We start from the raw sequence: 57671 nt of genomic DNA, 5'->3' as shown, positions 1-57671 counted from the left end.
CCGACACTCGGTTACTGCCCCGGCGTCAACGCGCCTGGGCCAGCTGGAACTATCGGCTGGATGGACGCGGTGCCGATGAGCGCGTCTCGGTCACCTACAACATGAATATCCTGCAGCGGCTACAGGCAGACACCACGTTTTGCGTTACGCTGAACGATAGCGACAGCATCGACCCAGCCAAAGTGCTGGGGCGCTATACCTATGCCCACCCGCAGTTCACTCTGGCCGGACAGGCAGCCCAGATGCGCCACGACGAGATCTCCTCCGTCGCCCGCCGCACCCATTTTTGCGGCGCCTACTGGCGCAACGGTTTCCACGAGGATGGGGTATGGAGCGCACTGCGTGTCGCTCAAGCGCTGGGCTGTGACGAAGCCCTGCCGCCGCCCACCGCGCCTGCCGCCCTGCCTGCCCACGAACTGACCCCTGGCAGCACCGGAGATGGGCTGGGATGATCGCCGCACCTCGCTCACGCATTTATCGTGGCACGTTGCGGCATCGCCGTTTCACGCCCAAGCACCACGCCTTCAGCTATCAGGTATGGATGGCATGGCTGGATCTGGACGAGCTGCCCACCCTGTTTGACGGCGTGCCTGGCTTCAGTGCCCGAGGCCCCGCCCTGGCACGCTTTCGCCGGGAGGACTATCTGGGGCCTGTTCACCTGCCATTGGAAACCGCCGTGCGCGAGGAGCTGACTCGCCAGCTGGGCAGTGCACCACAGGGGCGTATCTGCATGCTGACGCAGCTACGCACGCTGGGCACCTCCTTCAACCCCATTTCCGTGTATTACGTCTACGACCAGCAGGAGCGCTTGAGCGCCGTGCTGGGAGAGGTCACCAACATGCCCTGGCGAGAGCGCACCTGCTATGCCTGCCAGGTCGTGCCAGAGCGACACAGTCATCACGCCCAATTCGACAAGGCCATGCACGTCTCTCCCTTCAACCCAATGGAGATGACCTACCGCTGGAAATTCAACACGCCAGCGCAGCAGCTGTATCTGCACATGGAGAACTGGCAGCAGGAGCAGCGCCACTTTGACGCCACGCTCACCCTCGAGGCAGCGCCCGCTACCCGCGGCGTTCTGCTGTCCACGCTGGCAAGGCAGCCCTGGATGAGTCTGAAAACGGTCGCGGGAATCCATTTTGAAGCGCTACGCCTGTGGCTGAAGCGCGTCCCCGTTTATAACCACCCTAAGCGCAAGGAGACTTCAAAATGACGACCCTGCGTACGACACCGCCCAATAGCCAACCCACCCGACAGGACCGCTTCACGCGCTGGCTGAAGCCGCGCCTGATGGCACAGCTGGATGCCTTCCAGGGAGGACGCATTACCCTCATCGAGGGCAGCCAGTGCCACCACCTGGGCCAGGAAGGCCCCTTACAGGTCACCGTAGTGATCCGCCACTCTCGCGCCTGGAAGCGCCTCGCCTTTGGGGGCACCGTCGGCGCCGCCGAATCCTATATGGATGGCGACTGGGATGCCGACGACCTGGTGGCGCTGGTGCGCCTGTTTGCTGCCAACCTGGAGCAGGTCAACGGCAAGATGGAAAATGGCAGTGCACGCTTTACCCGCTGGGTGCTGGGCCTCGCCTACCGCTTCCAGCGCAATAGCGTGACCGGTTCAAAGCGCAACATTGCCGCACATTACGATATTGGTAATGACCTGTTTGCCACTTTTCTGGACCAACGCCACTGGATGTACTCCAGTGCCGTTTTCCCCTACCCGGAAGCCAGCCTGGAAGAGGCCTCTACCTACAAGCTCGACCTGATGCTCGAAAAGCTGGACGTGCAGCCAGAGCACCATCTGCTGGAAATCGGCACCGGCTGGGGCGGGCTGGCGATCCATGCCGCCAGAACACGCGGCTGCCGAGTCACCACCACCACCATCTCCGAAGAGCAGCATGCCCATACGGCCCGCCGCATCCAGGAAGAGGGGCTGGAAGACCGTATCACCCTGCTGAAGCAGGACTACCGCGAACTGACGGGGCACTTTGATCGGCTGATTTCAGTGGAAATGATCGAAGCCGTTGGCCATCAGTATCTGGATACTTACCTCGCCAAAATCGACAGCCTGCTGACCGACACCGGCCAGGCCATGCTGCAGGCCATCACCATTCGCGATCAGCGCTTCGAGGAGGCCAAGCGCGACATGGACTTCATCAAACGCTACATCTTTCCGGGCGGCTTTCTGCCCTCTCACCATGCCATGCTCTCCAGCCTGACGCGCAAGACCTCGCTGAACGTCATCGCACTGGACGAGATTGGCCCCCATTACGCGCGCACCTTGCGCGAATGGCGGCACCGCTTTGAAGCCCACCTGGATCAGGTGCAGCTGCAAGGTTATGACGAACGCTTCATCCGCATGTGGCGCTACTATCTTTGCTACTGCGAAGGCGGCTTCATCGAGCGCTCCATCGGCACGTGCCATTTGCTGCTGGCCAAGCCTGCCGCCAAACCTCTGCCGCTGACCGGAGCGCTCTAAGTGTCCATCCAGCTGCCTTTCAAGCCTTCGGGCTCGCTGCGTGGCATGCTGTTCAACGCCCTGCGTTTCGAAGCAGGCTGGCTGCTCTGCGTGCTGGGTGGCTCCTGGGTGGCCGCCGCGACGGGTGCCGCCTTGCTGAGCTGGCACGCATGGCGCTGTGCGCGCCCTGGAGAGTGGCGCTTCATTGCGGTGTTCGCGCTGCTGGGGCTAATACTGGATGGTGGCTTTCACTTGGCGGGCGGCTTCGACTTCCATGACGATGCGCTGATCGCCGGACTCTTGCCCGTATGGCTATGGATGCTGTGGCCACTGTTCGCCACGCTGGTCTTTCATTCGCTGGCCTGGCTATGGCGCTACCCGCTGATAGCAGCGGCCTGCGGCGCCGTCAGCGGACCACTTTCTTACCTGGGCGGGGCGGCCTTGGCAGGCGTCACCCTGGCTCCCTGGCTACTGCCTGCTCAGGCGGTTACCTGGGGGGCGCTCTGCTGGGGCATCAGCACTTACATGCGCCGCTATCGTGCCGATATCGTGAGCTGATCAGTTGGCCCCTTCCGCCAAGGGTAGCGGCACCCAGCGCTGCTCCAGCTCAGCGGCAGAGAGCGGCTTGGCAAAATAGAACCCTTGCACCAGGGTACAGCCCGCCTTGATCAGAAACTGGCACTGCGCCTGGGTTTCGACACCTTCCGCGACGACGTCGAGCCCCATCCCCGCCGCCATGGCAAGAACGGCTGTGACGATGGCGGCATCGGCCTGATCATGGGGCAGCTCGCGAATGAAGGCGCGGTCCAGTTTGATCTTGTCGACCGGCAGCCGTTTCAGGTAACCCAGCGACGAATAGCCCGTGCCGAAATCATCAATGGCAATGGCATACCCCTGATCGCGTAACGCCTGCAATCGCGGCCCCATGTCACCGGCACGCTCGTCGAGCAGCACCGACTCGGTCAGCTCCAGGCCGATCTGGGCAGGCTTTAGCTGATAGCGCTCCAGGCAGGTCGCCAACTGCGTTTCCAGATCGCCCTGAAACAGCTGCAGTGCCGAAATATTGATCCACACCGTGACCTTGGGCATGCCGCTGTTCTGCCAATGGGCCTGCTGGGCACAGGCTTTCTCGATGACCCAGCTGCCCAGCTCGGCCATCAGGCCATGCCGCTCGGCCAACGGAATGAAGTCCCCTGGTGAAATCATGCCGTCTTGCGGGTGGCGCCAACGCAGCAGTGCCTCCATGCCCATCAGCTCGCCGGTACCGGGATGATGCTGGGTCTGGTAGTGCAGCTCCAGCTGGTCTCCCGAAATCAGCGCCGCGCGCAGGTCACTCACCAACGCCAGTTGAGGGTTGTCCTGCTTGTCGAGCGCCGGTCGGAAACGCTGGCTATGGTTACGCCCCAGCCGCTTGGCGCTATACAGCGCGGACTCCAGACGCTGGAACAGTACGCCGGAATCACGCCCATCTTCGGGTGCCCGGCAACTGCCGATGGTGAGCCCCAGGCGCAGCGACTGGTCGTTGATTTCAAACGGGCGCCCCATATGGTCGCGCAAGGTCATGACCCACTTGTCATGGTCATCGAAGGTGGTGGTACGAATGACCATGAACTCATCGCCACCCAGCCGCCCCACGACACTGCCCGCCATGTAACTGGTCAATCGCTGCGCGAAGCGCGCCAGCAGGCGGTCCCCCTGCTCTACGCCCAGGCTGTCGTTGACCGATTTCAAGCCGTCTATATCGATCAGCGCAATATCCAGGCTCTCTCCCGCACGCAGGTGACGCAAGCGAGAGGCCATCAGGTCATGCAGGCGGCGGCGATTGGGCAGTCCGGTCAGGGGGTCTTCATAGCCGATGCGGCGCAGGTCGCGCTCGCGGGCCTTCTGCGCCGAAATATCGGCAAACAGACTGATGAAATGGGTGATATTGCCGCGACGGTCGGTGACGGCACGCACCTTCAGCCATTCAGGGTACTCGTCGCCATGCTTGCGGCGGTTCCACATCTCGCCTTCCCAACGTCCGGTAGCCTTCAGCGTGTTCCAGAAATTCTGATAGAAGGCTTTGTCGTGGCGCGGCGCGGCAAGGGTCTCCAACTTGCGGCCGACCATCTCCTGGCTGTCATATCCAGTAATATCGGTAAACGCAGGGTTGACCATCAGGACTCGGTTATCGACATCACTAATCACGATCGCGTCCCCTGCCAGCCCAATGGCATCGAGGGAAAGTCGCAAGCGCAAGCGCTGCTGGCGCACCTGGTGCCAGGCATCCCACAACCCCAGCGAGACCAGGCCGGCCACCACCATGCGCAGCGCGGCATCCGGGATCCAGACACAGGCAGGCAGCGCAGTCAGCGCCACCCAGACCAAAGGACGATTCATCGAGACAGGCAGCCACATGGCGTTTCTTGTTGTCCTATTCAGCAGTCACTACGTCGGCAACGGTATGGATGACATCATGCCGCCTTACCCCACCTCTGAATAGATCATATTACGTGAATCATCCGTTGATTAGACAATTTCGCGCACTAGGGTGTCTCCGCCGTACTCGACCATGGTCGCCAATGGCGGTCACGATGCGCCTTAAAAACACAGGATAAGACGCCTGCGGCGTGCATTCAGCGGTTGCGGGCAGTAGACTAGGTGCAACCACCATTTTTGACTTTCGGAACGATTCAGTGACCAAGCAACATTCCTTTGATCGCGAAGAACTGCTGGCCTGCTCACGCGGCGAGCTGTTTGGCCCTGGCAACGCACAGCTGCCTGCCCCCAACATGCTGATGCTTGACCGCATCATTCATATCCATGAAGAGGGGGGTGAGCACGGCAAGGGCGAATTGATCGCCGAGCTGGATATCACGCCTGACCTGTGGTTCTTTGACTGCCACTTCCCGGGCGATCCGGTCATGCCCGGCTGTCTGGGTCTGGATGCCATGTGGCAGCTGGTCGGCTTCTACCTTGGCTGGCTGGGCCACCCTGGCCGGGGCCGTGCCTTGGGCTGTGGCGACGTCAAGTTCAGCGGCCAGATTCTGCCCGATGCCAAAAAGGTAACCTACCGGATCAACGTGAAGCGCATCATTACGCGCCGACTGATTCTGGGCATTGCCGATGGCACCGTGTCCGTCGACGGGCGCGACATCTACCAGGCCAATGACCTGCGCGTTGGCCTATTCACCTCCACTGCGAATTTTTAACAGGAGGCTCCCATGCGACGAGTGGTAGTCACCGGCCTTGGCATCGTGTCCTGCCTGGGCAACGACCAGCAACAGGTCCTGGATGCGCTCAAGAGTGGGCGTAGCGGTATTCGGTTCAAGGAAGAGTACGCCGAGCGCGGCTTCAGAAGCCACGTGGCAGGCAGCGTCGATATCGACCTGGACGCACTGATCGATCGTAAGCTGCGCCGCTTCATGGGTGATGCAGCCGCCTATGCCTATGTCTCCATGGCCCAAGCCATCGAAGATTCAGGCCTGACCGAAGCGCAGGTTTCCAACGAGCGAACCGGCCTTATTGCCGGCTCTGGCGGCGCCTCCAGCGCCAACCAGGTAGAAGCCGCCGACGTCATGCGCGAAAAAGGCCTGCGTCGCGTCGGTCCTTACCGGGTCACCCGTACCATGGGCAGCACGGTCTCGGCGTGTCTGGCCACGCCGTTCAAGATCAAGGGCATCAACTACTCCATCTCCTCTGCCTGCGCCACCTCGGCTCACTGTATCGGCAGCGCCATGGAGCAGATTCAGCTAGGCAAGCAGGATGTCGTGTTTGCAGGCGGCGGTGAAGAAGAGCACTGGACGCTATCGTGCCTTTTCGATGCCATGGGGGCCTTGTCTACGCACTATAACGACACTCCTGAGCACGCTTCTCGCCCCTATGATCAAGCACGTGATGGCTTCGTCATCGCGGGCGGCGGCGGCATGCTGGTGCTGGAAGAGCTGGAACATGCCAAGGCACGCGGCGCCAAAATTTATGGCGAGCTGGTCGGCTACGGCGCAACCTCCGATGGCCATGACATGGTCGCGCCGTCTGGCGAAGGCGCCATGCGCTGCATGCGTCAGGCCATGGCGACCGTCGATGGCAGCATCGACTACATCAATACCCACGGCACCTCGACCCCCGTGGGCGATGTGGCCGAATTGAAGGCGATCCGTAGCGTCTTTGGCGACACAACGCCTGCCATGAGCTCTACCAAATCGTTGACGGGCCACTCGCTGGGCGCCACCGGCGTGCAAGAAGCGATCTACTCGCTGCTCATGATGCAGCACCGCTTCGTGGCGGCCTCGGCCAATGTCGAGCACCTGGACGAGCAAGCCGATGGTTTCGATATCGTGACCCAACGCCGCGATGACGCCACCATTGACCGCGTGCTGTCCAACAGCTTTGGCTTCGGCGGCACCAATGCCTGCCTGGTATTCCAGCGCTATAACGGCTGATCCGGTCTCAACGACCCACACAAACGGCGCCCAAGGGCGCCGTTTGTGTTGGTGCAGCGTGTGCGCTGTTTGTCAGGGCACTGGCTTTGGAGCAACGGCTTTTAAGGCCTGGGCACCTCGGAGATCTCGCGAAGCTGCCCTTCGATCCACGCCTCCACATCAGCCAATACTTCGTCTGGGGTACGCCCAGCGGTGTCGATGGGCGGGCCAATGCGCACACGCAGGACACCCGGGCGTTTGACCCACTGGCGACCCGGCCAACGCTCACCGGCATTGTGCGCCACCGGCAGCACCGGCACACCGGCACGGCAGGCGACCACGCTACCGCTCTTGTTGTAGCGCTTGCGCACACCAGGATCGACACGCGTGCCTTCCGGAAAGATCAGTACCGAAAGTCCGCCGTGTAAACGCTCCACCCCCTGCGTCAGCACCTGTTTCATGGCCCGAGCAGGCCTGGAGCGATCCAGGCTAATGGGACGTAGCAGGCGCAGCCCCCAGCCAAACACAGGGATACGCAGCAGCTCTCGCTTGAGCACCGTACAGACCGGCGGCTTCATGACCTGCAGGAACAGCGTTTCCCACTCACACTGGTGGTTGGCCTGAATGACGCAGGGTCCCGCAGGAATATGTTCGCGCCCTTGAATCTCGTAACGTACCCCACAGGCCAGCCGAAACCAGACCATCAGGAAGTAGTTGTAGAGGTTCAACAGACGATAGCGCGCCGCGAGGGGAAGAAACGGTGCCACGGGCAGGAACAGCACACCAATCAGCAGCATGGCTGAAAAATAGCCCAGATAAAATACCAGGCTGCGTACCACATTCATCAAGCGGACTCTCCTGTTCCAGTACCGGTGACGGTCGGCTGAGTGCGGGTCAGGCACCAGGCATCCAGCATCCGCCCCACCTCGAGCCGCCAGGGCTTTTGGTGCACGCCAAAGACGTCCAGCACACGGCGACAGTTCAGCACCCGCCGCAGCTTGGCATCGTGATGGTGGTTCAACGCCTGCACCTCACCCAGCTCGACCTCTTCGCCACGCCCCTCGAGATGGGTGGCCAGCTGGGTGCGCACCATGGAGACGAACGTAAACGCACTGACCGGCTCGGTACCTGCCAGGTGATACGCCCCCCAGGCATCGGCCCCGCAGGCTTGCTGCTGAAGCATGCCCACCAGCGCCATGGCCACGGCATCCGCCGAGGTAGGGCAGAAAATCACGTCTTCGGCCGCACGCACGGGCTGGCCTGCTACAAAGCTGTCGATGACTTCATTGAGCCAGGCATGGCTACCTTCCAGGGCGAACAGCGGCCCCAGCCGCACGATCAAGTGGCGGTGATACTCCGCGCGAATACGGTCACCGGTCTGCACCAGGCGGCGCAAACACTCATCACGGGGGGCCGGCACGACATGCTCGTCGATCGGGATCTCGAACCCCTCTTCGTAGAGCTGGTCGGACACGCACCACACCAGGGCAATGCCAGCCGCCTGACAGGCGTCGACACACTGGTCCACCGCATCAGCATGGGCATAGACATCGGCGGGCGTCATGCTGAGGGGATGCGACAGAGGCGGAATGATCACCGCCTCCGGGGCGATGGCCGCCAGCTGGTCTGGAGAAACGCTCACGCCCTGCTCAATCACCAACTCGGTATCCGAGCGCCGACTTGCCTCACGGGCCAATGCCAGGCTCAAGCAGTGTCCTGCATTCAGTATTAGCAGCTTCAAGACAGACCCCTTTTCTCAACCCGGTAGGGTGGCGGCAACGCCCAGCACGGCATGGCGATCAGAACGGAATTTCGTCGTCAAAATCGTCGAAGTTACCGGGATCCGGAGCGCCGTAGCTGCTGTTTTGCTGATGCGCAGGCGGCTGCTGCTGAGGCGCCGCGCCGCCACGCTGAGGCGCGGCATGCTGTTGCGGAGCGTAGCCACCCTGCTGAGGTGCCTGCTGAGGTGCCTGCTGAGGCGGCTGCTGGTAATGCTGTTGCGGCGGCGCAGACTGGGCTGGCGCTTGCTGGGCATAGCCACCCTGCGGCGCCCCCCCTCCCTGGTAGTCACCACTGCGACCATCCAGCATCTGCATGTCGTTGGCGACGATTTCAGTGCTGTAACGGTCCTGGCCATTCTGGTCCTGCCATTTACGCGTCTGCAGACGACCTTCGATATAGACTTTGGAGCCTTTTTTCAGGTACTGCTGGGCAATTTCAGCCGTCTTGTTGAAGAGCACCACGCGGTGCCATTCGGTACGCTCCTGCCGCTGGCCGCTCTGGCGATCCATCCAGGTGTCCGAGGTGGCCAGGTTCAGGTTGGCGACCGCTGTACCGGAAGGGGTGAAACGCACTTCCGGATCCTGGCCCAGATTACCGATCAGAATAACTTTGTTGATACCGCGCGCCATAAGGTCGCTCCTTGTCGTAAACGGTGATGGTCTCTCATTGATCAGGGCCGCGGTGGCGGAATCAACCGGGCCAGTGCCGCCTGATCAAGCTCTTTACGATTGACTTTCAAATATACCAGGCGCTCTTCCGGCACGACCATGACATCTTCGACACCCGCCACATCGGCCAGGTGCTCCATGAGTAGGTCCATGGCATCGGCCTGGGTATCCTGCAATGCCACCACTTCACTGGAGAGCGGCGGCGGTGACGGCATGCCGCACATGGCCAGCCACCAGCACAGCGCCAGCGCCGCGCAGCCGATGAACACCGCGTCCAGCCCCCATGTGTGCGCCAGCCAGCCCCCCAGGGTACCGCCCAAAAACGCGCCCAGGAACTGGCTGGTGGAGTAGACGCCCATGGCGGTGCCTTTTGCTCCGGCAGGCGCCAGTTTACTTAGCATGGATGGCAGCGTTGCCTCCAGCAAATTGAAGCCGGTAAAAAACACCAGCAGCCAGACAAACAGCCACTGCCCCTGGGAGAGCGGTAGCCCCAGCGCCGCCAAACTGAGCACGATGGCCCCAATGGCCAGCAGGCACATCAGTTTCATGCGCTGGCGCTTTTCGGCCACGATCACCAGCGGCACCATGGCGACAAACGACAGTCCCATGATGGCCAGATAGGCCAGTCCATGGTACTCCACCGCTACCCCGGCGTTCAGCAAGCGGAACGGCACGGCCACGAAAATGGCCATGAGCACCAGGTGCAGGGCAAAAATCGACACATCCAGACGCCACAAGTCCGAGCGGGTAATGACACGCTTGAATTGCTGACGGTCCAGCCCGACATCCCGGTGGCGCAGGCGCCTGGGCGCTGGCGGCACCCAGCGCCACAATACCAGCAAGCCCACCAACGTGAGCAGTGCCGTGAACCAGAACAGGCTCGACAGCCCTCCCCATGACGCCAGCCAGGGCCCCAGCACCATGGCAACGGCAAAGGACACACCGATGGAGAGGCCAATGGTCGCCATGGCAACGGTGCGTACCTGCTCGCGGGTCTGGTCGGCCAGCAGCGCCATGATCGCCGCCGCAATGGCACCACTCCCCTGCAGCGCGCGGCCGACGATCACGCCACCAATGGTATCCGCCGTGGCGGCCACGACGCTGCCTGCTGCAAAAATCAGCAGGCCCATGGCAATCACTCGCTTTCTACCGATCCGGTCGGACAGCCAGCCAAACGGAATCTGCAGAACGGCCTGGGTCAGGCCATACACGCCCAACGCCAGACCAACCAGTAACGGCGTCGCCCCTTCCAGCGTATCGGCATACAAGGCCAGCACCGGCAGCACCATGAAGAGTCCCAGCATGCGAGATGCGTAGAGACCGGCCAAGCCGCTGATGGCTCGGCGCTCGGCAGCCAGCAGCAGTGCAGAAACCTTGCGCATAGAACCCTTGTGTACGATGAGTGGGCCGAACGGCCTGAAATAACCGCCCATTCTAGCGCTTTGTCGGCACGCTGGAAACGCCAAGCATGAAATGCCCGCCACGCTGCAGCGAAGCGAAGCGAGACAGTTTTGCCGGAAGGGGTGCCGCAACCGTATAATTACGCTTTTGCCACGCGATTCGAGGTGTTGATGGACAGCATTCTGGTCAGGGGTGCCCGCACCCACAACCTCAAGCAGATCGATGTGGAGCTGCCCCGCGACAAGCTGATCGTGATTACCGGCCTGTCAGGCTCCGGCAAGTCGTCCCTGGCGTTCGATACGCTCTACGCCGAGGGCCAGCGGCGCTATGTGGAATCGCTCTCCACCTATGCGCGCCAGTTTCTATCAATGATGGAAAAGCCCGATGTGGATCACATCGAAGGGCTCTCTCCGGCCATCTCCATCGAGCAAAAATCCACCTCTCACAACCCTCGGTCGACGGTTGGCACGATTACCGAGATTTACGACTACCTGCGCCTACTGTTTGCCCGTGCCGGCACCCCTCGCTGCCCAGAGCATGGCGAGGACCTGGAAGCCCAGACGATCTCCCAGATGGTCGATCAGGTCATGAACCTGGCGGAAGGCACCCGCTTGATGCTGCTGGCGCCGGTCGTCAAAGGCCGCAAGGGGGAGCATTTACAGCTGCTGTCCGAGCTGCGCGCGCAGGGGTTCGTGCGCGTCCAGATTGATGGCCAGGTGCTGGAGTTGGACGACATAGCGCCGCTGGACAAGCGCAAGAAGCACGATATCAGCGTGGTCGTGGACCGTTTCAAGGTACGTGACGATATCGCCCAGCGCCTGGCGGAATCCTTCGAGACGGCCCTGAACCTGGCCGACGGCACCGCCATGGTGCATTTCATGGACGGCGAGCAGGACGATCTGGTCTTCTCGTCCCGCTTTGCCTGCCCCGTTTGCGGCTATTCGCTCTCCGAGTTGGAGCCGCGGATGTTTTCGTTCAACAACCCGGCAGGGGCGTGCCCGACCTGCGACGGCCTGGGCATACAGCAGTACTTCGACCCGGAGAAACTGATCAGCCACCCCGAGCTTTCCCTGGCGGAAGGCGTGATCAAGGGCTGGGATCGGCGCAACATTTATTACTTTACCCAGCTACAGGCGCTGGCCAAGCATTACCGCTTCGAGCTGGAAACGCCCTGGCAGGAGCTGGCCCGCCACGAGCGGGACATCATCCTCAACGGCAGTGGTGGCGAGCTGGTCCCCTTCGTTTACGTGGGAGACCGTGGCCGGAAAGTCACCCGTGAGCATGCCTTTGAAGGGGTGCTGCCCAACATGCAGCGCCGCTACCGGGAAACCGAGTCCAGCATGGTGCGCGACGACCTGGCCAAGTACATTGCGGTTCAGCCCTGCACCGCCTGCCACGGCTCGCGGCTCCGCAAGGAGTCTCGCCATGTGTATGTCGATGACCGAAACATCGCGGATATCGTCCACCTGCCGATTGGCGAGGCGTGGCGCTACTTTGGCGCGCTGGCGCTTCCCGGGCGCAAGGGAGAAATTGCCGACAAGATCGTCAACGAGATCCATGCTCGCCTGGAATTTCTGGTCAACGTGGGGCTTGATTACCTGAACCTCGAACGCAGCGCCGACACGCTCTCCGGGGGTGAGGCACAGCGTATCCGCCTGGCTAGCCAGATCGGTGCTGGCCTGGTGGGCGTCATGTACATTCTGGACGAACCCTCCATCGGGCTGCACCAGCGGGACAACGACCGTCTGCTCAAGACGCTGGAGCGATTGCGCGACCTGGGCAACACCGTGATCGTCGTCGAGCACGACGAAGATGCCATCCGCGCGGCGGACCACGTGCTGGACATCGGCCCCGGTGCAGGTGTCCATGGGGGCGAGATCGTCGCCCAGGGCACGCCGCAGCAGGTGATGGACAACCCGAATTCGCTGACCGGCCAGTATCTCTCTGGCAGCCGCGAAATTGCCGTCCCGGCTTACCGGATCCCGGGCAATCCCGAGAAGCAACTGGTGGTGCGCGGTGCCACGGGCAATAACCTGCAAAATGTCACCCTCAGCCTGCCACTGGGGCTGTTCATTGCCGTGACGGGCGTCTCCGGCTCCGGCAAGTCGACGCTGATCAACGGCACGCTGATGCCGATTGCCGCCCGTGAACTCAACCGGGCCACCACCCTGACACCGGCTCCCTACGAGAAGGTGGAAGGCCTGGACCAGCTCGACAAGGTCATCGACATCGACCAGAGCCCGATCGGCCGCACCCCGCGCTCCAACCCGGCCACCTATACCGGCATTTTCACGCCTATTCGTGAGCTGTTCGCCGGTACCCAGGAGGCTCGTTCCCGGGGGTACAAACCCGGGCGCTTCAGCTTCAACGTCAAGGGCGGCCGCTGCGAAGCCTGCCAGGGCGAAGGCATGATCAAGGTGGAGATGCACTTTCTGCCGGATATCTACGTCCCTTGTGACGTGTGCAAGGGCAAGCGCTACAATCGCGAAACCCTGGATATCCACTACAAAGGCAAGACCATCCACGAGGTATTGGAGATGACGGTGGAAGATGCGCTGGCCTTCTTCAGCCCCGTGCCCGCCATCGCCCGACGCCTGCAAACGCTCATGGATGTGGGGCTTTCCTACATCCGTTTGGGGCAAAGCGCCACGACGCTTTCCGGGGGCGAAGCTCAGCGGGTCAAGCTGGCGCGCGAGCTGGCCAAGCGTGACACCGGCAAAACCCTCTACATTCTGGATGAACCCACCACTGGCCTGCACTTCGAGGATATCCGCCAGCTGCTGACGGTGCTGCACCGCCTCCGCGACCACGGCAATACCATCGTGGTGATCGAGCATAACCTGGATGTCATCAAGACGGCCGACTGGTTGATCGATCTGGGGCCGGAAGGCGGTTCGGGCGGAGGTCAAATCATCGCCGAGGGCCCCCCTGAACAGCTGGCCAAACAGACGGTATCGCACACCGGGCGCTTTCTGGCACCGTTACTCGAACGTGGCAGCCGTGCCACACGCTAGGCGCATCATGGCCGCTGCCCAAGCGTTTAGGCAGCGGCCAAAAAATTCAGGAAAAGGCGGCGCTGACTGCTTATAGTAAGCAGCGAGACTGCTTAACAATGGTTGCTTCCTGTGAGGAGACACACGCTGTGGAACAGGACAAAAGCTGTATTATCCGCCACTTTAGCCACTACTGCTCGCTCAACGATGACGAGAAAGCGCTGCTGGCCTCGCTGGAAGAGAGCCCCACCAACATCAAGGCGGGCACGGTGCTCTGGGAGATGGGCGCACCGGCTAATGAGTTCTGCACGCTGCGCAGCGGCTGGGCCTACTCCTACCGGCACCTCGAAAACGGCGACCGTCAGATTCTGGAGGTTTTCCTGCCCGGCGACATCATCGGCCTGCGAGAGTTTGCGTTTTCCCAGCGCCTTGAAAATGTCCGCATGATCAGCGACGGCGTCATTTGCCACTTTCCCCACAAGCGTATGCTGGAGGTCTTCCGCGAGTCGCTGTCGCTCACGTCGGTGATGTTTGCCATTGCCAGCCGACAGCAAGCGCTGCTGACCGAACGGCTGGTCAACCTGGCACGGCGCAGCGCGCGCAAGAAGATGGCCCATTTCCTACATGAAATGTATCTGCGCTTGCGCCAGACCAACGACGATATCAGCGGGCAGTTCCGCCTCCCCCTGTCACAGGAGCAGTTGGCCGACATCCTGGGCTTGAGCCCGGTTCATGTCAGCCGAACCTTCACCGCACTCAGCGAAGACGGTCTGGTGTTTCGTGACCGGCACCATGTCACCATTCCGGACCTCGATGCGCTGGCTACCGAAGGAGAGTTCGACGACTGCTACCTGACCGACAACGTCAGGCCGTTGCTGGAAGCTTGAACGCCCTATCTTTTAGACCTTCAACGATGATACCGCTTATGCCCGTCAAGAGCCGTACACTGCTGGCGATACTGGGGGGGAGCCTGCTGGGCAACGCCCAGCTCGTCCAGGCGGCCACGTTCAACGTGGAGCACGCCGAACCCCATGAACACTGGTCGTCGATGGCGCTGTCACTGGGCGAAGAGCGCCACTTTCGTGCCGTCGAGACCCACAGCTACTCCGATGCCACCTTGAGCCTCAATACCAGCCAGGGGGTATGCGACCTCCCCTGGCTGGAAATGCGCGTGACGCTGGCACAGCAGCAGGGCGAGAGCCGCGCCGTCAATCTGGTGCCCACACGGCTGCGCATAGATGACCAGCCCATCGTGGATACCATGGCCGAGTTCATCACCGAGCGCGGCGATGACGGCTTCTACGCACACTTTTACCTGAGCGATCTCGACACACTGATGGCCCAGATGCGCACCGGTGAGCAGTTTTTTCTGGGCTTCGACCAAAACGAGCAGGAGCCCTGGTACATGACCTTCAGCCTCAACGGCGCAGACCGCGCCATCGCGCGCATGCAGCAGCTGTGCGAGGACAGCACAACAGAAGATTAACCGGTTCGCTGCTCGGCGATTTCCACACGATAGCGGTTCCAGGCCTGGATCAATGGATCGAAGTGGGCCAACTGTTCCAGCCGATGGTTGGCCAGAGCCAGCGCCTTGCGCTCTTGCTCGAGGTGCATATTGAGCGTGCTGATTTCGTAAGCCGAAATGGCCAGCGTCAGGTTTTCACCCAGAGCGACCTGCATTTGCCGACAGTCGGGATCGAGCACCAGCACGGCGCCAAAGGATTGCAGTCGAGAGTGATGCGTCGACACAAAGATAGCCTCGAGATAGAGCTTTACCCCTCGACCTGCTGCTTGAGCAGCAGTTCAACGCGTCGGTTGGCAGCTCGCCCGTCCGCGGTCGCGTTGCTTTCCATGGGTTGGGTGTCGGCATAGCCAACTGCCCGCATACGAGAAATGGCGATACCCTGGCGCTCCAACTGGCGTACCACGGCAATGGCTCGCCCCGTGGAAAGCTCCCAGTTGGAGGGAAAACGCGGGGTGGCAATGGGCACGTTATCGGTATGCCCTTCCACCGATATTTGGCCTTCGAACGTTTGGAGTACTGACGTGAGACCTTCTAACACGATCAGGCCCTGAGGCGTTAGCACATCGCTACCACTGGAAAACAACAGGCTGTCGTCGATGCGCAGGGTGATGCCCTCACGACCCTGCGAGACACTGACCCCAGGAATATCCAGCCCCGCCATCTGCGACTGCACGCCGTCGTGACGTGGATGAATACCAGTGGCCAATGAGGCCAACGGCATGGCCATGATGGCACTGGCCGGCCCCATGGCATCGCTCTCCCTCCCTTCGCCACCGCCAGGAGGCGTCAGCGCCAGCAAGAGCACGAACAGGGTAATCAGCAGCGTCAAGACGTCCAGGTAACTGGTCAGCCACCCTTCATCGTCCTCGCTTGCTGCCGCAGGCAGCTCCAGCGCATGCCGTGCATCCTGGTTGAGCATGGGGCTACCCTTTCTTCAGCGCTGGGTCGGCATCCGGGCGCGGCTTGACGCTCGCATCACGAATTTCATCGTGGTAGTTGGCCACGAACGAGTTCAGCGTTTCTTCGATGAACGACGGCAAGCGACGCTTGGTAATCAGTGAAATGCCTTCCAACACCATGTTCATGGTGATCAACCGCTCTTCGGTGCGCCGCTCCAGCTTGACGGCAATGGGTTTGAAGACCAGATTGGCCAGCAAAATACCGTAGAACGTGGTGAGCAGCGCCACGGCCATGCGCGGACCAATCACTTGCAGATCGCCCGCATCCATGACTTCCAGCATGTTGATCAACCCCACCAGCGTACCGATCATGCCGAAGGCCGGCGCATAGGTGGCCATGGTGCGAAAAATCTGTGCTTCGGCATGCTCCCGCGCCTTCAGACGTGCGATTCGCCAGCGCAGCATGTCAAAAATTTCATCTTCCTTGGTATTGGCAATGACCAGTTGAATCCCGGTGCGCAGAAACGGGTTGCGCGTGTGCTCCAGCTCCCGCTCCACGGCTCGCACATCGCCCTTGAACCATAACCGCGACATGGCCACCAACTCGCTGATATCGTCGCGCACGTAGGTATTCTCGCGGCGGAATACCAGCCCTACCAGGCGCACCACCCGCAGCACCTCCTTCAGGGGGTAGCTGATGAATGTCGCTGCCAGGGTGCCGGTAATGACGATGGCAAGGCCAGGCAAATTGATAAAGCTTTCGGGTGATTCTGCGGTGAAGAACAGCACGCTTACCAATAACAGCATGCTGGCAAATATGCCGATCAGCGTAGAGGGGTTCATCAACAGTTCCTTGCCGGTTAACGTGAGAAGGGTAAGAGGGTTAATGCTGGTCGCTCAAGCGAGCACGAAGGCGACTAACGGCCTGACTATGCAGTTGCGATACTCGCGACTCGGTCACACCCAGTACCGCTCCCACTTCCTTGAGGTTCATCTCTTCCTGGTAATACAGAGCCATCAGCAGTTTTTCACGCTCGGGCAGCGCCTCAATGGCTTCGATGAGTGTGCGCCGCTGCTGCTCATCGAGCAGCTGCTCGAACGGGCGATTGGCGCTGCCTTCGTCACCCGCTGGCTCACCGCCATCGGCCACCAGCTCCTCGAAAGGCAGTAACCGACCGCTGTTGGTGTCATTCAGCAGCTGCTGATAGTCACTCAATGGCATATCCAATGCCTGCGCGATTTCCGTCTCTTCGGGGGGCCTGCCCAGTACCTGCTCCAAACGGCGCACGGTTTCATCGACCGCCCGGGCAGAGCGGCGCACGCTGCGCGGCAACCAATCCCGAGTGCGCAGCTCATCCATCATGGCCCCCCGGATGCGCTGGCTGGCGAACGTGGCAAACGTCGCGCCCTGTGCGGCATCAAAGCGACCCAGCGCCTCCAGCAAGCCCACCATACCCGCTTGAATCAGATCATCCAGCTCGATACTGGCGGGCAATCTGACCTGCAGCGTCAAGGCCTGACGTCTCACCAGTGGCATGTATTGCGTCAACAGCTCACTCTGCTTGATCCTGCCTTGTGCTGTATACATCCTATCGCCTCACGGCTAAACGATCTTTACTGATAGTTCACGATGACCTGTAACCCCTGCACCCGCACGGGTCGCTGCCCCGGCGACAGCGCAAAACGCATATAGAGCGGTTCGCTGGCGCTCAGGCCGGACAGTGCCATGGTACTGCCACGCGCGCTCCCCAAGGGCACACACTGTTCAGGATGGCACAGCCAGGCGTTGACAGGCACGTGGGCAGGCGTCTCGAAACGCCATTGCACTCTCGCCAACGTCGCACTTCCCAGCGGTACGCCCGCAGGGGGGCTGATGGCCTGGCTACTGCTTGCCCGATCGCTCATGGCCACCATCACCGAGGGCATTTGGCTGCTCCAGCTCCCCGTGGCCGCTAGCACCGAGCTGGCGAACCCAAACGCCAGCATCAGGAGCGCTGCGCTTGAGCAGCGCGCTCTGCGTGTCACTGTCGACCACTTTACAACGTGGATCAATGTTTGCCGACGCATCGTGTTGAGCGACCTCTTGTGTAGAACCATGGGCGGCACCTTGTCATGGGGCCATCAGCGCGCCAGTAGCAACAGCTCTATCTGCAAGTAATGCTCGGCGGCATCACGCAAGTTGTCGAGCAGCCCCTGCCGCGGCAGGTGGGGCTCGTGCAGCGCCAGCAAACGCGCTGGCCCGCCCCGCTCGCGCATCTGGCGCAGCGCGCGGTACATGCTCGCAAAGGCTTCGGCATCGCTGTTGACCCATAGCGCCCAATGGGGGTAGCGCTCGGCCAGGGCCGTCAGCGACCCTGTCTCTGGCTGGGCTACCTTGATGTCCCACTCCTGCGGATCACCCGCCCATTGGCGCCCCAGCGACGCCCACTGGGCCAGGCGCCCCTTGACCTTGTCTACCTGCACGGCGCCCGCTGAGCTCAGGCCCACCACCACCAGTGTCCGCGTTGGACGCGGCGGCGACACATTGGCCGCCGCCGTGGTGACCTCTGGCGAAGTGGCAGTGGCGGCTGACGCAGTATCCGCGGACGGCACGTCAACGTCCATTGCCTCTTGCGGTTCTTGTTGCGCTTCTTCCTGTTGCTCGCCGCGCTGCTGACGCTGTAAATCTGCCCATTTTCTCAGCCCTGCCGCCTGGTCCTGGCCCTTCATAGCACATCCTCAAGGCTGACACTGCCCAGTTGACGAATGGCATCGCGGGCCATCAGCACATGCAGCAGCGCATCCAGCAGCGCCGTATCGCGACGCTTGCGCTGGCTACCCAGTAACCGAATCAGGTCCGTTCGCAGCGCCTGGCCGTGCTCATCATCGGCCAGGTCGAGATGGCCTGCCACGGCTGCCGCGCCGCTGGCCATCAGCAGGCGCAGCTCACGACTGACCTCACCGCCGTCATTGTCCTTGAGCTGCTGCCAGGCACGCCTGGTAAGTGCGGCCAGCCCATCGCTTTCGAGCTGTGTGACCAGCAGGGACAGGACATCGCTGCCCAGCCGTGCAGGTGTCAACCAGTAGCGACGCGCGACGTGTTTGTCTGTTTCCGGGTCCTGGATATCGCCTACCCACGCCAGCAGCGGGTGGCCCGAGGCTGTTTGCACCTCTACATAGGCGTTACACAACTGCATTCGCTGGCCGCGAAAACGGATTGAGACGCTATGGGTCAGCGTGCTCTCTTGAAACAGGCCTTTCAGGGTGTAGCGCTCGCCCTGACAGTTTACGCGCTGACTGGCGTGTACCGCGCTGACCCAGGTCAAACGTTGGCCATGCAACCAGGCAAGTACGTCAGGCTCCGGCAGGGCGGGGAGGAGATGCACTGCCATATTCTCTCCGCACTCCGCCAGGCGCGGCAGCCAGCCGGCTGGCTGACGATGCTGAAGGCGGGTCAGGGCCAACCAGCGGCCTTGCTCATCCAGCCGAATGTCCGGCATCGTCCAATCACAGCCACGTCCCTGGCGGCGCGGCGACCAGGCCAGCCCCATGGCAGCGCTATTGGCCTCCGCTCCTGCCAGCAGCTCATCCAGCCGCTGATCCTGAACGACGCCGGGCAGTGCCCCGATATCCCAGGCGGCTTCCAACAGATGAAAATCCACCACCCGCTTACGCAGCCGAGACAATACCGACGAGAGCCGACGCCCCTGCCCCAGCACATCCCGCGACCAGCGTGGCAAGCTGATGGGCGCCGGTGATTCGGCGTGGCGCGCAGCGCGGGGCTGTGCAGCCAACGCCTGATCGATCAGCGCCCGAGCGTCGGCCACGGCCATGTCTTCGGGTACCTGCTGACCATAAGAGCCAAACAGGACGCGCATGCCGTGGCGCATGACGATATCCAGCGCCGGAGCCAGCCGCCCGGCTTCGTCCTGCTTGGTGATGATGCAGTCATCCAACGTAGCCCCCGCCGCTCTGGCTGCCTGACGGTAGCGCAGCACGACCTCCTCCAGCGTTTCGGGCTGGCTGGCAGCGTTCAACATCAGCACCAGACGCACGGTGGATTGGCCACCTTGCAGGTGAGCGATCTGTTCGATCACCCGCTGGTCGCGCTGACTCATGCCTACGGTATCGACAATCACCCACTGCTTGCCCTGCAGGCGCCCTACCAGCTCGTCGATGGGCTGCTCGACATCCAGCGCATACATGGGAGTATCCAGCAGTCGCGCGTAGATGCGCAGCTGCTCGTGAGCACCAATCCGGAAGCTGTCGGTGGTCACCAGCGCCACCGGGCGTGTGCCGTGGCGCATCACAAAACGAGCCGCCAGCTTGGCCGTCGTGGTCGTCTTGCCAACCCCGGTAGGGCCTACCAGGGCCACAATGCCGGTCTGGTCGAAAAATGCGTCTTCCTGACGGAGCACGCTCAGCCGCGCCATGAGCTGACCACGCAACCAGGTCATCAAGGTCTCACTGGAGGCCGGTAACGCTGCCAGCTCGTCGGGCAGTGCCTCGACCACTTCCTGACTCAGCTCGTTGCTGAAGCCGACGCGCAGCATCACCTGCTGCAAATGCTCTGACGCGCTATCCGCCCCTGGCGCAGGGTCGGGTTGTCGTCGCGCCAGCAGCTCGCGCATCTCTTGCATTTCACGCAGCAGGCGCTCGCTCATGGCTTCCAACGGGTCTGGCTGTTGGGGCAACGAAAACACCGGCGCAGCGGGTTCCTGCTGCGTGGCCGGACTGGGGGCAGGATCGAACTGATCGACGGCATCGTCTGCCATGGCGAGGATTTCGACTCCCCCTTCGGTGCGCCGATTGGCCACGATCAGGGCGTCATCGCCGAGTACTTCTCGCACCTGGCGCATGACATCGCGGCTGTTGGCTCCGACAAAACGTCTAACGCTCATGCTTCACCTGTTACCTGTGTACGAAAGACGGCTAACCATCAGGAGCGGCATCAGCGACCACCCACCAGCGTGGTCACACGCAGCGTGCGGTCGTCAGGAATTTCTGCCTGAGACATGACCACCAGGTGGCGCATGCGACGGCGCAGAAAACGCGAGAGCACGGCACGCAGCGAGTGCTGCACCACCAGCACCGGTGCCTCTCCGCTGCCTTCATGACGCTCCAACGCTTGCTGGGCTTGATTCATGAGGGTATCCGCAAGGCCTGGCTCCATGGCACCGTTGCCATTCATGGCCTGCAGCAACACTTGCTCCAGTTGAGCATCCAGCCCCATGACGTTCAGTGTCTCCTGCCCGGCAAACCACTGCTGGGTAATCGCGCGGCCCAGCGCGATACGCACCAGTGCCGTGAGTTCATTGGGATCCTTTTGCTGGCCAGCATGCTCGGCCAGGGTATCCAGCACGCTACGCATATCGCGAATCGAGACATCCTCATCCAGCAGGTTCTGCAAGATACGCTGCAATACCGTCAACGAGATAGCCTTGGGCACCACTTCTTCGACCAGTGACTTTTGATCGTCCCCCAGCTTGTCCAATAGCTTTTGAACTTCCTGACGACCCAGCATCTCTGGAGAGTGGCGATGCAGCAGATGGTTGAGGTGCGTGGCAATCACCGTACTGGCATCTACCACCGTGTAACCATACACCTGCGCGTGCTCACGCTGGTTGCTGTCGATCCAGACCGCTGGTAAACCAAACGCCGGATCCTGTGTCGGCGTACCCTGCAGTTCCCCCGACACCTGGCCGGGATCAATGGCCAGCCACTTGCCCGGCTGAGCCTCGGCACGCCCGATTTCGGCGCCTTTCATGGATAATACGTAGGTGTTAGGCGGTAGCTCCAGGTTGTCGCGAATATGCACCACCGGCGGCAGAAAGCCCACCTCTTGAGCAAATTTCTTGCGCACGCTCTTGATGCGCCCCAGCAGCTCGCCCTTCTGGCGCGAATCCACCAGCGGAATCAAACGGTGCCCCACTTCCAGCCCAAGCGTATCCACGAGCTGGACATCCTCCCAACTCGCCTCAGGGGTTTCCTGCAGCATGGGGGGTGGTGCAGCAGTCAGCTCCTGCTCGACCAGCGCCTGATTCTTGTGACGAATCAGGTACCAGGCCAGCCCGGACAACAGTGCAGTGAACAGCAGAAAAACAAAGTTGGGCATACCCGGCACGAGGCCCAGCAAGCCCATCACCATGGCCGCCAGAATCATCACCTGCGGATTCACGAACAGCTGGCTGATCATCTGCTGACCAACGTCCTGCTCGGTATTCACCCGAGAGACGGTCACGCCCGCCGCCGTGGAGATCACCAGCGCCGGAATCTGGGCCACCAGACCGTCACCGATGGTCAACAGCGTATAGGTGCGCGCGGCATCGCCGAACCCCATATTGTGCTGCATCATGCCAATCAGCAGACCACCAATGATGTTGACCACCATGATGACTAGCCCGGCTACCGCATCGCCACGCACGAACTTGCTGGCACCGTCCATGGAACCGTAAAAGTCGGCTTCCTGGGCTACTTCTGCGCGACGCTTCTTGGCATCCTCTTCGCCAATCAAACCGGCGTTCAAATCGGCATCGATGGCCATCTGTTTACCAGGCATGGCATCCAGCACAAAGCGGGCACCGACTTCGGCAATACGCCCGGCCCCTTTGGTGATGACCATGAAGTTGATGATCACCAGAATCAAGAACACTACCAAGCCAACGGCAAAGTTCCCCCCGACAAGGAAGGTGCCAAACGCCTCGATAACCTTGCCCGCAGCATCCCCCCCCTGGTGCCCTTCCATCAGCACCACGCGTGTGGAGGCAACGTTGAGCGAGAGCCGCAGCAGCGTGGTAAACAGCAGGACGGCAGGAAACGCGGCAAAATCCAGTGGCCGTTCGGCAAACATGCTGACCAGCAGCACCATGATCGCCAGAGCAATATTGAAGGTGAAGAGCATGTCGAGTGCGAACGGCGGCAGGGGCAGAATCATCATGCCCAGGATCATCAGGATCAGCAGCGGTCCTGCCAGCAGTTTCATACTGACATCGTTGGACCAGTTACGCTGATTGATTAGCTGGCTCAAACTTTTCATGGCTGCGCCTCATTGCCATCGGCACGACGGCCGGGCGTATCCATTTCCGGTGGGACCGGCAGGTTATCGGGGGTGGGGGGCACCTCGCCTCCTTGTTGTGAAACGTGCTTGAGACGGTAGGCCCAGGCCATGACTTCGGCCACGGCGGTATACAGCTCGGTCGGCACTTCCGCCTCCAGATCTACATGATGATACAGGGCGCGCGCCAGCGGTGCTGCTTCCAGTCGCGGCACACCGGCCTCTGCACCGATCTCACGGATTTTCGCGGCCACGGCATCGGCACCCTTGGCCACCAGTTTGGGCGCACCCATTTTCCCTTCCTGATACATCAAGGCCACCGCGTAATGGGTCGGGTTGGTGATGATCACGTCCGCCTCGGGGACTTTACTCATCATGCGCCCACGCGCCATGGCCTGCTGCTGTTGGCGAATGCGTCCCTTGACGTGGGGATCCCCTTCCGAGTCCTTGTGCTCTCGTTTGACTTCTTCCTTGGTCATCCTGAGCTGCTTGGCGTTGTTCCATAGTTGAAAAGGTACATCAATCAGGATCACCACGATCAAGGAGAACACGATTAGGCCAGCGGCCAAGGCAGCCATATTGAGCGCCGTGGTCAAGGCTTGCTGAACAGGTTGATCCATCAACCCCAAATACCTGCCAATATTAAAATACAAAAAGCTGAACGCAACGCTACCCACCAGAATGGATTTGGCTATCGCCTTGGCAAGCTCGGTCAACGACTGCATCGAAAACAGGCGCTTGATCCCTTTTACAGGGTTCAGCTTGGAGAATTTTGGCTTCATCGACTTGGCGGATATGAGCCACCCGCCCAGTAACGCGGGGGCCATCAATGCAATCACCGCGAGCAGTAAAAAAAGCGGCAACATCGTGAAGAGCGTTCGCTGGCCCAGGTCGAGCGCATTGACCAGCATGGGGGTGGTTTCCATGGCTTGGCGCCGCTCGAACAGAAATGCTTGCTCCATGACAGCCCCCAGCTGGTCATAGAGCATTTGTCCCATGCTCCAGAGGCCAACCACGCCTCCCAGAAGAATCATGAAAGTCGTCAGCTCTCGGGACCGAGGAACCTGCCCCTCTTCACGGGCCTTGTCCCGCCGTCGGGGCGTCGCCTCTTCGGTCTTTTCCTGATCGCTGTCGTTATCTGCCATGCGGTCATCCGGCTAACGAGGGGACGATGACTCAAAATGCGCCATACGATGCACTCAGCCGCCCCAAAGGACGGCTGAGCAGTTTGCCATTTTGCCAGATGCGGCTACTTACAATATATCAATAACCCGGCATTAAAAGCCCAATTCATCCAATAAGTCGTCTACCTGGTCCTGGCCCGTGACGATATCCGTGGCATTCTCTTTTACTTGAGGGCCATTCAGCAGCTCCTCATTGCGGCGTGCATTTTCGTTCTTCCACTGATCGTTCGCCTTACGCTGCATGGTTTCGCGCGCTTCTGCCCCCGGGACGTTATCGATCAGCACCTGCACCAGCTGGTGCTCGATTTCACGGATCACGTCCATCATCTTCTTGATGACCTGGCCCGTCAGATCCTGGAAGTCCTGGGCCATCATGATGTCCAGCAGTTCCTTATTGGTGGCAGCGGTGATTTCGGGCACATCGCTCAGGTACGTGCGCGTCTCCTTGACCAGCGCCTTGGCATCATCCAGCTCTTTGGGCGCCTCGAACCACTCGGCCCAACGCTTGTCCAGGGCTTCGGCACGCTCGGAGAGCTGATCCTGCAGCGGCTGGGCACGATCAATGGCATTCAAGGCCTTGTCTGCCGCTTGCTCGGTCATGGTGGCCACGTAGTGTAGACGGTCACGAGCGTCAGGTATTGCCTCTGCGGCCTTTTCGATCTCCTTATCCAACCCCAACTCACGCATGTTGTCACGCAGCATGCGAGTGAGCTTGCCAATCCGGACGATCAGGTCCTCAGCAGCCTCTTCAGAGAGTTTGGTAGCACCACCCTGCTCATTCTGGCTCATTATGTTGTCTCCTCGTTGACCGAGCACCAAAGCCCAGCTGCGTCATTTACCCATCTTCTCGAAGATTTTATTCAGCTTCTCTTCCAGAGTGGCCGCAGTGAACGGCTTGACCACGTAACCATTGGCACCGGCCTGGGCTGCCGCAATGATGTTCTCTTTTTTGGCTTCGGCCGTCACCATCAGTACCGGCAAGTCTTTCAACGCTTCATCCTGGCGGATTTCCTTGAGCATCTCCAGGCCGTCGAGGTTGGGCATGTTCCAGTCGGAAACGACAAACTCAAAATTGCCTGCCCGCAGCTTGTTGAGGGCGTCCTGGCCATCTTCCGCTTCGTCCACATTCGTAAAACCCAGCTCTTTCAGCAGGCTACGCACAATGCGGCGCATCGTGGGGAAATCATCTACTACCAGGAAGCTCATGTTCTTATCGGCCATTGGTCATCCTCTCACATCACAATATTTACAGGGGGACTGCTGATTCAGTCAGGGTTAAAACTCTTCCCACTCATCGTGGTGCTGTTGAGCAGCAACACGACGAGCTGGCGGGTTGGCGGCGGCCTTGGGCAGCGCCGACGTTGCCACGGACGCTGGCGCGTGAGTGCGCTCAGCCCGCGCATTGAGCACCTGAAAGACCGCAACGGCCTCTTCAAGGCGATTGGCCTGCTCCTCCAGCGAGGCTGCCGCTGCGGACGCCTGCTGAACGAGCGCGGCATTTTGTTGAGTCACTTGATCCATCTGGCCAACGGCCTGACTGACCTGCTCGATGCCATCACTCTGCTCTTGCGAGGCCGCCGATATCTCATCCATGATATCCGTGACACGCCGCACTGCCGTGACCACTTCCGTCATGGTCTGCCCTGCCTGCTCGACCAGCGAGGAGCCTTGCTGAATCTGGCTGACCGAGGCCTCGATGAGGGACTTGATCTCCTTGGCGGCGTCCGCACTGCGGCTGGCCAGATTACGTACTTCGCCAGCCACCACCGCGAAACCACGCCCCTGCTCACCCGCCCGCGCAGCTTCCACGGAAGCGTTCAACGCCAATATGTTGGTCTGGAAAGCAATCGAGTCGATCACACTGGTAATATCAGCCACTTTTTGCGAGCTGGTCGAAATACCGTGCATGGTTTGTACCACTTGTGCGACGACTTGCCCTCCCTGCTCGGCGGTAGTGGATGCATCTGCTGCCAACGTGCTGGCCTGGCGAGCATTATCGGCATTCTGCTTCACGGTGGCCGTCATCTGTTCCATGCTGGCCGCAGTTTGCTCGATGGAGGCGGCCTGCTGCTCGGTGCGGGAGGACAGGTCTGCGTTGCCGCTGGCAATTTCTCGAGTGCCGTGATGGATTGCCTGACTGCCCTCACGCACCCTCGACACGGTGGCACTCAAGTTCTGCTGCATGGTGGCCATGGCAGCGAACAGTCGACCTATCTCGTTCTTGCCCGCCTGGGGGAGCGGCTGGGTTAAATCGGCTTCGGCAATGCGTCCAAGGCGCGCAGCGGCATCGCTCAGCGGCCTGATCACCGTACGGCGCAGGCCAAGGTAGATGGCCAGTGCGACCAGCAGCGCGAGCCCCTCGGCAGCGATACTGATCGTGGTAAAGAGACTGCCTTGCGCCTGAGCGTCTTCACGTACGGCGCCCACGCGGCCAAAAGCATATTCGATAAACGCCGTGGTATTGGCAGCCAACTCGTCCAAGGGCTCGATCAACTCGCCGCGCAGGTGGTTGAAGGTAGAGATGTCCATGGTGTCGAAGCTGGCATGCTGCTCCTTGACCAACGCCAATACCCGCACGAAACTTTCATCCACCGCCCCCCCTAGCAACTCGCCCTCAGTGCTACGCGGTGTGGCCATGAAGTTCGTATAACGACGCTCGGCACGCTCCAGACGATTGGCAGCGATATCCACCTGCTCGTTGGATTGACGGGTCTGCCCCACCATCAGCAGGTTCGAAGCGGTTTCCAGCGCCAGCATGGCCTGGTTGAGCAGCGAGTCAGCGCGATTCAGCTCATTGAGCTGCTGATTGCCGATAAGATCCAGCGTGGCCAAATTGCTCTGTGCACTGCGGTCCGAGGCAATGCTCAAACCGGCAATCAGTAGAATCAAGCCCACGAAGCAGACTAGCGCGAAAATGACGGCCAGATGAATACTAAGGTTGCGCAGCAAACGTGTCATTGTTATGAATTCCCTTGGATCGTTTGTCTTGTCTCTAAGGCCTTAGACGCGCTGAGCGCGTCCAGAGGCGGCCACCAGCGCCATCATTTTCGATGGAATTTCATCCAGTGGCAGCACGTCCACCGCGCCCCCTACGGCGATGGCTTCACGGGGCATCCCGAACACCACACAGGTCTCTTCGTTCTGGGCAATGGTCGGGGCCCCTGCCTGACGCATTTCCAGCAGCCCCGCCGCCCCGTCCTTGCCCATACCAGTCAGGATCACACCTACCGCGTTTTTCCCTGCATGTTTGGCTGCAGAGTGGAACAAGACATCTACTGACGGGCGATGACGGTTCACCGGCGGACCATCATTGAGTCGCGCCACGTAGTTGGCACCGCTGCGCACCAGCTCCAGATGCTGATCTCCGGGGGCGATATAAGCATGGCCTGGCAGCACGCGCTCGCCATCGGTGGCTTCCTTGACGGTGATACGACACAGCCTGTCCAACCGCTCGGCAAACGAACGGGTGAAGCCACCGGGCATGTGCTGAGTGATCAGAATGGCAGGCGCATTGGCTGGCAAAGGCTCCAGCACGGCGCGGATTGCCTCGGTGCCCCCTGTGGAAGCGCCAATGATGATCAGCTTCTCACTGGAGATCATCGGCGCTTTGAGCTGGCTGGGTGGCGGGGTGTTCCTGTTACGCGCCTGTCGCGGCCGAGAGCGGGCCGCCGCGCGCAATTTTTCAGCGATTTCGTTGGCGTACTCCATCATGCCGCTACGAATACCCAGGCTCGGCTTGGCAACGAAGTCCAGCGCGCCCAGCTCCAATGCCCGCAAAGTGATCTCGGAACCACTCTGGGTCAACGAGGAAACCATCAGCACCGGCATGGGGCGCAAGCGCATCAGGCGCTCGAGAAAATCCAGCCCGTCCATACGCGGCATCTCGACATCCAGCGTCAAGACGTCCGGGTTGTGCTGTTTGATAAGGTCACGGGCCGCAATGGGGTCAGGGGCCACCGCGACCACTTCCATATCAGGCTGCGAGTTGATGATTTCGGTCAACAGGTCACGAATCAGCGCCGAGTCATCGACGCACAACACTCTGATCTTGGCTGCGCTCAAAGCACGCCTCCTTTAACAGTCGCCATTTCGGCATTACTCCTGTGGGCCGTGGCCGCACCAGCAGCGTCACACACAACGATCATCGTTTGGCAAGGGTATAGACGGTTTGTCCACGCAGCTTGAAAGCATCGCTGATGTAAGAGAAGTTTTCCGAGTGCCCAGCAAAGAGCAAACCATCAGGCTTCATCAGTGGTGCAAACCGTTTGAGTATTTTCGCCTGCGTATCTTTATCGAAATAAATCATAATGTTACGGCAAAAAATAGCATCAAAAGGGCCTTTGACAGGCCACTGCGGCGCCAGCAGGTTGAGCGGCATGAACTCGACCAGCGCAGACACCTCCGGCCGTACCCGGGCCAGCCCAATGTGGTTACCCGTGCCTTTCTGGAAAAACCGTTTCACGCGAGCTTCATCCAGTTTGCGCACCTGCTCCTGGGGGTAGATGCCACGGCGCGCCTTGGCGAGTGCCTCGGTGTCGATATCGGTGGCGATTACCTTGGCCTGTGACGCTCTGCCACCAAGGGTCTCCAGTAGCGTCATGGCAATCGAGTAGGGCTCTTCCCCCGTCGATGCCGCCGAACACCAGATGGTGATCGGCTCCTGCTTATGCTTGATATGCTCTGCGAGTAGTGGAAAGTGGTGTGACTCACGGAAAAAGGCCGTGAGGTTAGTGGTCAACGCATTCGTAAACGCCTCCCACTCCTTGGCGTCGGGCTGACGCTCAAGCCGCGAAAGGTAGTCGGTAAAGCGCGTCATGCCATGGTGGCGCAGCCGTTTGGCCAAGCGGCTATACACCATTTCACGCTTGTGCTCCGCCAGCACGATGCCTGCACGCTGATAAATAAGCTCACGAATACGCGTAAAGTCCGCATCGGTGAGTACCAGATCACGCTCCATCTGTCCGCTGGACGCCCACTGTCCGGCGTCGACTCCCCGTTCGCGTTGGTCTGTCAAAATGTTTCCCACTCCTCTACAGAAGCTATTGGCCGTTTCTTGACCGGCGCAGGCGGTTTAGCGTTGCCCGGTTGCGCAGTCATCGACGGCAGTCCAGCTGCCTGCTGGTGCTCACGTTGTGGCGACATCTCGCGATGTCCCGACAGGCGGAAAGCCTCGACCGACAGCGCCAGAAGCTCTGCCTGCTGCTCCAGCGCCAGCGCCGCTTGTGCCGTTTCCTGAACACGCAGTGCATTCTGCTGCGTCGCCTGGTCCATTTCGGCCACCGCCTGATTGACCTCGGCGATACCGCTGCTCTGTTCTTGGGAGGCTGCCGAAATGTCGTGCATGATTTGCGTGACGCTACGGGCAGCCTCAGCCACTTCGCTGATCGCGACTTCGGCCCTTTCAACCAGGCCCGCCCCTTCGCCCACTTGCTGACTCGAGTCATCAATCAGGCCGCGAATTTCCTGAGCCGCATCGGAACTACGTCCCGCCAGCTTGCGTACCTCTTCGGCCACGACGGCAAACCCACGCCCATGCTCTCCCGCTCGTGCCGCCTCGACAGACGCGTTGAGAGCCAGAATGTTGGTCTGGAAGGCAATGGAGTCAATGACATTGATAATGTCGGTCATTTTCTGCGAACTGTGCGTGATCCGCTGCATGTTATCGACCAACTGGGTCATCAACTCACCCGTTTGGGAAACCCTTGTTGCATTATTATCGGCCAGACGCCGTGCTTCTTGAGCGTTATCACTATTTTGACGAACGGTGGTGGTCATTTCCTCCATGCTGGACGCGGTCTGTTGCAGCGATGCCGCCTGCTGCTCCGTGCGTGAAGAAAGCGCTTCGTTACCGCTGGCAATTTGCTTGGCCGCCGGCGTGACCACATCAATGCCTGTCTTGACCTCGCCAATGATGCTGCTCAAGCTCTTGCGCATGGTGTCGAGAGCATCCATGAGCTGGCCTATTTCATCACGCCGTCTGGGCGGTACTCTGGCGGCAAGATTGCCGCCGGCAATCTGCAAGGTAAACCGCGAGGCTTGCTTCAGCGGTCGTGTAATGGAGCGCAGCGTCAGCAGGCTGATCACGATCAACAGTGCCAAGCCGGTGGCTAGCACACCGACCTGAGCGCTCAGCATGACGGTTTGTCCCCGCTCGGCCTCGGAGGCCATCACTTCCGCGGTTGCCTGCTTTTGGGCAATCAGTTCATTGACCAGGGAAGAGAGCGCCCGGCCATCCTCGTTCATGACACGGATCACGGCGTCCAGGCCGGTAAATGCCTGGTAGGTCTCTTCCGCTTGAAGCACACCCACTGCCTGGCGCATGCCATTATCCAGAAAGGCCTGCAGCTGTTCATCGAACTGGCTGGCCAGTGGCGTGGCATTCACCTCACGGCTGTAATAGGCCTGCCACACATCCGCCACCTGGGCAGCACTGGCTGCCACGGTATCCCCCATGTCGAAACGCTGGGTGATGAGCTGCATACGCTCGGGCTCGATCATCGACTGGCGCGTCTGAGCGATGGTCTGATCGATCTGTTGCAGCCGAATGACATCACGCAGGCCGTCGTTGTTCAGGCCCTCCAGGCGCTCACCCGCCACGTTCAAACCGTATAGCCCCAATCCACCGCTGGCGATCAGCAGGAGAGCCGCAATGCACACCATTCCTATCAGCTTGGCGCGAATGGTATCCAGACGCATACGTCTGACTCTGGCAACGAGCCCACGCTGGCGAACACGCCCTTTATCCAGATACAGGCGCTTGTTGCGCCCTTCACGAATGTCGCTGTAGTGCTGCTCCGCTTGTTGAATGGCTTCACGCGTTGCCTGCACACGCACCGAGGTGTAGCCCACCACCTGATCGTTTTCCACGATCGGCGTAACGCTGGCATCTACCCAGTAATGGTCGCCACTCTTGCACCGGTTCTTGACCAGCCCCCGCCAGGTATCGCCACGCTTCAGGGTACTCCACAGGTTTCCGAAGGCGGCGGCGGGCATATCAGGGTGGCGGATCAGGTTGTGAGGCGCGCCCATCAGTTCATCATGACGGTAGCCACTAATCTCGATAAAGGCCGGATTAGCGTAGGTAATACGCCCCTTGAGATCGGTGCGAGAAACGAGGAAGTCGTCCTGGCTCAACTCGACTTCGCGCTGAGTGACTGGCTGGTTGTTACGCATCTTACTGCCTTATTGTTAATTTTAGGCGCTTGGCGCTGGTTCAGGGCATTGGCTGTGCAGAAACTGGTTGTGCTTAAAACGCTTCCCACTCTTCCTGGGACGCCTTCCTTGTCAGTGCTGGGGCGGCCAACGCAGAGGCAGAAGGACGCTTCATCGGCTGAGACAGCACAGGCGCGGTAGATGGGGGAGCTGCCCCTTCCGCCACACGAAAGCGCTCCACCGCTTCACGTAACCTTGCTGCTTCGCTTTCCAGCTCGTTGGCGCTGCGTGCCGCTTGCTGCACCAGCTGAGCGTTCTGCTGAACGACTTGATCCATCTGGGCAACCGCCTGGTTCACTTGCCCGATGCCGTTGCTTTGCTCTTCAGAAGCTGCCGCAATCTCATCCATGATGTCACTGACCCGCTGTACCGCGGTGACCAGATCCTGCATGGTCTGGCCCGCCTGATTGACGCGCTGGGTGCCCGTATCCACTTTACCCAATGACGTATCGATCAGTGTGCGAATCTCTTTGGCTGCGTTGGCACTGCGGCTGGCCAGGCTGCGCACCTCCTGGGCCACGACGGCAAACCCCTTGCCATGTTCACCTGCCCGCGCGGCTTCTACCGAGGCATTGAGCGCGAGAATATTGGTCTGAAAAGCGATGTTATCGATCACCGTAATGATGTCCGCCACCTGGTGCGAGCTGGCGCTGATATCCTGCATGGTCTCGACGATTTGCCCCACTTCTTCCCCGCTACGCCGCGCGGTCAGGGTCGCATCGCCCGCCAGTTGACTCGCCTGGCGGGCATTGTCGGCATTATGGCTGACGGTGGAGGCGAGCTGCTCCATGCTGGAAGCCGTCTCCTCAAGGGAAGAGGCTTGCTGCTCGGTACGCGAGGAGAGGTCATTATTACCATTGGCAATGTGCTGGGAGCGCTCGAAGATGGTGGTTCCACTACGCCGAACGACCCCCACCGTTTCCGAAAGCGCTGCCTGCATGTGCGCCATGGCGCTGTAGAGCTTGCCGATTTCACTCTTGCCTGGCGAGGTGATCTGCTGATTCAAATCGCCCTGAGCCATGCGTTCGAAGTAGCCCACCAGGCGATCCAGTGGACGCAAAACGTTGACCGTGACGCCCCACAATACGATGACAACAGTGGCAATCGTCATTAACACGATGGCAATGAGCGCCCAGCGGATACGCTCGGCAAAGGCCGTAAATGCCTGCTGCTGCGCCTGGGCGTCCGCCGTTGCCTGAACCAGCGTAGCGCCATGATGAAGCGCGTAAAGGCCAATACCACAGGCCAGCACGACCAGCAGTGAAAAGGTGGCCAACACCAACCCCCAACTAAGACGCACCGTCATATTACTCATCAGTTGACGCACTAGCTGTGTCACACGCATTACTCCAAACGCCACCATACCGGCGAGTGCTGTCCCTGGCGCCAAGGCGGGTTAGCTGGAACAAAACGGGCACGCTCCCTGTGCCCATCTCGAGTATTAGTGATGGCTCGTACTGTCCACCAACGCCATCTCTTCACTGGTCAGCAGTTTGTCGATATCTACCAGCACCAACATCCGGTCATCCAAACTGCCCAAGCCGCTCAGGAAGTCGGAGGAGAGCGTCACCCCAAACTCAGGTGCAGGTTTGATCTGGTCAGGCACGAGCGTCATCACATCCGAAACACCATCGACCACGATACCAACAATGCGATCGGCAACATTGACCACGATCACAACTGTTTGACCACCGTACTCCACATTCTCGAGATGGAACTTGATGCGCAGGTCGACGATGGGCACGATGACCCCGCGAAGGTTCGTAACTCCCTTGATAAAATCGGGTGCGTTCGCAATACGGGTCACGTTTTCATAGCCCCGAATTTCCTGAACCTTCAGGATATCGATGGCGTACTCTTCATCCCCGAGTGAAAACACCAGGAATTCGCGGTTTTCTGCTTCAGCAGCGGCTAACACTGCTACGTTGGATGAATGACTCATGACGGCTCAGCCTCTTTGTAATAAGAGAGATGGGGTTGATTAGCGGTTTTACCTGCTTCTTTTTTCGCCCGGCTCAAGCGATGCAAGCCGGTAATGTCGAGAATCAACGCAACGCTACCGTCCCCCAGGATGGTAGCGGCCGATACGCCCGGCACCTTGCGGTAATTGTCTTCCAGATTCTTGACGACGACCTGCTGCTGGCCGATCAGCTCATCGACCAACATGGCATAGCGACGTCCTTCTCCCTGCACGATGACGGCAATGCTTTGGGTGGGGTCAGTGATGGCATTTTCGACATCCAGTACTTCATGAATGGCGATGACCGGCAGATACTCGTCGCGCACCTTGAGTACCACGTCATCCCCTGCCATGGCGTACATGTCCCCTTTGGCGGGCTGTAGCGACTCCAACACGGTGGATAGCGGCAGAATGAACGTCTCATTGCCTACCTTGATGGACATGCCGTCCAGAATGGCCAGGGTCAGCGGCAACACGATGCGTGTATTGGTGCCTTCGCCTTTTTTCGACTGGATTTCGACACGTCCACCCATGCCCTGGATGTTACGTTTGACCACATCCATGCCAACGCCACGACCAGAGACATCGGTCACCTCCTTGGCAGTGGAGAAGCCGGGCGCAAAAATGAGCTGGAACACCTCTTCATCGGACATCGTATCCGACACGTTGAGGCCATTTTCACGCGCCTTGGCCAACAGCCGATCACGGTCCATGCCTGCACCGTCATCACGCACTTCGATCAGAATGTTCCCGCCCTGGTGGCGCGCCGAAAGCACCAGCTTGCCCACACGCGGTTTGCCCAGCGATTCACGCACATCCGGCATTTCCACACCGTGATCCAGGCTATTACGCACCAGGTGTGTCAGCGGGTCGGTGATGCGTTCTACCAGGCTCTTGTCCAGCTCGGTGGACTTGCCTTCGGTGATCAGCTCGATCTCTTTGCCCAGCTTGCTGGCCGTATCACGCACAACCCTTGGGAAGCGGCTGAATACGAACTCCATGGGAATCATGCGGATCGACATGACGGCTTCCTGGAGGTCACGGGCATTACGCTGCAGCAGGCTCATGCCGTTCTGCAAGGAACTGTTGCTGACCGATTGACCTTCCAGGTCACTCACCGTCTGATCCAGCATCGACTGAGTAATGATCAGCTCGCCGACAAGGTTGATGATCTGATCCACCTTATCGACCGATACACGGATCGACGAGCTTTCGGCAGCCGTCTTTTTGGGCGCCTGATCGGCAGGTTTCTTGGTCGCTGCCTTGGCAGCCGCTGGCTTGGCGGGCGCAGGCGCCTTGGTGACGGTAGCGCTGTCCTGCTGAGCGGGCTCGGCCACAGGTGCTGGCGGTTCACCGGCAGCCGCAGGAGCACTGGCAGCCAATGCCGTGATGTCGATCTGATCCGACTCGATGATAAAGCACATCACGGCCTCGATGTCGTCGGCGCTGACGCCTCCCGACAGGATGACTTCGTAGCGCTTTTCATCACCCGACTGGGACTCTACGTCACCCAGCTGCTCCAACTCTTCTACCAGCAGCAGGCGGTCTTTCTCACCGACATTGAGAAGGGCCACCTTGAGGCGATGCTCGCCTGCCGGGCTCTCCTCTTCACTATCCCCTGCACTACTGTCGACAGAAGGAGTCGCCTCTTTGGCAAACGCTTCTTCTGCCTTGGGAGCGGCTGGCGCATCCAGCGTTTTGCCAATTTCTTCCAGCGCAATTTGCTGCAGTGTCTCGCAGATGCGCTCATAAGCTTCCTGGTTCGGCTCTTCCTCATTGCGATAGGCATTGAGTTGCTCATGCATGATGTCTTTAGCCTCCAGAAAGGTATCAACGAGGTCTGCGCGCAGCGCAAGCTCGCCCTTGCGCGCGTGATCCAGCAGGTTTTCAAAAATATGCGTGGTTTTTTGCAGCACGCTGAAACCAAAGGTACCTGCACCTCCTTTGATGGAGTGCGCCGCGCGGAAAATAGCGTTCAGCTGCTCGCCATCCGGATTATCGACATCCAGTTCCAACAAGTGCTGCTCCATATCCGCCAGCAGCTCCTCGGCTTCTTCAAAGAAGGTGTCAAAAAAATCCGCTATGTCCATGCACCGCTCCACTTGAACGTCATCATTATGTGGCAAGCCAGGCTCATGGGCTGTCGCTGGCTTGCGGTATGTTTTGTTGCAAAAGATCTTCCGGCACACTCTCGGTCGAAAACGGCATGCTAGGCGCTAAAACACCCGGGTTACGTATCGCCTCGGCGATTTCCGGCAGCAGCACCACAAGTTCGATACGTCGATTGATGGGATCCGTCGGCGTAGTGTCCGCGAGCAGCACTCGGTCTGCAAAGCCCGATACGCGCAGCAGTTGATCTGGATCAAGCCCTCCCGCCACCAACTCACGGCGTGATGCATTGGCGCGGTCATTGGAGAGCTCCCAGTTACTGTAACCACGGTATCCGCCTGCATACGGAACGCTGTCCGTGTGCCCGCTGATACTCAAGTCATTCGGCAAATCATTGAGTAGCGGCGCCATGGTGCGTAACAAACTACGCATGTAAGGGGCTACCTGATCGCTACCCAGCTCGAACATTGGCCGCTGCGCGGTATCCAGCAACTGGATACGTAGGCCTTCACGCGTCAGATCGAAACGCATCTGGTTACGATACTCACGCAGATCGGGATCACGCTCGATTGCCCGCTCTATACGCGTTTGCAAATCTTCAAAGAAACGACGCTCTTGCGCACTGGGCCGCGTTTGCTGCAAGACGTCGATCCGTGCACGCTCGCCATCACTATGGGTGGGGTCCGGCCCGCCGCCCGGGATAACACGGGTGCTCCCCGAACGATCACCACCGGTAATCGCCGTGACCAGCGGCGTACTGAAATACTCGGCAACGCCTCTGCGCGTCTCTTCACTGGATACACTAAGAATCCACATGACGAGGAACAGCGCCATCAACGCCGTCATGAAATCTGCCAGTGCGATTTTCCATGCCCCTCCATGGTGGGCATGGACCACCTTTTTGCGCCGGATGACGATCGGGCGCTTATCCCCCCCCTTACTCATGCATTACCGCCCTTTTTGGCATCGCGCACGTACTCCTCCAGTTCAGAGAAGCTGGGGCGCTCGGTGCTGTGCAACGCCTTGCGCCCAAACTCGACCGCCAACTGTGGAGCATAGCCGTGCAAGCTGGCCAACAGCGTCACGCGAATGCACTGAAGCATTTTTTCAGCTTCCTTGGCCTGGCGATCGGCATAACTGGCAATCGGACTGATGAAGCCATAGCCCATCAAAATACCGAGGAAGGTGCCCACCAACGCCATGGCGATCATTTGCCCCATCTGTTCTGCCGTAGCGTCCGCATAGGTCAACGCCTTGATAACCCCCATGACGGCTGCCACGATACCAAAAGCAGGCATGGCATCTCCCACTTTGGCAATCGCATCAATAGGGATGTGCGCCTCTTGCTCGAAGACTTCGATTTCGTGGAGCATCAGCTCATCGATTTCCATGGGCTCCATGCCGCCGCTGACCATCAAGCGCAGGTAATCCGTCAGGAAATCCATGATATGAGAGTCGGCCAGTACGTCAGGATGCTCTTGAAATAGCGGGCTCTCCTTGGGATTGTCTATATCGCGCTCGATCCCCAGCATGCCCTCTCGACGCACCTTGGACAGAATCTTGTACTGCAGAGCCATGAGTTCCATGTACAAGGCCTTGTTGTACTTCTTGGTACGCTTGAGCCTTGGCAAAATCTTGAACGTGGCCTTGATCGCCTTACCGTTGTTGGCCGCCAGGAACGCCCCCACGCCAGCGCCTCCAATGATCAGTAGCTCCAGGGGCTGATAGAGAGGCCCCAGGCTACCGCCGGCCATCACATAGCCACCAAAGACGCAGAACAAGACAACGACATAACCCAGGAGAATCAGCACAAGCAGTGTCCTTGCGATATGAGTGGTTTATCAACAGAGCCGTACTCGACACCCAACCAAAAGATGCAGGCAGCCCTATCTACAATGCAGCTTAGGTCTATCATACTCAGGTGACAGCACGATTTAATGAGAAAGTATCAACGACTTTTACCGCTATCTATGCGTTAAAACGCAGTTTATTGCTTTTGTTCACGGCCGCCAGAGGTGTGACAATTTTATACGTTCAACGCCCTGATTTGCGTGTTTTGCCGGCCCGCGAGGGGGGCTGGCAAATACCACACACGTAGTCATGAACGGGACTATGGGCATGTGCCACGAAGCGGCCCTCACAACGAGTGCAAGTGGTCAATTGCAGCAGGTCGCTTTCGAAAAAACGCACCAGCGTCCACGCTCTCGTTAGACCCAACACCGACTCTGCACCCTCGAGCGATACCTGCTCTTCATATAACCGGTACGCTTTGACGAAAGCGTCGATACGTTCACACTCCGTACCTTCGAGCAAGCCAAGATAAATATTATAAAACAGTGATGAGTGCACATTCGGCAGCCAAGTGACGAACCAGTCTGCCGAAAAAGGCAACATGCCTTTGGGTGGCGACATGCCACGCACTTCCTTATAGAGCTTGATCAAACGGGTACGACTCAACTCCGTTTCCGTCTCCAGCACTTGTAGACGAGCACCCAGCTCGATCAGCTCAATGGCCAGCTGCACCTGATGCATTTCATCCACAAGGCTCTTTTGACTCACTTCGACTCTCCTGACGATAGTGAGGAAAAAGGCTCACAGGCAGATAGCAGTGAAGCATGCAATCCTGCCAACCCCTGATCTCGCGGGTTGTCCAGAACCTGACACAGCCGCTCGCCGCTGGCATGACTGAAGCGACAGACCAACTGGTTGCTGCGGGCCAGCTTGGTGAGTTGCCAGGCATTCAGTGAGACCAACAGATCTGCCAGCTCACCGTCAATTTTGAGACGAAACATGGCCGCCTCCCGATCTTCGCTCAACAGGCGCTGAGCAAGCAGAAGGTAAGCGAGGTTTATCTCTTGTATTTCATCAAGAAAGCTTGTTTGACTCATAGTGTCCCATCGAACGACCCAGGCGCATCGTTATGACCGTTATAGTGGCGCCATTGATGACTTTTTTCTTTACCTCGCATCATGGTTGCATACAACGACTGCATTGGCTACTTGCGCCTTTCACGCTGACTCAGCTCGCCGTCTGATAATTCGAACACCCACACCAGTAGCTCCGCCACCACTTGATACAGGCTGGCAGGGATCTCAGTATCCAACTCCAACTGCATCAGCAAGGCAACGAGTTCAGGCGCATCGTGGACGTAGATACCCTGCCGCTGGGCTTCTGCCATGATTCTGTCAGCCAAATCACCGTACCCTTTTGCCACTACGCGCGGCGCCTGCTCCCCCTCCTTGTAGGCCAGCGCAACGGCTTGGCGCCGACGCTCACCGGGCAACATCGGAAGGCTCCTCAGGTGGAATATAGCGAGCGTTGACCTGCACTTTGGCAAAATCCAGCGCTTTCAAACGCTGCTCCAAGCGATCAAGCCCGCTATTGAGCCGCTCATACGTTTCCAGGCTACCAGCGGTCAAATCAATGCTCAGCACCTGTTTATGCAGCCAAAGCGCAACACTAAAGACCCCCAACTCCGGCACATCGAGCTGTATTTCTGAGCGCCACTCAGACGGAGCGTCATCGGCGGGCTGCTTTTCATCATGCGTGTCACGCCCAGGCAGGTTAACGACGAGGGCCATGAAGATACCGGCCCATACGTCACCCTCCCAACGTAGTGTCGGGGTGACCAGCATTTCCAGCTGTTGACGCACCACTCCCTGCAAGCTGTCATGCACCACTTCTCTCACACTCCGAGAAGCCATTTCCTGCTCCGTAACCACCGTGGCTGGCTGAGCGCTGGTTGCTTCTCGGCGTTCGACCACAAAGAGGGGGTCAGGCTGGGTGGTCGGGACGGCAGGCGTCGAGGGCACCGCCATGGCAGAAGAAGCGACGGGGAGAGGCAGCGGCCGGTCTAACAGAGCAGCGGTTCCCTTGAGGGGGACCAGAGGATATTCGGGCAGGATCGCCAAGGGCCTGCCTTGGGACGAGGGTACACCCAAGGGCGTACCCTGCGTCGCCAAGGGCGCCATACCTGGCAGGGGCAGAGCCGTAGGGCGCGGCCCCGGCTGCATCTGTGGCTCACGCAACAGTTGCTGAAGGGACATCTCACCCTGAAACCAGCGCTTGAGGTGTGATTCGTAAAATAACCCGCTGTCACGGATACTACCTTCCAGACGACTCGCCAACAGCGTGGTCGACGGCGACTCCTGAGGTGATAACAAGGGGGCTGTCGGCCTGATGGCGGCAGGAGGCGCAGGAAAGCGCAATAACACATCGGCAATCGTACGTGCCGCAGGACTGAAGTGCGTTTGCGTTGAGCTGGGCGTTGCGTTTTGCGTCGGCTCCCCGGCGGGAGGCTGCCGCAGCCCGTCCACAGCCCCCGGCAAGCGCCGCAGATCCCCCAGAACCGGGGGTAAAGGCCGTCCATCCAGACTAGCATCGCCCTGCAAGGCTCTTGGCCCTTCGCCTGGCGACACTGGTTGAACCGGCGAATTCAAGGCACGCTGAGAGGACGCCTCAGCTTGCCGACCCAGCACCTGATGTAACAGTGTATCGATGAGCGGCGTAATGCCGCTCACGAGACACCCTCATCCTTTTCGGCATCCACAGGGAAAGCACTGTTCCCCTGCTGAGGGGCATAAGCGCGATGCAAATCTCGCTGCCGCTGCGTCACACTGATTAATTTACCGAGTTCATCTCGTCTGGCAACCAGGCGACGGCGAATGTCTACATCATGCTCCAGGATCTGCTCAAGCAACTCCGCTTTGCGCCGCTTGCTGTCATCATCCAACCGAACCATGCTGTCCAATTCACGCAACTTTTCCACCAGCATTACGTAGTTGCTACGCTGCTCGATCAGCTCTGCCCATTGTTCTTTATCTGCAAGCTCATGCATATAGCGCACACTCGCCAGCAGCCTTGCATAGGCATCAATGAGCGCTTGCCTGGAGTTGTCATGAGCCGTTTCGGAAGCTGTCATATTGCCTCACGCACTTTGCCGTTGACCAATTTCACGCCATGCAGAGGCAATGTCCTCGAGCAGCTGCTCCGCCTGACTTAGGCTCTCTTCATCGTTACGCAGATTCGCAGCTAACAGCAAACGGGCAATATAGTCATACAGCGATGCCAATTGCTCAGCAATTTCGCCACCTTTTTCCTGGTCCAGCGCGGCGGCCAGGCCATTATTGACGATATCCAGCGCCTTGGAGATGGATTTACCTTTCTCCACCGTGTTGCCCGCCTGCATGTGAATGCGGGCTGCACGAATCGCCGCCTGTGCGCCATCGAAAAGCATGACGATCAGCTGGTGTGGGTCCGCCGACATGACACCACTTTCCACGCCGACCCGGGCATAAGCGCCTGCTCCACGACCGTAGGCTGCACCGCTGCGAGTATAGGTCATCAGAGGGCCCTCCTTGTAAAAGCAGCAGCCGACAAAGGGCGATACGCTGCTGGATAATTGAGACTTGGCATAATTGCTCGCTAACTGACATATCGGCGCCCTGTCAGCAGACTTTAATGAGTACCGACACTATTTCATTGACGACAGGTGACTTTCCAAAGGTGCGGTACGGGCTCAAGTAGAGACAGCAACTTCTCGCATCGGCTTACCAAGCCGCTCACGCACATCACCCCGCACGCTTCCAAGCAAGTTTTCACGCATGGGTGGCTCCGCCTGCTGGGTCAACGCCACTTCAAAAGGTGCGCCTGCGTCATCCAGGCGAACAATCCATCCCAGCTGTTCGCTGGAAAACAGCACGAGCGAGCCAATGGGTAACGTTTTGAAGCGCTCGATGTAGCGCTTGATCCATCGCACATCAAACTGATGAGGATGATTCAACAGGTGTCGATAGATCTGCTGGGCAGTTCGCGCCGGTCGGTCCGGCCGATCCCGCCTCATCGCTTCCACTACATCCACCACGGCACTCGCTTTAGCCAGCTCAGTGATATCGCTCCCGGTCAGCCCATCAGGATAGCCACTACCATCGAGGCGCTCGTTAATGCCACCAATGACCGCCTGCGCCACCGTGGCAGATAACCACTGGCAAGTCTTCAATCGAGCCATTAGCAGCGACACATGCTCACTCAACATGTGGCGATGACAGGGCTCGAAATTGGGCGCCTTGAAGACCACCTGAGGTATCAGCGCTTTCCCCAGATCATGCACCAGACCACTGGCAACGATTGCCTTGCGCACATCACGCGGCACATTTTCGCCCACCAGATCCAGCAGATGAACCGCTACGGCAATACCATGCCGCACCAACAGTGGCTCCATGGACAAGCAGCGCGACGCGAACAGCAGCGCCTCGCGATCCTCTTCATGAAGCTGCAGAATACGGTCGGCATTGCGCGATAGCTGTCGTGAGTCAACATCATGGCCTTGTGTCAGCATCAGCAACTGAGCATCCAGATAGGCTGCCACTTTAACCACACGCCTTGCCATTGGCGTCGCGTAACGACGAATGTCACGCCGCCCCACCTGCTCACCGTTTGGCACACGCTTACCAGGCTGTGCGAACAGCGGAGAGGGCTGACGCTCCTCCTGGGCTTCCTTCTTGTAGCGAGCAGCCTCCCGCTCGATTTCGCATACGAAGTACCAGATCTGCCGCTCTTGCTCGGAGGTGCAGCCTGCAAAACGAAAGCCAACGCGTAACAGGTGACGCTCTGGATCCATTTTTTGATGGCGAGCGATAGCATGCACTTCGAACTGAGTACCGTCTGGAAATGCCAACACCAGACGCATGGGCTCCGATGACTCGGCTAGCACGCCGCTCGCTGTCAACGGCAGTTCAAGCTGACACCCATCCTGAGAGAGGTCTCGCAACTCGCCTGGCGCTCCTTCTTCGCCTGCGCCATAAACGGTCGCGGAGACCACCATGCCCATACGCAGCTCAGCGCGATATGACTCACGCCGCTGAAGCACATCTACGGAGTCCGGATATTCACTGCAGCATAAAAAACGCCCACCAGAACGGCGCGTTTCGGTGAGGGCAAGCAGCGGTGTACGCAACACCTTGCCTTGAGATTGCCCCCGCAGAAAGAAACGCTCGCCTTGCTCCAAGCGATACAGCAAATAGTCAACGGAAGACAAGTCCATTACCAGCGTCTCACCCTCGTGCTGCTCCATTAATACAATGGGCTCTGGACGCGCCTCCGGGGTATCAAGGCAAAGCGACACCCCACCACCCTCTATCATGGTATTCAGCAGAGAACTGATGGCGGATGGATTTGAAATACGTTCATACTCATCTTGCTGGACTGCCATGCGTGCCTCGCTTTCACAGCCGCGGTGGTCATGTGAACCCACCCTTGATATAAGGGAACCGAGCATAGCAGAAGCCCCAATGGCTCCGCATGCCGATTACTGCCTATCAGGCTTTTCTTTTTGTCTATACTGAAAAAGATAAAGTTTGTGAACATCTCGCCGATAACTCTGTTGGAGCCTATCCAACACCTGCATCGGCCTCTAAGTTTACGTTACCCAGCCTTGAATGGCTTAGCAAAGAGGAACGTTGTTTATGGGCCCACTGCCAATCGACCTAGCGGTCGCCACGTCAAGTATTCCCGGCTCACAGGAGCGACCAATACGCACGCCTCCCGAGCTGACCGCCCCCACCCAGGAGGAACATCAGTCGTTGGCATTGAGCACGACAAGGGAAGAACTCCTGGAACCGATACAGCGTATCAATGAAGCCATGAGGGCACGCGGACTCGAGTTCGATATCAGCGAGGACTCCTCACGCATCATTACCCGCGTCATCGACAGCGAAACCGGCGATGTCATTCGCCAAATTCCTGCCGAGGAGGTCATTACGATGGCAGAGCGACTGGGAGAGCTACAGGGCAACCTGATTTCCTTGAACGTATGACGTTGCCAGCGCTCTTTTGCGCTGGCAACGTCATAACACAGTGAACCTCACGATAGCTACAGGACAAAACACTAAAAAATAGCGCATCCTACGGATGGCGCTTTCTAGCGTTGCGGCACCACAGCATCACGCTCTGTACGTCACCTTACACCTGCATATTCATGACGTCTCGGTAAGCAGTCACCAACCGGTTACGCACCTGCATACCCATCTGGAAGGCCACGCTGGCTTTTTGCATATCCACCATGACATCGTTGAGCTCAATATTCGGCTCTCCCGCCTGAAAGGCCATCGCCTTGGCATTGGCTGACTGCTGTAAACGATTGATTCTCTGGATAGACGCCTGTAGTTCACTGCCGAATCCAGCTTGCCCCACGACCGTCGAGACCTGCTCACCACGAACGGGCTGAGCAGCCTGCGCTGCCAAGCTATGCATTTGCTGAAGGGCAGACTGTAGGGAGGGCGAACTCATACCAACTCCTCATATCGCGACGTTTAATGTGTTAGCAGGAGCCTACCACTGACACAGCCCATCTCATACGAACAAATGCGCGCGAAAAGCCAGGCTTTTCGTTCATTTATGGTGGACACACCTCATCATAATGGCGTTCATCATAATTCCGCCCTGTTTTTTGGTGGATCACCGCGATTGACGGAAAGAGCCTATGCCTTCTTTGGTGATGCGCCTGGGCCGACACCCGTTTTGCCAACCCTGCTGGAGGGATGCATGAGCGAAACCGGTGCTACGGCAGGCCGTCCAAACAGTACGACAGCAAACGCTTCGCAAAGCGGGGTGTCTTCTAGCGAATCCGCATCCCCATCAGCCCTCGAACGCGCAATGAAGCAACTGCGAGGCAATCCGCTGGTGGTTGTCTTGATCGCTTCAGCAGCTTCCATCGCGGTGGTGGCTGCGCTTTTCATGTGGGCCAGCAGCCCAGAGTACCGTGTACTCTACAGCAACCTGAACGAAGCGGACGGTGGGCGCATCATTGCCGAATTGGACAGCCGCGGCGTGCCTTACCAGTTCGGTCAAGGCGGTCAGGCCCTACTGGTGCCAAGCGCTCAAGTACACACGTTAAGACTCCAGCTTGCCGAGCAAGGGCTTCCCAGAGGCGGCAACCTTGGGCTGGAACTGATGGACAACCAGGCTTTCGGGATCAGTCAGTTCGCCGAACAGGTCAATTTTCAACGCGGTCTGGAAGGCGAGCTGGCACGCTCGATTGAATCTCTGGGCCCCGTGGAGCGCGTGCGCGTTCACATATCCATGGCCAAGCCATCTGTCTTCATACGTGACCGAGAGCCCGCCAAGGCGTCCGTCGTCTTGACACTGCTGCCCGGGCGCGTTCTTGGAGAGGGACAGGTCAGCGCCATTGTCCACATGGTCTCCAGTAGCGTTCCGGAGCTTTCTACCGAACACGTGACTGTTGTGGATCAAAATGGGCGCCTGCTGACCGCCAACTCACAACAAGGCAATGACCTGGACGGCACCCAGCTTGCTTACATTACGGAAGTCGAGCGCTCTTATCAGCAGCGCATCGAAAACATTCTGCTGCCGATAGTAGGTCGCGACAACGTCCGCGCGCAGGTCGCTGCACAAATCGATTTTTCGCGCCGCGAAGAGACATCGGAACGCTATCGCCCCAACCAGACACCCAACGAGTCAGCCGTACGTAGCCGCCAGTTAAGTCTGTCGTACGATGGCGATGATCCATTGGCATCCGGCATTCCCGGCGCGCTGAGCAATACGCCGCCAGGCGTTGCCCCCTCCCCGATTAATCAACCCGATGATGGCGCAGAAGACACGGCTACTGAGGCAGGCGCCTTACGCAACTTGCGCCAGGAAGATGTCGTCAATTACGAAGTTGATCGCAGTATTGAGCACATTCAGCATCGACTGGGTCAGATAGAGCGTCTGACGGCAGCAGTAGTCGTTAACTTCCGTACGGTCACCAATGAAGAGGGAGAGACCGAGCAAGTCGCTCTCAGTGCTGAAGAAGTGGCACAGCTGGAGCGCCTGGTTCAGCAAGCCATGGGGTTCTCTGGCCAACGCGGAGACCAGGTCGAAATCGTCAATACGCCGTTTGCTAGCGATGAAGACCCGCGCACCGAAACCGTCTGGTGGCAGCAGCCAGACACATTGGCCATGGCAGCCAATTTGGGTCGCTACTTGCTGGTGGCGCTGGTGGCTTTCCTGCTTTACTGGTTGATTCTTCGCCCGCTGATCAAACGCTACACACAGCCGCCTTTGGTGGCCACAGCGACGCCCGGTGGTATTTTGAACACCAGTGTCGGCAGTGACGATGACAGTGATGCTGATGAAAGAGACGGTGATGTCAATGACGGGGACACCTACAGCGGCAAGCCCAAACGTCGACGCAAGACATCACTGTATGAACACAATCTCAATGATCTGCGCGAAATGGCCCAGGAAGACCCACGCATGGTGGCCATGATTATCCGCAGCTGGATGAATGCCAATGACTAGCATCACGGAGATGAGCGGAGCACGTAAAAGCGCCATTCTATTGCTGGCCCTGGACGAAGACAGCGCCGCCGAGGTATTCAAGTTTCTCAGCGCCGGCGAGGTGCAGGAGATCAGCACCGAGATGGCACGACTGCATCAAGTGTCGCATGAAGATATGAAGGCCGTGCTGGAGGCGTTCCATCGGGAAACCGAAGAGTTTGTCGCACTGAACCTCAACTCCAGCGAGCATATCCGCTCCGTCCTAACCAAGGCATTGGGCAGCGAGCGCGCCACCAGTCTAATCGAGGACATTCTCGAATCTACGGGCAACAACTCTGGTATCGATGCGCTCAACCTCATGGAAGCTTCCATGGTGTCCGAGCTGATTCGTGACGAGCACCCCCAGATCATCGCGACCATTCTGGTGCATCTGGATCGTCACCAGGCGGCTGACATTCTCGAACTGTTCGAAGAGAAGCTACGCAACGATGTCGTACTGCGTATTGCCACCTTTAGCGGTGTTCAACCGGCAGCCCTGCAGGAGCTGACCGAAGTGCTCACCAGCATGCTGGACGGCCAGAACCTCAAGCGCAGCAAGATGGGCGGCGTGAGAACCGCTGCCGAGATTCTCAACCTGATGAACTCGTCCCAGGAAGAAGTCGCCATCGAGACGGTGCGCTCTCACAGCGAAGATCTGGCCCAAAAGATCATCGACGAAATGTTCCTGTTCGAAAACTTGCTCGACCTGGACAATCGTGCCATTCAGATGGTGCTTCAGGAAGTGGAAACCAACTCACTGGTGGTGGCACTCAAGGGAGCCCAGGACGCACTGGTGGACAAGTTCCTGCGCAACATGTCGCAGCGTGCTGCCGATCTGGTACGCGAAGACATGGAAGCCCGCGGTCCCATCCGGGTGTCGCAAGTGGAAACCGAGCAAAAAGCCATTTTGCAGATCGTGCGGCGCTTGGCCGACTCAGGCGAAATTGTGCTAGCCGGTGGAGATGATGAGTATGTCTAATACTCACTCACCTGAGTTCGACCGCCACGGCCAGTGGCGCCGCTGGCAAATGGAGGAGCTGCTCGCCTCACAAGCGCCGGATAATGACTGCGGACAAGGCCCAACGGCACACCAACGCAAGGTCGAAGCGGCTAAACGAGCCGCTGCAGAAGCACGCGCCCGTGAAGAGCAGGAGCGTCAAAGAATTTATGAGCAGATTCGCGAGGCGGCCGAAGAAGAGGGGTACCAGGCCGGCCTGTCACGCGGCCATGAAGAAGGGCTGGCCAAGGGCCTTGAGGAGGGCCGTGCACAAGCGACCGAGGAGCTCAATGCACAGTTGCAAAAAGCGTTAGCGCCACTGGCATCCTTGGCAAAGCAGTTTTCCGAGGCACTCGAGCGCTTGGACGACACCATCGCCCATGATCTTGCCGAGCTGGCGCTAGCGACTGGCAAGCAGCTGGCTGGTGATGCGCTTGATAAACACCCTGACCACATCCTGCAGATCGTGCGTGAGCTTCTACACACTGAGCCGCCTCTGGTGGGCAAACAGCGCCTTTGGCTGAACCCGACAGACCACACCCTCGTTGAAAAACACCTGGGGAGTGAGCTAGAGGCTGCTCAGTGGGTACTCCAGCCTGATGATCAACTCTCCCGTGGAGGCTGCCGAGTCACCAGCGCTCAAGGGGAGCTGGACGCAACCTTTGAAAGTCGCTGGCAAAGCGTCCAGACACAGCTGCGCAAGCGCCATAGCGCTCCTTCCGCAGGTTGATACGATGAACACGCTCTCCTGCCCGCATCAGCACCGCTGGCGCAAAGCCCTTCAGCGCACCACTCAGCGCATCAGCCGCCTGCCTCACTACCGCACCAGCGGTAGGGTCGTCAGGGCCACGGGCATGGTCATAGAAGTCGTCGGGTTACGCGTCGCCGTAGGGAGCGCCTGCCACATTGAATTACCCGGCGCCGATGGTCGCTTGAACGACAGCGATAAATTTGCCGAAGCGGAAGTCGTTGGCTTTTCAGGCGAAAAGCTTTTCCTGATGCCACTTGAAGAGATTTCCGGCTTGATGCCCGGTGCTCGTGTCACACCGCTGGTCGATGGCAACGGGCATAGCGCGCGCCGCTTTCCAATGGGCGACGAACTGCTTGGGCGGGTACTCGATGGCAACGGCATGCCCCTCGATGACCGAGAAAACCTCGAGGAAGCGCCACGCACGACGCTCAGCTCGAGGCCCTTGAACCCGCTGTCTCGAGCGCCCATCGAAGCACAAATCGATGTCGGCATTCGTGCCATCAATGCGCTATTGAGTGTGGGTAGAGGGCAGCGGATGGGCCTGTTTGCGGGCTCCGGGGTGGGCAAATCCGTCCTGCTGGGCATGATGGCACGCTATACCGAAGCGGACGTGATCGTGGTCGGCCTGATTGGTGAGCGTGGCCGCGAAGTACAGGACTTCATTGACAACATACTGGGCCCGGAAGGTCGTCGACGTGCCGTCGTGGTCGCCGCACCTGCGGACACCTCGCCGTTGCAGCGCCTGCAAGGGGCAGCCTACGCCACGCGCATTGCGGAGAGCTTTCGCGACTCAGGGCGCAATGTCCTGCTGATCATGGATTCGCTTACCCGCTACGCCATGGCCCAACGCGAGATTGCGCTGGCCATTGGTGAGCCTCCTGCCACCAAGGGGTATCCACCTTCCGTATTTGCCAAGTTACCGGGGCTGGTAGAGCGCGCCGGTAACGCAGAGCGCGGCGGCGGCTCTATTACTGCCTTTTACACCGTACTGACGGAAGGCGACGACCAGCAGGATCCCATTGCCGATTCTGCCCGCGCCATACTGGATGGCCATATCGTGCTGTCGCGCACCCTGGCAGAGGCGGGTCACTATCCCGCCATCGATATCGAAGCCTCGATCAGTCGCGCCATGACGGCCATCGTCACGCCCGAGCAACAGCAGGAAGCACGCACCTTCAAGCAGATCTTCTCGCGCTATCAACGCAACCGAGACCTGATCAGTGTGGGCGCCTATAGCCCAGGACACGACCCCAGACTGGACGAGGCGGTCAACCGCTTTCCAAGCCTGGAGCGCTTTTTACAACAAAACATTGATGAGTGCGCAACGCTGGCCGAGTCTCGCCAGGCGCTACGCACGGTGGTGGGAGGCTAAATGAGTAACCATCAGATCGACATGCTGACCGACCTGGCGCGTGATGCGCGGGACCAAGCGGGAAAGTTGCTAGCCCAGGAGCGCCAAACGGAACAACAAACGGAGGCGCAGCTAGCGTCACTGAGCCGTTATCGTGTGGAGTACGCCGAACGCCTGCAGCAGGCGATGAGAGAAGGTATCGACCCTGCCACCATGTATAACTATCAGCAGTTTCTGGCGTCTCTTGATGCGGCACTGAGCCGAGCACGTCAAGCCTTGGCAGCGCAACAGAAACGCGTACAGCAAAGCCAGCAGAACTGGCAGCAGGAGCAGCGTCGGCTCTCTTCTTACGATACACTGGCCTCACGACGCTTGCTGGAAGAGCATCGACGGCAGGCAAGGCATGAACAGAAAGCCAACGATGAGTTGGTCACTAACCGTATGGCTCGTCAGAGCCCTGATAAGCCGCTGTAACGTGGCGCCGGGATTTATATGAATATCGACATGCTACTTTCCGTGAGTCAGGGCCATGCTAGCACCACAGGCAGTGCTTCCAGAACCTCAGGTGACTCACCTAACAATGGTTTATTTCGCCAGACGCTGCAGCTGGCATCGCAAGGACAACATCGCCTACTTCACGCAGCGAATCCATCTGCGCAGCTCACCGCTTCATCAGATGCACTTCCTTCTGCATCTTTTTCAAGCGCCCTTGATGCACTGGGCATTCAATTGGATACAGAGGCTCTCGAGGCGCTCATGGGTTATCTCAGCAGCGCCCCTGCATCAAGTGTCTTGTCCGAAGCTGAGCGATCATCCTCCGAGTTAGTCTCATTAGATGCACCCCTGCCCTCTCAGGGCGAGCTTCAGGAAATCGCGCAGCGGCTAACATTGATGACCTCATATCAAACGGAGACTGCTACGACACCCGCTCCTCCAGTGGTTGAAGCAACTATTCGCTCGATTGCCGAACAGCTGTCACTGGAAGAGCACGAGGTTCTACCCCTGCTGCAATCACTAAACCCAGTGACTAGCCAGCTCGTTATAGCGAGTAATAGCACTGCAAATATCTACCAAACGCTGGACGCTCAAGCTAAACAGCCGCTGCTATCGCCGACAAGTGTTTATGCCAACCTGACAGGCGATACGGCTAATGCTTTAGCACGCAGCTCCTTTGACACTGCCCCCACCAATGTCATACAGAGTCTGGCAACGCCAGAGGGCGCCCAGAGTTCCGCGCCAGCAGCTCCCTCACTAATGGCGCCTAACAATGCAGTGCCCTCTGTGTCAGCATCATCGATTACACCGACCCAGGCTACCCTAAGCGCGCCCGTTTCAAGCCCTTCATGGCCATCACAGCTTGGGCAGCAACTGGTTCACATTACCCAACTTGGCGGTGAACAGCAGGTGAAAATGAATCTTCACCCTGCTGAACTCGGCCCACTCTCCATTTCTTTAAAAATGACGGAGCATGGCGCCCAGGCTCACTTTTTGACGGCCCACGCACAGGTCCGCCAAGTGCTCGAGCAAGCTATACCACAACTGCGAGAAATTCTGGCTGAACAGGGTATCGCTTTGACTGATGCTTCTGTCGGTGAACAAAATGCAAGCGGCCAAGCGTTTTCACAGCAAAACCCGGAAACAGGCACACAGCATGGGACTAGCACACAGGACGTTGCTGCGGAAGTAGAGACAAACAGCATGGTGACGACCACGCTGGACGGCCGGGTAGATTTATATGCCTGAGAAAAACGCCAGGTACATAGTAGGGAGCATGGGCTGTCGAAAGTAGCAGCCTGCTAAACCAAGAGATAGGCTATTCCAATAAGCCTGTTCGTTTCTTCATGATCACACCCGTTCGGCATAATGCCTGGTGAGTGTCATGCATGAATACCATGGGAATCACAATGGCTGAATCAAGCGGCGGATCTAAAAAACTGCTTATAGTAATGATCATGCTGGTATTGCTCTCCACCGCAGGGGCAGCAGCGGCTATCTATCTCGTTCTTGACCAGCAGGGCGGAGCCGAAGGCGAAACCCAGCAGCAGACGCTCGCGCCGACGCCACCTGTCTTTACGCGCATCGAACCTTTTACTGTCAATCTGGCCGATGACCGTTTCGGATCACGCCTGCTCTATACCGGTATTACACTACGCGTAGGCAACGAACAGAGCAAAGCCATCATTGAAGAGCACATGCCCCAGGTACGCAGCCGCCTGCTGATTCTCCTGTCGGGCAAGCAAGCGAGTGAGCTGACCTCCACCGAAGGTAAGGAAGCGCTGGCTCAGGACATTATCAGTCGTTTATCGGTTCCCCTGACTGAGAATCAGCCGCCCCTGGATCTCCGGGAAGTGCTGTTCACCGAATTCATCGTTCAATAATCCCGGGTACTGGAGCCGTTCATGTCGCAGGACGATCTACTGTCCCAGGAAGAAATCGATGCTCTCTTGAAGGGCGTCAGTGGTGATGATGAGCCGACCGCTACGTCATCACACACATCAGATGAAGCGCGCATACGCCCCTACGACCCGTCGACTCAACACCGGGTCATCAGGGAGCGTTTGCATGCACTGGACTTTATCAACGAACGATTTGCGCGCTATTTTCGTAATGGGCTGTTCAACCTGATTCGTCGCAGCTCGGATATTACCGTCGAGTCAGTGCGTTACCAAAGCTTCAGCGAATTCTCTCGCAACGTCCCGGTGCCCACAAACCTCAATATTGTATCGATGAAGCCACTGCGTGGCTCCGCACTGGTGGTCTTCCCCCCGAACCTGGTCTTCATGGTGGTAGACAACCTGTTTGGCGGTGATGGACGCTTCGTGACGAAATCAGATGGCCGCGAGTTCACCAATACCGAACAACGTATCATTCAGCGCCTGCTGAACCTCGCCATTGATGCCTATAAGGAAGCCTGGAAGGTCGTATACCCGTTGGACGTACACTTTCTGCGTTCGGAAATACAGTCCAAATTCGCGAACATTACCAACTCGCCCAACGAGATCGTCGTCAATACCAAGTTCAATATCGAAGTCGGTAATTTATCCAGCAGCTTCCAAATCTGCATGCCCTACGCCATGATCGAGCCGCTGAGAGACCTGTTGGTCAACCCGATCAATGACAGCAACCATGACAGCGACGGCACCTGGACACGACGCATGGCCAGCGAGCTTCGCCAGTCTGAAGTCGAACTCATTGCAGAGTTCGCTCAGATCCCCAGCCGCATTGCCCACGTGATGGGGTTGAAAAAAGGCGATGTATTGCCGATGGATATCCCCTCCACGATTACCGCGCGGGTCGATGGCGTACCTGTCATGGAGTGTGAGTACGGCAGCCAGCGGCAGCAGCGCGCACTGCGCGTTCTGCGCTTGATCGACCATGCTGCCATGAATAACGTATCGTCCCAGGACTTTATTAAAGGTTCAACGCGACAGAAAGCCAAGGAACCCAAAGCATGACAGACCCAAACAAACCCGATCAAAAAGTTTCTGATGACGATTGGGCGGAAGCCATGTCTGCACAAGAAGAGTCATCGTCCAGCGCCGATGCCGCCAGTGACGATGATGACCCCTGGGCTGCCGCGATGGCGGAGCAAGAGGCTGCCGAACAAACGGATGCCAGTGAAGAGCCTGAACAAGAAGCTCCCATGGCCAAGCCAGCCAGTGACGATGTCTTCCTCCCTCTGAATGGTGAACAGAGCAGTGGTGCCACCCGTGATCTGGAAATGATCATGGATATCCCTGTCAAACTCACCGTTGAGCTTGGCCGTACAAAGCTCACCATCAAGCAGCTACTGGAGCTTGCCCAGGGCTCTGTCATTGAGCTCGAGGGCCTGGCGGGTGAGCCCATGGACATTCTCATCAACGGCTACCTGATTGCCCAGGGGGAAGTCGTGGTCATCGAGGATAAGTACGGCATTCGTATTACCGAGATCATCACGCCCTCCGAGCGCATTCATAAACTCAACCGATGAGTGTCGCGACGACATCGACGCCCGTGGACGCGTTAAGCGGCGGCGATGCCCTTATCGGCATGGCCGTCCTCGGAAAGACCGCTGCTGCACTGGTTCTGGTGATTGCGATCATACTGGTGTGCACTGCCCTGCTCAAACGCTGGCAGCAGCATCGTTACGACCATGGGGCGCAGCTACGTGTCGTGGGCAGCACCGCCATTGGCAGCCGAGAGCGGGTCGTGGTCGTCGAAATCGAGGATACCTGGCTGGTGCTGGCAGTTAGTGGCGGGAAAGTCACCAAGCTCCAGGAGCGCCCCGCTCCCGAAGATCGTGCGCAGCCTGATCCAGAAGGCTCACCAGCGCCTTTTGCTCAACGTTTCAGCAGCGCCTTGGCCGGCTATCGTCATAAGCATTCCGCCACCCCGCACTCCACCGACTCTCAGCCCAAACCATGACGCATGCTCTGCTTTTGTTTCGCTCTCTGGCACTACCGAAATGGTTCCTCAGCCTGCTATTACTGGGCTGCTGGTTTTCTCTGCTCTGCGTGCCCGCAGAGGCGCAGCAGCTTCCCGGCCTGACCTCACAGCCAACAGGCGATGGTGGCCAACAGTGGTCGCTGTCTCTGCAAACCCTGCTCTTCCTCAGTTCACTGGCATTCCTGCCCGCCATGCTGCTGATGATGACCAGCTTCACGCGCATTATCATCGTACTGAGCCTGCTGAGAACCGCCATGGGCACCCAGGCCACGCCCCCTAATCAGGTCTTGCTGGGTATTGCGCTATTTCTGACTTTTTTTGTCATGTCGCCCGTTATCAGCCAGGTGTACGATACGGCCTGGGTGCCTTTGACTCAGGAAGCGATCAACTTTGAAGAGTTCCTACTCCAGGCACAAATTCCGTTCAGAGAGTTCATGCTGGCACAGACCCGGGAACCTGACCTGGCGCTTTTCGTGCGCCTGGCCGACATAGGCCCGATGCAAGGCCCGGAAGAGCTTCCCATGCGTGTACTGCTCCCCGCTTTCGTCACCAGCGAGCTGAAAACCGCGTTTCAAATTGGCTTTACGATCTTCATTCCCTTCTTGATCATTGACCTCGTGGTGGCCAGTACACTCATGTCGTTGGGGATGATGATGGTCCCCCCCGTCACGATTTCACTTCCTTTCAAGCTTATGCTGTTCGTGCTGGTGGACGGTTGGCAACTGATCATCGGCTCACTGGCTGAGAGCTTTTACATGATTTAGTACCGCCAGGCCGATAAGGAGAACGAACATGACGCCAGAGATGGTAATGAGCCTTGCTTACCAGGGTATGCGGGTAATGCTACTCCTGGCAGGCCCCATACTGCTGGCCGCCCTGTTCGTCGGCCTGCTGGTCAGTCTGTTTCAGGCTGCCACGCAGATCAACGAAATGACGCTGACCTTTATCCCCAAGATTCTTGCAGTATTCACCGTACTGGTCGTGGCAGGCCCTTGGCTCATCGGCTTGATCACGGACTTCACACACCGTCTATTCAGTAATATTCCCGCGATGGTGATGTAGGCCGTGGTTGAGGTCACCTTTGCCCAGCTACAGGGCTGGCTAGTCGCGTTTTTCTGGCCCTTCGTGCGCATTACGGCCTTCATGACCGCTTCCCCGCTGTGGGGCCACTCCAGCGTGCCTAATCAGGTCAAAGTGGCACTCGCTGCCGTCATCGCGGTGGTAATCGCTCCCTTGCTACCCCCTATGCCAGAGGTTGCGCTCATGTCCTGGGCAAGCGTGGGTATCATCATCGAGCAGATGCTGATAGGGCTGGCCATTGGCTTGGTCATGCATATCATGTTTGCCGTGGTGCAGGCAGCGGGCGAATTCATTGGTTTGCAAATGGGTCTGGCCTTCGCCAGTTTCTTTGATCCGTCTAGTGGCACCAACATCATGGTGTTATCGCGCATTCTCTATATGGTGACACTGTTGATGTTTTTGGCCTTCAATGGCCACCTGATGGTGCTGGAAGCGCTGATCATGAGCTTTGTCACGCTGCCCATCGGTATCGGGACACTAAACCCTGGCGCTTTTGAGCTGCTTGCCCGCTATGCAGGCACCATCTTTGCTTCCGGCATGCTGCTAGCCTTGCCACTAGCAGGCCCCCTGCTCATTATTAGCTTGTCGTTGGGCATCCTGAACCGTTCGGCACCACAGCTGACGGTGTTCAATATCGGCTTCCCCACGTCCATCCTGGTGGGCCTGACGCTGCTGATGGTCTTGATGACCGATCTTGGCAGCTTTCTTCAACAGCTGTTTAGCCAAGGTATCATGTTTACTCAAGGGCTGATCGAAGCCATGGCCCCCATAAACTAACGCCCAGCCACTAGAGGAGTGGCTGGGCGTTTATCAACGTGACAAGACATGTGTCACATGTAATCGAACAGCGACATTCCCTTGACATCGACGAACGCACGCTGTGCTGCCTGCAAGCCTATCTGTCGCAGGCTGTATTCAGAGATCGCCGCGGCATAATCAAGGTCTACAAGATCAGATAGCGTTTGTTCATAGTTGAGCATCCGGTTGCTGCCCACCGCATCGATGACATCCAGTTCATTGAGCCTTGCGCCAGCAGGAGCGCGTACCGTCAATACATTATCCATCGCATTGTCCAAGTCACGCATGGACGTATTGAGCGTATTGCGCAGCGCGGCCTTCTCGCTGGCCGTTTCAGCAGGCGTCTCCAGAACTCGGATTGCAGCTTCCATAGTACGGAAAAGATCCGCAGGACGTTGCTCACTGCCCGACCGAGCGATGAGAATCTCATCGCCAGCTTCTGAGGCACCACTCAGCGTTACACTAACACCACCGAAGCTCAACTGTTGCCCACTGGGATCGTAGGGCTGTTCAACTTGTCCAACAACATCTTGTCAATCCGAGCCATCAAACCTCTGCAGGGTATAAATTGGCTCATCATCATCGTTCTCATCGAACCTTATACGAAAACTATCCCCATAGTCAGGGGCATTCACACTCACCACTTGTGGGCCGCTAAAGGTTACGCTGCCAAGGTTCGCAGCGTTAGCTTCAGCTACATAACCCGCGCCACTGGGCACTTGCTGAAAAACAGTTACGCCAGTCTCTGTAACCGGCATTAAACGCGATGCATCAACACGTTGCTCACGGCCATTGCTGTCGCCGACATACTCGACGCTGCCATCAGCCGACTTCACAAATGGCGGAGCATTATCCTTGTAGCCGCCAAAAATATAGCGACCGTTGCCATCCGTCGCGTTAGCCTGACCAATCAGCGTTTCATAGATGCCTTTCAGCTCACTGGCAATGGACTCTCGGTCGACATCGCTCAATGTGTCGCTAGATGCCTGAATGAGCAAATTTTTAGCACTGATAATCCCATCCTTAATACTGTTAAGAATACTCTCTGTCTGGGCCAAAGAGTTACGTGCGGAGATACGCGAAGCCGCATACTGCTCAGTGATCGCTTTCGACTGGTCGACACCGACAGCACGTGACGCTGCCTGCGGGTCATCCGAGGGATTCACCACGCGGCGACCACTGGCAATTTGCTGGCTGACTTTCAAGAAATCACTTTGCTGGCGGTTAAGAGACGCCGTGCTTTGCTCAAACATGGTGACCGTACTGATACGCATCGCCTAAGCCTCTTGTTAGTTCCGCAAGTTCAAAATGGTGTCCATAATAGAGCCCGCCGTATCGATGACACGCGCATTGGCCATATAGTACTGCTGGTAGCGAATCAGATTGGCAGCCTCTTCGTCCAGGTTTACACCAGACTCAGACTGCTGCACCGCGCGCAGCTGATCGGTTAGTCCTTGACGCGCGTCCAGGTTAACCTGAGTAATATTGGCACGGTTACCGACATCACTCACAATGGAGGCGTAGGCAGAACTAACGGAGGCTGAGCCTCCCACCACTGCCTCACTCTGCAACTTTTGCAAAGCTAATGCGTTACGGTTATCACCCGAGGCCGCGATAATGTTTTCGGTAACCGTCAACGTCGCCGTTTCATCAGTGGCCGGGAGTGAGGTAGAGGTAAGCGTAAAGCTCATCCCATCTATTTCAACCGTTTTGTTCTCTTCTAAATCTAAAATGCTATTATCTACATCAAAAGGTTGACCATCAATGCGGATCGTCGAATCCGGTGGTGTTACTGTTAACTTGCCCTCTGAATCCAGCCTTAACGTATACTCTTTATGGTTAGAGAATGCCCCTGGCGACATCTTTAGATCATCAACGGCTAAATCACCCGAGTGTTTAAATGAAGTAAGAGAACTGCCTTCTTCACCGTCTAAGCCTGCATCACCTGCGGCTATTTTATCCCCGTCCGTAATCGCCACCTTCATATCCTGGCCGGCGCGACGAACAGGCTGAATTTCGAACTTATCGCCATTCTGTGGCGTACTCTCAAAGGCAACATTAACGCCACCAAAGGACAGTACTCCGCCATCCAATGTGAAGTCCACCTCGTCACCACTGTCATTACGTGTCACGCTATACGCGTCATTGCGATAACTGATGGTGTAGTCTGTAGCGCGTAGCTCATCAATATTATCAGTATCGAATTCAACGGATGCTATTTCAGAGGCATTGCCTTTATAGCTGTATCCTAGGGAAACGCTGCATAAATCCCGTCGGAGCTGCCTCATAGCCACCGACGAGGTAAAATCTGACCTGTCGTCCAACACCC

General features: G+C 58.5%; 57 protein-coding genes and 1 pseudogene (1 of these 58 running past the window's edge). 23 read left to right on the top strand and 35 right to left on the bottom strand.

All coding sequences use genetic code 11. From position 1 onward, the window contains the following. The 4 genes in view from CWI66_RS03245 to CWI66_RS03230 are tightly spaced (at most 45 nt apart) and all read left to right on the top strand, a layout consistent with a single transcriptional unit that may run on beyond the window. Positions 1 to 452: the 3' portion of an NAD(P)/FAD-dependent oxidoreductase gene (locus CWI66_RS03245; protein WP_100730918.1), read on the top strand. 898 nt of this gene lie to the left of the window's left edge; only the last 452 of its 1350 coding nucleotides appear in the window; its start codon lies off the left edge, out of view; it ends in the stop codon at positions 450 to 452. Beyond that, a complete protein-coding gene (locus CWI66_RS03240; protein ID WP_100730917.1) occupies positions 449 to 1213 on the top strand; it encodes a DUF1365 domain-containing protein in 765 nt (254 codons plus the stop codon). The genes CWI66_RS03245 and CWI66_RS03240 overlap by 4 nt, the downstream gene beginning before the upstream one ends. Continuing rightward, on the top strand, positions 1210 to 2478 hold the full coding sequence (locus CWI66_RS03235) for an SAM-dependent methyltransferase (protein WP_016915747.1): 1269 nt from the start codon (positions 1210 to 1212) through the stop codon (positions 2476 to 2478). The genes CWI66_RS03240 and CWI66_RS03235 overlap by 4 nt, the downstream gene beginning before the upstream one ends. Positions 2479 to 2523: 45 nt before the next feature. Next, positions 2524 to 3015 carry a DUF2878 domain-containing protein gene (locus CWI66_RS03230; protein WP_100730954.1) on the top strand — a complete coding sequence of 164 codons (492 nt, stop codon included), beginning with the start codon at positions 2524 to 2526 and terminating at the stop codon, positions 3013 to 3015. Here CWI66_RS03230 and CWI66_RS03225 read toward each other — a convergent pair whose 3' ends face one another. Then, positions 3016 to 4854, bottom strand: coding sequence for a putative bifunctional diguanylate cyclase/phosphodiesterase (locus CWI66_RS03225; RefSeq protein WP_100730916.1), 1839 nt, complete (start codon positions 4852 to 4854; stop codon positions 3016 to 3018). A gap of 278 nt (positions 4855 to 5132) precedes the next feature. Between CWI66_RS03225 and fabA the strand changes: the two genes are divergently transcribed. Continuing rightward, positions 5133 to 5648, top strand: a complete 516-nt coding sequence (fabA, locus tag CWI66_RS03220; RefSeq protein WP_016915744.1) for a 3-hydroxyacyl-[acyl-carrier-protein] dehydratase FabA — start codon at positions 5133 to 5135, stop codon at positions 5646 to 5648. Between the two features lie 12 nt (positions 5649 to 5660). After that, positions 5661 to 6878, top strand: coding sequence for a beta-ketoacyl-ACP synthase I (gene fabB / locus CWI66_RS03215; protein WP_039180755.1), 1218 nt, complete (start codon positions 5661 to 5663; stop codon positions 6876 to 6878). Positions 6879 to 6979: 101 nt separating this feature from the next. Here fabB and CWI66_RS03210 read toward each other — a convergent pair whose 3' ends face one another. Genes CWI66_RS03210 through CWI66_RS03195 form a run of 4 tightly spaced genes read right to left on the bottom strand, consistent with a single transcriptional unit; the run spans position 6980 to position 10689 of the window. Next, a complete protein-coding gene (locus tag CWI66_RS03210; RefSeq protein ID WP_081139220.1) occupies positions 6980 to 7705 on the bottom strand; it encodes a lysophospholipid acyltransferase family protein in 726 nt (241 codons plus the stop codon). Further along, on the bottom strand, positions 7702 to 8598 hold the full coding sequence (locus CWI66_RS03205; RefSeq protein ID WP_100730915.1) for a sugar nucleotide-binding protein: 897 nt from the start codon (positions 8596 to 8598) through the stop codon (positions 7702 to 7704). Before CWI66_RS03205 ends, CWI66_RS03210 begins: the two co-directional genes overlap by 4 nt. 58 nt (positions 8599 to 8656) lie before the next feature. Continuing rightward, a complete protein-coding gene (ssb, locus tag CWI66_RS03200; protein WP_081192103.1) occupies positions 8657 to 9268 on the bottom strand; it encodes a single-stranded DNA-binding protein in 612 nt (203 codons plus the stop codon). A gap of 41 nt (positions 9269 to 9309) precedes the next feature. Further along, positions 9310 to 10689 (bottom strand): MFS transporter, encoded by a 1380-nt coding sequence (locus CWI66_RS03195; RefSeq protein ID WP_100730953.1) that lies wholly within the window; start codon positions 10687 to 10689, stop codon positions 9310 to 9312. A gap of 189 nt (positions 10690 to 10878) precedes the next feature. Between CWI66_RS03195 and uvrA the strand changes: the two genes are divergently transcribed. The 3 genes from uvrA (at position 10879) to CWI66_RS03180 (ending at position 15187) form a co-directional block, all read left to right on the top strand. Then, a complete protein-coding gene (gene uvrA, locus CWI66_RS03190; protein WP_100730952.1) occupies positions 10879 to 13722 on the top strand; it encodes an excinuclease ABC subunit UvrA in 2844 nt (947 codons plus the stop codon). Positions 13723 to 13850: 128 nt separating this feature from the next. Next, positions 13851 to 14588, top strand: a complete 738-nt coding sequence (locus CWI66_RS03185; RefSeq protein ID WP_016915737.1) for a Crp/Fnr family transcriptional regulator — start codon at positions 13851 to 13853, stop codon at positions 14586 to 14588. Positions 14589 to 14626: 38 nt separating this feature from the next. Beyond that, on the top strand, positions 14627 to 15187 hold the full coding sequence (locus CWI66_RS03180) for a hypothetical protein (protein WP_100730914.1): 561 nt from the start codon (positions 14627 to 14629) through the stop codon (positions 15185 to 15187). Here CWI66_RS03180 and CWI66_RS03175 read toward each other — a convergent pair. The 27 genes from CWI66_RS03175 to CWI66_RS03045 form a co-directional block, all read right to left on the bottom strand. After that, positions 15184 to 15450 (bottom strand): hypothetical protein, encoded by a 267-nt coding sequence (locus CWI66_RS03175; RefSeq protein WP_157808945.1) that lies wholly within the window; start codon positions 15448 to 15450, stop codon positions 15184 to 15186. The two genes, CWI66_RS03180 and CWI66_RS03175, sit on opposite strands and share 4 nt — an antisense overlap. 23 nt (positions 15451 to 15473) lie before the next feature. Continuing rightward, the gene (locus tag CWI66_RS03170) at positions 15474 to 16145 is read right to left on the bottom strand and encodes an OmpA/MotB family protein (RefSeq protein ID WP_100730912.1); all 672 of its coding nucleotides are present in this window, start codon (positions 16143 to 16145) and stop codon (positions 15474 to 15476) included. Positions 16146 to 16149: 4 nt separating this feature from the next. Further along, positions 16150 to 16968 (bottom strand): motility protein A, encoded by an 819-nt coding sequence (locus CWI66_RS03165; RefSeq protein ID WP_100730911.1) that lies wholly within the window; start codon positions 16966 to 16968, stop codon positions 16150 to 16152. A 40-nt stretch (positions 16969 to 17008) separates the two neighbouring features. Next, the gene (locus CWI66_RS03160) at positions 17009 to 17713 is read right to left on the bottom strand and encodes an RNA polymerase sigma factor FliA (RefSeq protein ID WP_100730910.1); all 705 of its coding nucleotides are present in this window, start codon (positions 17711 to 17713) and stop codon (positions 17009 to 17011) included. A 26-nt stretch (positions 17714 to 17739) separates the two neighbouring features. After that, positions 17740 to 18051, bottom strand: coding sequence for a flagellar protein FlhE (locus CWI66_RS03155; RefSeq protein WP_232710723.1), 312 nt, complete (start codon positions 18049 to 18051; stop codon positions 17740 to 17742). A gap of 195 nt (positions 18052 to 18246) precedes the next feature. Then, positions 18247 to 18834, bottom strand: coding sequence for a hypothetical protein (locus tag CWI66_RS03150; protein WP_081139209.1), 588 nt, complete (start codon positions 18832 to 18834; stop codon positions 18247 to 18249). Continuing rightward, entirely contained in the window at positions 18831 to 21005 is a 2175-nt protein-coding gene (gene flhF / locus CWI66_RS03145; RefSeq protein ID WP_100730909.1) for a flagellar biosynthesis protein FlhF, read from the bottom strand. Before flhF ends, CWI66_RS03150 begins: the two co-directional genes overlap by 4 nt. 50 nt (positions 21006 to 21055) lie before the next feature. Then, the gene (flhA, locus tag CWI66_RS03140) at positions 21056 to 23140 is read right to left on the bottom strand and encodes a flagellar biosynthesis protein FlhA (RefSeq protein WP_016915728.1); all 2085 of its coding nucleotides are present in this window, start codon (positions 23138 to 23140) and stop codon (positions 21056 to 21058) included. Continuing rightward, a complete protein-coding gene (gene flhB, locus CWI66_RS03135) occupies positions 23137 to 24303 on the bottom strand; it encodes a flagellar biosynthesis protein FlhB (protein WP_016915727.1) in 1167 nt (388 codons plus the stop codon). Before flhB ends, flhA begins: the two co-directional genes overlap by 4 nt. 132 nt (positions 24304 to 24435) lie before the next feature. Further along, complete coding sequence (cheZ, locus tag CWI66_RS03130) at positions 24436 to 25131, bottom strand: protein phosphatase CheZ (RefSeq protein WP_016915726.1); 696 nt, start codon at positions 25129 to 25131, stop codon at positions 24436 to 24438. A 42-nt stretch (positions 25132 to 25173) separates the two neighbouring features. Continuing rightward, positions 25174 to 25563: a chemotaxis response regulator CheY gene (gene cheY / locus CWI66_RS03125; RefSeq protein WP_016915725.1), complete on the bottom strand. Its 390-nt coding sequence runs from the start codon at positions 25561 to 25563 to the stop codon at positions 25174 to 25176. 54 nt (positions 25564 to 25617) lie between these two features. After that, entirely contained in the window at positions 25618 to 27300 is a 1683-nt protein-coding gene (locus CWI66_RS03120; protein ID WP_100730908.1) for a methyl-accepting chemotaxis protein, read from the bottom strand. A 42-nt stretch (positions 27301 to 27342) separates the two neighbouring features. Continuing rightward, on the bottom strand, positions 27343 to 28404 hold the full coding sequence (locus tag CWI66_RS03115) for a protein-glutamate methylesterase/protein-glutamine glutaminase (RefSeq protein ID WP_100730907.1): 1062 nt from the start codon (positions 28402 to 28404) through the stop codon (positions 27343 to 27345). 79 nt (positions 28405 to 28483) lie between these two features. After that, positions 28484 to 29356: a protein-glutamate O-methyltransferase CheR gene (cheR, locus tag CWI66_RS03110; RefSeq protein WP_100730906.1), complete on the bottom strand. Its 873-nt coding sequence runs from the start codon at positions 29354 to 29356 to the stop codon at positions 28484 to 28486. Then, positions 29353 to 31515, bottom strand: coding sequence for a methyl-accepting chemotaxis protein (locus CWI66_RS03105; RefSeq protein WP_100730905.1), 2163 nt, complete (start codon positions 31513 to 31515; stop codon positions 29353 to 29355). The genes cheR and CWI66_RS03105 overlap by 4 nt, the downstream gene beginning before the upstream one ends. Positions 31516 to 31588: 73 nt before the next feature. Next, positions 31589 to 32869 carry a methyl-accepting chemotaxis protein gene (locus CWI66_RS03100; protein ID WP_232710722.1) on the bottom strand — a complete coding sequence of 427 codons (1281 nt, stop codon included), beginning with the start codon at positions 32867 to 32869 and terminating at the stop codon, positions 31589 to 31591. A gap of 126 nt (positions 32870 to 32995) precedes the next feature. Next, positions 32996 to 33496 (bottom strand): chemotaxis protein CheW, encoded by a 501-nt coding sequence (gene cheW / locus CWI66_RS03095; RefSeq protein ID WP_081139197.1) that lies wholly within the window; start codon positions 33494 to 33496, stop codon positions 32996 to 32998. Beyond that, positions 33493 to 35604 carry a chemotaxis protein CheA gene (gene cheA, locus CWI66_RS03090; protein ID WP_100730903.1) on the bottom strand — a complete coding sequence of 704 codons (2112 nt, stop codon included), beginning with the start codon at positions 35602 to 35604 and terminating at the stop codon, positions 33493 to 33495. The genes cheW and cheA overlap by 4 nt, the downstream gene beginning before the upstream one ends. A gap of 43 nt (positions 35605 to 35647) precedes the next feature. After that, positions 35648 to 36568, bottom strand: a complete 921-nt coding sequence (gene motB, locus CWI66_RS03085; protein WP_100730902.1) for a flagellar motor protein MotB — start codon at positions 36566 to 36568, stop codon at positions 35648 to 35650. After that, entirely contained in the window at positions 36565 to 37434 is an 870-nt protein-coding gene (gene motA, locus CWI66_RS03080) for a flagellar motor stator protein MotA (protein ID WP_100730901.1), read from the bottom strand. The genes motB and motA overlap by 4 nt, the downstream gene beginning before the upstream one ends. A 223-nt stretch (positions 37435 to 37657) precedes the next feature. Further along, positions 37658 to 38182, bottom strand: coding sequence for a flagellar transcriptional regulator FlhC (gene flhC, locus CWI66_RS03075; RefSeq protein WP_016915715.1), 525 nt, complete (start codon positions 38180 to 38182; stop codon positions 37658 to 37660). Next, entirely contained in the window at positions 38179 to 38511 is a 333-nt protein-coding gene (gene flhD, locus CWI66_RS03070; RefSeq protein ID WP_081139194.1) for a flagellar transcriptional regulator FlhD, read from the bottom strand. Before flhD ends, flhC begins: the two co-directional genes overlap by 4 nt. A 107-nt stretch (positions 38512 to 38618) precedes the next feature. Continuing rightward, positions 38619 to 38909, bottom strand: a complete 291-nt coding sequence (locus CWI66_RS03065) for an EscU/YscU/HrcU family type III secretion system export apparatus switch protein (protein WP_081139193.1) — start codon at positions 38907 to 38909, stop codon at positions 38619 to 38621. Beyond that, entirely contained in the window at positions 38896 to 40143 is a 1248-nt protein-coding gene (locus tag CWI66_RS03060; protein ID WP_081139191.1) for a flagellar hook-length control protein FliK, read from the bottom strand. The genes CWI66_RS03065 and CWI66_RS03060 overlap by 14 nt, the downstream gene beginning before the upstream one ends. After that, positions 40140 to 40544: a flagellar protein FliT gene (gene fliT / locus CWI66_RS03055; RefSeq protein WP_100730900.1), complete on the bottom strand. Its 405-nt coding sequence runs from the start codon at positions 40542 to 40544 to the stop codon at positions 40140 to 40142. The genes CWI66_RS03060 and fliT overlap by 4 nt, the downstream gene beginning before the upstream one ends. Before the next feature lie 6 nt (positions 40545 to 40550). After that, positions 40551 to 40967, bottom strand: a complete 417-nt coding sequence (gene fliS / locus CWI66_RS03050; protein ID WP_081139188.1) for a flagellar export chaperone FliS — start codon at positions 40965 to 40967, stop codon at positions 40551 to 40553. Positions 40968 to 41141: 174 nt separating this feature from the next. Next, complete coding sequence (locus tag CWI66_RS03045) at positions 41142 to 42833, bottom strand: HD domain-containing phosphohydrolase (protein WP_100730899.1); 1692 nt, start codon at positions 42831 to 42833, stop codon at positions 41142 to 41144. Between the two features lie 253 nt (positions 42834 to 43086). Between CWI66_RS03045 and CWI66_RS03040 the strand changes: the two genes are divergently transcribed. Next, positions 43087 to 43437 (top strand): flagellar protein FlaG, encoded by a 351-nt coding sequence (locus CWI66_RS03040; protein WP_016915708.1) that lies wholly within the window; start codon positions 43087 to 43089, stop codon positions 43435 to 43437. A 145-nt stretch (positions 43438 to 43582) separates the two neighbouring features. Here the strand turns inward: CWI66_RS03040 and fliE are convergent, their stop codons facing one another. Continuing rightward, positions 43583 to 43909: a flagellar hook-basal body complex protein FliE gene (fliE, locus tag CWI66_RS03035; RefSeq protein WP_081139185.1), complete on the bottom strand. Its 327-nt coding sequence runs from the start codon at positions 43907 to 43909 to the stop codon at positions 43583 to 43585. A gap of 255 nt (positions 43910 to 44164) precedes the next feature. Here fliE and fliF point away from each other — a divergent pair, with 255 nt between their 5' ends. The 13 genes from fliF to fliR all read left to right on the top strand — a co-directional run bounded on the left by fliF (position 44165) and on the right by fliR (position 55321). Next, on the top strand, positions 44165 to 45922 hold the full coding sequence (gene fliF, locus CWI66_RS03030) for a flagellar basal-body MS-ring/collar protein FliF (protein WP_100730898.1): 1758 nt from the start codon (positions 44165 to 44167) through the stop codon (positions 45920 to 45922). Next, the gene (gene fliG / locus CWI66_RS03025) at positions 45915 to 46919 is read left to right on the top strand and encodes a flagellar motor switch protein FliG (RefSeq protein WP_016915705.1); all 1005 of its coding nucleotides are present in this window, start codon (positions 45915 to 45917) and stop codon (positions 46917 to 46919) included. Before fliF ends, fliG begins: the two co-directional genes overlap by 8 nt. Further along, positions 46912 to 47667: a flagellar assembly protein FliH gene (locus CWI66_RS03020; protein ID WP_081192135.1), complete on the top strand. Its 756-nt coding sequence runs from the start codon at positions 46912 to 46914 to the stop codon at positions 47665 to 47667. Before fliG ends, CWI66_RS03020 begins: the two co-directional genes overlap by 8 nt. A gap of 4 nt (positions 47668 to 47671) precedes the next feature. Beyond that, positions 47672 to 49060, top strand: a complete 1389-nt coding sequence (fliI, locus tag CWI66_RS03015; RefSeq protein WP_081192137.1) for a flagellar protein export ATPase FliI — start codon at positions 47672 to 47674, stop codon at positions 49058 to 49060. Further along, positions 49061 to 49513, top strand: a complete 453-nt coding sequence (fliJ, locus tag CWI66_RS03010; RefSeq protein ID WP_016915702.1) for a flagellar export protein FliJ — start codon at positions 49061 to 49063, stop codon at positions 49511 to 49513. It abuts the gene before it with no gap. 18 nt (positions 49514 to 49531) lie between these two features. Further along, the gene (locus CWI66_RS03005; RefSeq protein ID WP_081139179.1) at positions 49532 to 50782 is read left to right on the top strand and encodes a flagellar hook-length control protein FliK; all 1251 of its coding nucleotides are present in this window, start codon (positions 49532 to 49534) and stop codon (positions 50780 to 50782) included. A gap of 161 nt (positions 50783 to 50943) precedes the next feature. Further along, positions 50944 to 51417 (top strand): flagellar basal body-associated protein FliL, encoded by a 474-nt coding sequence (gene fliL / locus CWI66_RS03000; protein ID WP_081139177.1) that lies wholly within the window; start codon positions 50944 to 50946, stop codon positions 51415 to 51417. Positions 51418 to 51438: 21 nt separating this feature from the next. Next, positions 51439 to 52494: a flagellar motor switch protein FliM gene (gene fliM, locus CWI66_RS02995; RefSeq protein WP_081139176.1), complete on the top strand. Its 1056-nt coding sequence runs from the start codon at positions 51439 to 51441 to the stop codon at positions 52492 to 52494. Further along, positions 52491 to 53009 (top strand): flagellar motor switch protein FliN, encoded by a 519-nt coding sequence (gene fliN / locus CWI66_RS02990; RefSeq protein WP_081139174.1) that lies wholly within the window; start codon positions 52491 to 52493, stop codon positions 53007 to 53009. The genes fliM and fliN overlap by 4 nt, the downstream gene beginning before the upstream one ends. A gap of 23 nt (positions 53010 to 53032) precedes the next feature. Beyond that, positions 53033 to 53443, top strand: a complete 411-nt coding sequence (gene fliO / locus CWI66_RS02985) for a flagellar biosynthetic protein FliO (protein ID WP_332867996.1) — start codon at positions 53033 to 53035, stop codon at positions 53441 to 53443. Continuing rightward, positions 53440 to 54228, top strand: a complete 789-nt coding sequence (gene fliP, locus CWI66_RS02980) for a flagellar type III secretion system pore protein FliP (protein WP_081139171.1) — start codon at positions 53440 to 53442, stop codon at positions 54226 to 54228. Before fliO ends, fliP begins: the two co-directional genes overlap by 4 nt. A gap of 28 nt (positions 54229 to 54256) precedes the next feature. After that, positions 54257 to 54526 (top strand): flagellar biosynthesis protein FliQ, encoded by a 270-nt coding sequence (gene fliQ, locus CWI66_RS02975; protein WP_081139170.1) that lies wholly within the window; start codon positions 54257 to 54259, stop codon positions 54524 to 54526. A gap of 3 nt (positions 54527 to 54529) precedes the next feature. Continuing rightward, positions 54530 to 55321 carry a flagellar biosynthetic protein FliR gene (gene fliR, locus CWI66_RS02970; RefSeq protein ID WP_081192139.1) on the top strand — a complete coding sequence of 264 codons (792 nt, stop codon included), beginning with the start codon at positions 54530 to 54532 and terminating at the stop codon, positions 55319 to 55321. Between the two features lie 53 nt (positions 55322 to 55374). Here the strand turns inward: fliR and flgL are convergent. Both flgL and CWI66_RS18285 read right to left on the bottom strand, forming a co-directional pair. Continuing rightward, positions 55375 to 56616: pseudogene (flgL, locus tag CWI66_RS02965) on the bottom strand (flagellar hook-associated protein FlgL). A gap of 15 nt (positions 56617 to 56631) precedes the next feature. After that, positions 56632 to 57671 (bottom strand): flagellar basal body rod C-terminal domain-containing protein (locus tag CWI66_RS18285; RefSeq protein ID WP_332867995.1); only part of this gene is annotated, 1040 nt, incomplete at its 5' end.

The sequence above is a fragment of the Halomonas sp. 141 genome (genome assembly GCF_002810305.1).
In the GTDB taxonomy this organism is placed as follows: domain Bacteria; phylum Pseudomonadota; class Gammaproteobacteria; order Pseudomonadales; family Halomonadaceae; genus Vreelandella; species Vreelandella stevensii.
The sequence above is the reverse complement of the archived record's forward strand: the minus strand, read 5'-3'. Positions and strand labels throughout refer to the sequence as shown.

What these genes read in the sequence shown, in the direction of transcription:
- CWI66_RS03240 (WP_100730917.1), top strand. Translation starts at nt 449, where the DNA reads ATGATCGCCGCACCTCGCTCACGCATTTATCGTGGCACGTTGCGGCAT.
- CWI66_RS03235 (WP_016915747.1), top strand. Translation starts at nt 1,210, where the DNA reads ATGACGACCCTGCGTACGACACCGCCCAATAGCCAACCCACCCGACAG.
- CWI66_RS03230 (WP_100730954.1), top strand. Translation starts at nt 2,524, where the DNA reads ATGCTGTTCAACGCCCTGCGTTTCGAAGCAGGCTGGCTGCTCTGCGTG.
- CWI66_RS03225 (WP_100730916.1), bottom strand. Translation starts at nt 4,854, where the DNA reads ATGTGGCTGCCTGTCTCGATGAATCGTCCTTTGGTCTGGGTGGCGCTG.
- fabB (WP_039180755.1), top strand. Translation starts at nt 5,661, where the DNA reads ATGCGACGAGTGGTAGTCACCGGCCTTGGCATCGTGTCCTGCCTGGGC.
- ssb (WP_081192103.1), bottom strand. Translation starts at nt 9,268, where the DNA reads ATGGCGCGCGGTATCAACAAAGTTATTCTGATCGGTAATCTGGGCCAG.
- CWI66_RS03195 (WP_100730953.1), bottom strand. Translation starts at nt 10,689, where the DNA reads ATGCGCAAGGTTTCTGCACTGCTGCTGGCTGCCGAGCGCCGAGCCATC.
- uvrA (WP_100730952.1), top strand. Translation starts at nt 10,879, where the DNA reads ATGGACAGCATTCTGGTCAGGGGTGCCCGCACCCACAACCTCAAGCAG.
- CWI66_RS03180 (WP_100730914.1), top strand. Translation starts at nt 14,627, where the DNA reads ATGCCCGTCAAGAGCCGTACACTGCTGGCGATACTGGGGGGGAGCCTG.
- CWI66_RS03170 (WP_100730912.1), bottom strand. Translation starts at nt 16,145, where the DNA reads ATGCTCAACCAGGATGCACGGCATGCGCTGGAGCTGCCTGCGGCAGCA.
- CWI66_RS03165 (WP_100730911.1), bottom strand. Translation starts at nt 16,968, where the DNA reads ATGAACCCCTCTACGCTGATCGGCATATTTGCCAGCATGCTGTTATTG.
- CWI66_RS03160 (WP_100730910.1), bottom strand. Translation starts at nt 17,713, where the DNA reads ATGTATACAGCACAAGGCAGGATCAAGCAGAGTGAGCTGTTGACGCAA.
- CWI66_RS03155 (WP_232710723.1), bottom strand. Translation starts at nt 18,051, where the DNA reads ATGCCCTCGGTGATGGTGGCCATGAGCGATCGGGCAAGCAGTAGCCAG.
- CWI66_RS03150 (WP_081139209.1), bottom strand. Translation starts at nt 18,834, where the DNA reads ATGAAGGGCCAGGACCAGGCGGCAGGGCTGAGAAAATGGGCAGATTTA.
- flhF (WP_100730909.1), bottom strand. Translation starts at nt 21,005, where the DNA reads ATGAGCGTTAGACGTTTTGTCGGAGCCAACAGCCGCGATGTCATGCGC.
- flhA (WP_016915728.1), bottom strand. Translation starts at nt 23,140, where the DNA reads ATGAAAAGTTTGAGCCAGCTAATCAATCAGCGTAACTGGTCCAACGAT.
- flhB (WP_016915727.1), bottom strand. Translation starts at nt 24,303, where the DNA reads ATGGCAGATAACGACAGCGATCAGGAAAAGACCGAAGAGGCGACGCCC.
- cheZ (WP_016915726.1), bottom strand. Translation starts at nt 25,131, where the DNA reads ATGAGCCAGAATGAGCAGGGTGGTGCTACCAAACTCTCTGAAGAGGCT.
- cheY (WP_016915725.1), bottom strand. Translation starts at nt 25,563, where the DNA reads ATGGCCGATAAGAACATGAGCTTCCTGGTAGTAGATGATTTCCCCACG.
- CWI66_RS03120 (WP_100730908.1), bottom strand. Translation starts at nt 27,300, where the DNA reads ATGACACGTTTGCTGCGCAACCTTAGTATTCATCTGGCCGTCATTTTC.
- CWI66_RS03105 (WP_100730905.1), bottom strand. Translation starts at nt 31,515, where the DNA reads ATGCGTAACAACCAGCCAGTCACTCAGCGCGAAGTCGAGTTGAGCCAG.
- CWI66_RS03100 (WP_232710722.1), bottom strand. Translation starts at nt 32,869, where the DNA reads ATGAGTAATATGACGGTGCGTCTTAGTTGGGGGTTGGTGTTGGCCACC.
- cheW (WP_081139197.1), bottom strand. Translation starts at nt 33,496, where the DNA reads ATGAGTCATTCATCCAACGTAGCAGTGTTAGCCGCTGCTGAAGCAGAA.
- cheA (WP_100730903.1), bottom strand. Translation starts at nt 35,604, where the DNA reads ATGGACATAGCGGATTTTTTTGACACCTTCTTTGAAGAAGCCGAGGAG.
- motB (WP_100730902.1), bottom strand. Translation starts at nt 36,568, where the DNA reads ATGAGTAAGGGGGGGGATAAGCGCCCGATCGTCATCCGGCGCAAAAAG.
- flhD (WP_081139194.1), bottom strand. Translation starts at nt 38,511, where the DNA reads ATGAGTCAAACAAGCTTTCTTGATGAAATACAAGAGATAAACCTCGCT.
- CWI66_RS03065 (WP_081139193.1), bottom strand. Translation starts at nt 38,909, where the DNA reads ATGTTGCCCGGTGAGCGTCGGCGCCAAGCCGTTGCGCTGGCCTACAAG.
- fliT (WP_100730900.1), bottom strand. Translation starts at nt 40,544, where the DNA reads ATGACAGCTTCCGAAACGGCTCATGACAACTCCAGGCAAGCGCTCATT.
- fliS (WP_081139188.1), bottom strand. Translation starts at nt 40,967, where the DNA reads ATGACCTATACTCGCAGCGGTGCAGCCTACGGTCGTGGAGCAGGCGCT.
- CWI66_RS03045 (WP_100730899.1), bottom strand. Translation starts at nt 42,833, where the DNA reads ATGGCAGTCCAGCAAGATGAGTATGAACGTATTTCAAATCCATCCGCC.
- CWI66_RS03040 (WP_016915708.1), top strand. Translation starts at nt 43,087, where the DNA reads ATGGGCCCACTGCCAATCGACCTAGCGGTCGCCACGTCAAGTATTCCC.
- fliE (WP_081139185.1), bottom strand. Translation starts at nt 43,909, where the DNA reads ATGAGTTCGCCCTCCCTACAGTCTGCCCTTCAGCAAATGCATAGCTTG.
- fliF (WP_100730898.1), top strand. Translation starts at nt 44,165, where the DNA reads ATGAGCGAAACCGGTGCTACGGCAGGCCGTCCAAACAGTACGACAGCA.
- fliG (WP_016915705.1), top strand. Translation starts at nt 45,915, where the DNA reads ATGACTAGCATCACGGAGATGAGCGGAGCACGTAAAAGCGCCATTCTA.
- CWI66_RS03020 (WP_081192135.1), top strand. Translation starts at nt 46,912, where the DNA reads ATGTCTAATACTCACTCACCTGAGTTCGACCGCCACGGCCAGTGGCGC.
- fliI (WP_081192137.1), top strand. Translation starts at nt 47,672, where the DNA reads ATGAACACGCTCTCCTGCCCGCATCAGCACCGCTGGCGCAAAGCCCTT.
- fliJ (WP_016915702.1), top strand. Translation starts at nt 49,061, where the DNA reads ATGAGTAACCATCAGATCGACATGCTGACCGACCTGGCGCGTGATGCG.
- CWI66_RS03005 (WP_081139179.1), top strand. Translation starts at nt 49,532, where the DNA reads ATGAATATCGACATGCTACTTTCCGTGAGTCAGGGCCATGCTAGCACC.
- fliL (WP_081139177.1), top strand. Translation starts at nt 50,944, where the DNA reads ATGGCTGAATCAAGCGGCGGATCTAAAAAACTGCTTATAGTAATGATC.
- fliM (WP_081139176.1), top strand. Translation starts at nt 51,439, where the DNA reads ATGTCGCAGGACGATCTACTGTCCCAGGAAGAAATCGATGCTCTCTTG.
- fliN (WP_081139174.1), top strand. Translation starts at nt 52,491, where the DNA reads ATGACAGACCCAAACAAACCCGATCAAAAAGTTTCTGATGACGATTGG.
- fliP (WP_081139171.1), top strand. Translation starts at nt 53,440, where the DNA reads ATGACGCATGCTCTGCTTTTGTTTCGCTCTCTGGCACTACCGAAATGG.
- fliQ (WP_081139170.1), top strand. Translation starts at nt 54,257, where the DNA reads ATGACGCCAGAGATGGTAATGAGCCTTGCTTACCAGGGTATGCGGGTA.